Here is a 56,926-nt window from a genome sequence, read left to right as displayed (position 1 = left end):
CAGGAGCCCGGCTACATGGCCGAGTTCACCCCCGAGCAGTTCGCCGCCAAGGGGATCGAGGTCAAGACTGGCCATCGGGTACTGAGCGTTGACGCTGCGGCCCAGACCCTGCTGGTAGAGCATAACGGCGACACCTTCACCGATCGCTACGATCGGCTGATGATCGCCACCGGTGCCCGCGAAGTGATGCCCCCCATTCCGGGTTTGCAGCAGCAAGGGGTATTCGGCCTGCGCCGGATGGCCGATGGACTGGCGCTCAAAGCGGCGGTGCAAGACAAGAACAATCGTCGCGCCGTGGTAATCGGCTCCGGCTTTATCGGGTTGGAGGTGGTCGAGGCACTGGTCCATCAGGGCAAAGAGGTGCGTCTCATCGAGCTGGCGGATCGAGTCATCCCCGACGCGTTTGATGGCGAGATCACCCAACACATCGAAACCGAACTGCGCGAGCAGGGCGTCTCTCTCCATCTGGGTGAGCGAGTTGAAGCGCTGCTGGGGGATGGCCGGGTGACCGGCGTGCGAACCAGCCAGGGCGAGTACGAGGCCGATATCGTGGTGGTCTGCACCGGGGTCAAGCCCAACACCGAGTTTCTGGCCGACACCGGCATCGAGCGGCTCGGCAATGGCGCCATCAAGGTGGACCGTCAGGGACGCAGCTCGCTGGCCAACGTCTGGTCGGCCGGTGACTGTGCCAGCGTCTGGCACAGCGTGAAGCAGCAGCAGGTCTATGTGCCGCTCGCCACCATCGCCAACAAGCTGGGGCGCATGGTGGGTGAAAACCTGGCAGGGGCCGAGCAGACGTTCCCGGGCACTCTCGGCTCCGCGGCACTCAAGGTGCTGGGGCTGGAGGCGGGCCGTACCGGCCTTTCCGAGCAGGAAGCCAAGGCGATGGGCATCGACTATCGCACCGTGGTGATCAAGGACAAGTGCCACACCAACTACTGCCCGGGCCAGTCAGACATCCACGTCAAGCTGGTCTATGAGGCGGGCAGCAAGCGGCTGCTGGGCGGCCAGATCCTCGGTCGCAAGGGGGCGGTACACCGCATCGACGCGCTGGCGGTCGCCATCACCATGGGGGTGACCACCGAGCAGCTCGGCATGCTGGACTTTGCCTACGCGCCGCCCTTCTCCCGCACCTGGGATGCCCTGAACGTGGCGGGCAATGTCGCGAAGTAAGAGCTGTGATGACGGTGCAGGGAGGGCGCCGTCACGCTGCCCCTGCTCTGCAGATCCTCTGCAGGTAATATCAGTGGTTAAATTGCAGCGATAAAAAAACCGATGCCAAGGCATCGGTTTTTTGTTACCGGTTGATCCGTATCACTCAGCCACGGCCGAGGCGGTTCTCCGGGAAGTTCTTGGCCAGCACTTCGCGGGCATGCTTGGCCAGCTGCGGCATCTTCAGCGTGTCGTAAGACTCGACCATGATCTCCAGCGCCTTCTCGGTTTCGGCTGTGTCGGGGTAGGTCTCGACAAGCAGCTTGGCCCGGTTGGCGGCCGCGACCAGTGCATCACGCTTCACGTAATACTCGGCCACGCTCAGGTCATATCTGGCCAGACGATTCTTCAGGCCAATCATGCGGGCGCGGGCATCGGCAGCATAGACACTGTTGGGGTAGTTCTGCAGCAGGGTCTTGAAGTCCTGGAATGCCTGACGGGCATAAGCCGGGTCTTTGTCGTCCCGATCGATACCGAACAGGCTCTGGAAGAAGTTGTAATCCGCTGCCATGTTGGTCAGGCCGCGCATATAGAAGACGTAATCGATATTTTTATGCGCCGGATTGAGGCGGATAAAACGGTCGATATTGGCGATCGCCTGAGCGGTATCATCCTGCTTGTAGTAGGCATAGATGAGGTCAAGCTGCACCTGGTTGGAGTAGGCGCCGAACGGGTAGCGAGAGTCCAAAGCCTCCAGCAATTCAGTGGCTTGCACGTAATTGCCAACGTCCAGTTTGAGGCGTGCTTTCTGGTACAGGGTCTCCGGCGGTTCGTCGGGTACCTTGGGTTTGGTGCTGGAACAGCCTGTGATCAAGGTAGCGACCAAGGCGAGCGACATCAGCAGGTGAGACTTCTTTCCCATCAACAACATCCGGTCCATTTCCACGAAATTGGCAAAGTATCCGTTATGCTTGGCTAAAAGAAAAGCTAGAATACCCGGATTATTTCGAATTGATACCCCCCGCTCAAGAGACCATACATGAGCCAGCATATTGAACTGACAGGCGAATTCCAGGATCACCAATTCGGGCAGCGACTCGACCAGGCCCTGGCCGAATTGTTTCCAGACTACTCCCGCACCCGCATCAAGGAGTGGATTTTACAGGACAGAGTGACCCTGGACGGTCAGGTTGCCAACACCCCGCGCGAGAAAATTCTGGCCGGGCAACAGGTGCATGTGAATGTCGAGCTGGAAGCCGATACCCGCTGGGATGCCCAGGAGATCGAGCTCAACATCGTTTATGAAGATGAACACATTCTGGTGATCGACAAACCGGCCGGACTGGTGGTTCACCCGGGCGCCGGTACGCCGGATGGCACCATCCTCAACGCCCTGCTGCACCGTTACCCCGGCATTGCCGAGGTGCCCCGTGCCGGTATCGTGCACCGTCTGGATAAAGACACCACCGGGCTGATGGTGGTTGCCAAGACAGTTCCTGCCCAGACCCATCTGGTGGAAGCGCTGCAGGCGCGCCAGATCACCCGTGAATACGAGGCCATCGCCATCGGTCACATGACCGCAGGTGGCACAGTTGATGCGCCCATCGGCCGTCACCCGACCCAGCGTACCCATATGGCTGTGGTGCCCAATGGTCGTCCTTCCGTGACCCACTACCGGGTTCACGAGAAGTTCCGTGGCCACACCCGTCTGCGTCTGCGTCTGGAGACCGGTCGTACCCACCAGATCCGTGTCCACATGGCCCACATCAAGCACCCGCTGGTGGGCGATCCCGCTTATGGTGGTCGTCTGCGCCTGCTGCGCAACGCGACGCCGGAGCTGACCCAGATGCTACGCAGCTTCAACCGTCAGGCGCTGCATGCCACCATGCTGCAACTGGCGCACCCCATCACGGGTGAAGTGATGCAGTGGCACTCCGAGACACCACAGGACATGGTGGATCTGATGGAAGTGCTGCGTGCGGATACTATCGCCAATCCGGACGATCTGGTCTGGAACTGATGCAATAGGGCCTGCGTCGGTTTCTGCCGTCATCCGGCCCGAAGAGATGCCAAACGGGGTTCCCTTGCAGGAGCCCCGTTTTTTATAGCGGTGAATTGAAGGAGTCACAGATGAAATGGATCGAACCCGATTGGCCAGCACCTGCCAACGTCAGAGCCTTGTCGACCACCCGGGATGGTGGTGTCAGTGAAGGGGTCTTTGCCGGCCTCAATCTGGGGGCTCACGTGGGGGATGAACCGGTGCTGGTTGAGGCCAATCGCGCCCGCTTGCAGCAGGCCGCCCGGATCCCCGGCCCCCTCAACTGGCTCAATCAGGTGCACGGCACCGTCGTTCATCCGGTCAGTAGCCATTATCAGCAGGCGCCGGATGCCGACGCGGCTTGCGCCCACGAGGCAGATCAGGCCTGCATTGTGATGACTGCCGACTGTCTGCCGGTGCTGTTCTGCGATCGGGCGGGGACTGTGGTGGCTGCGGCCCACGCTGGCTGGCGTGGGTTGAAAGAGGGGGTGCTGGAGGCGAGCATCGCCGCCATGGGCTGCGAGCCGGGCGAGATCCTGGCCTGGCTTGGCCCGGCCATCGGCCCTACCGCGTTTGAAGTGGGTGACGAGGTGCGCGAGGCCTTTATGGCGGAGCAGGCCGAGGCAGAAGCAGCCTTCGTGCCTTCGCCCAACGAAGGCAAATGGTTGGCGGATATCTACCAGCTGGCGCGGCTGCGGCTGGCCCGCGCCGGGGTGAATGCTGTCTATGGCGGCGAGCACTGTACCTTCAGCGATAGCGAGCAGTTCTACTCTTATCGCCGCGATGGCCAGACCGGCCGCATGGCCTCTCTCATCTGGTTGGCCCGCTAAGCAATCACCCGCCAAGTAATACCCCGTCTCTCTCAAGACTAAATCTGTATGAGAGAGGCGGGGATCCTGCCTTCTCCCCGCTTTGCAGAAAAAATAACCAGCCCATGCCCTTGAAATAGCCCGTACGGGCCTCATCTTTCATCTCAGAAAATTATGTTGTTTGCCGCGCAAGCGGCGTCTGCCTGTTTGAAGGGGGAGTGCAATGCGCCTCGATCGCCTGACCAGCAAATTCCAGATTGCTATTTCCGATGCCCAGTCTTTGGCGCTGGGTCGTGACCACCAATTTATCGAACCCGTCCATCTGATGACCGCGCTGGTTAATCAGGATGGCGGCTCTATCCGTCCGCTGCTGACCCTGACCGGGCTGGATATCAACTCTTTGCGCTCCCGCCTCGGCGAGGAGCTCGATCGCCTGCCCAAGGTGAGCGGGGTGGAGGGGGACGTACAGCTCTCCAACGGCCTCGGTCGCCTGCTCAACGTCTGCGACAAACTGGCTCAGCAGCGCAAGGATCAGTTCATCTCCTCCGAACTGTTCGTGCTGGCGGCCCTCGACGAGAAGGGCAACCTGGGCGAGCTGCTGCGTGCCCAGGGGCTGACCAAGGAGAAACTGGAAGCGGCCATCGACAAGGTGCGTGGCGGCAAGAAGGTGGAGGATGCCAACGCCGAGGAGAACCGTCAGGCGCTGGAGAAGTACACCATCGATCTGACCGAGCGGGCCGAAATCGGCAAGCTCGACCCGGTGATCGGCCGTGATGACGAGATCCGCCGTACCATTCAGGTGCTGCAACGCCGCACCAAGAACAACCCGGTGCTGATCGGTGCCCCCGGTGTCGGCAAGACCGCCATCGTCGAGGGGCTGGCCCAGCGCATCATCAACGGCGAAGTGCCGGAAGGGCTGAAGAACAAGCGGGTGCTCTCCCTCGATATGGGGGCGCTGGTAGCCGGTGCCAAATATCGCGGCGAGTTTGAAGAACGGCTCAAAGCCGTACTGAACGATCTCGCCAAGGAGGAGGGCAACGTCATCCTCTTTATCGACGAGCTGCACACCATGGTCGGCGCCGGCAAGGGCGAAGGGGCCATGGATGCCGGCAATATGCTGAAACCGGCATTGGCCCGTGGCGACCTGCACTGCGTCGGTGCCACCACCCTGGATGAGTACCGTCAGTACATCGAGAAGGATGCGGCCCTCGAGCGTCGTTTCCAGAAGGTGCTGGTGGAAGAGCCGAGCGTGGAGGACACCATCGCCATCCTGCGCGGCCTGAAAGAGCGTTACGAGCTGCACCACCATGTGCAGATCACCGACCCCGCCATCGTGGCGGCGGCCCAGCTGTCGCACCGCTATATCGCGGATCGCCAGCTGCCGGACAAGGCCATCGACCTCATCGACGAGGCGGCGGCCAGCATCCGGCTGCAGATCGACTCCAAGCCGGAGGCGCTCGATCGCCTCGAGCGGCGCATCATCCAGCTCAAGCTGGAGCAGCAGGCGCTGATGAAGGAGGACGACGATGCCAGCCGCAAGCGTCTGGAGCTAATCAATCAGGAGATTGGCGAAAAAGATCGGGAATACAACGAGCTGGACGAGGTGTGGAAGGCCGAGAAGGCCGCTCTCGCCGGTACCCAGCACATCAAGGCGGCGCTGGAGCAGGCCCGTCAGGATCTCGATGTGGCACGCCGCGCAGGCGACTTGGGTCGGATGTCCGAGCTGCAATATGGCCGCATCCCCGAGCTGGAGAAACAGCTGGATCTCGCCACCCAGGCCGAGATGCAGGAGACCAGCCTGCTGCGCAACCGGGTCACCGATGTGGAGATAGCCGACGTGCTGGCCCGCTGGACCGGCATTCCGGTGGCCCGCATGCTGGAAGGGGAGCGCGACAAGCTGCTGCGGATGGAAGAGCAACTGCACAGCCGGGTGATCGGCCAGGAGGAGGCGGTCGAAGCGGTCTCCAACGCCATTCGCCGCTCCCGTGCCGGGCTTTCCGATCCGAACCGCCCCATCGGTTCCTTCCTGTTCCTCGGCCCGACCGGGGTGGGCAAGACCGAGCTGTGCAAGGCGCTGGCGGAGTTCCTGTTTGATACCCAGGATGCCATGGTGCGGATCGACATGTCCGAGTTCATGGAGAAACACAGCGTGGCCCGTCTGGTGGGGGCACCTCCCGGATATGTGGGTTACGAGGAGGGCGGTTATCTGACCGAGGCGGTACGCCGTCGCCCCTACTCGGTGATCCTGCTGGACGAAGTGGAGAAGGCGCACCCGGATGTGTTCAACATCCTGTTGCAGGTGCTCGATGATGGTCGCCTGACCGATGGTCAGGGCCGTACCGTCGATTTCCGCAACTCGGTGGTGATCATGACCTCCAACCTCGGGTCGGATCTCATTCAGGAGCACCACTCCGAGAAAGATTACGACGAGATGAAGGCCATGCTGATGGAGGTACTGACTCGCAGCTTCCGGCCGGAGTTTATCAACCGGATCGACGAGACGGTGGTGTTCCACCCCCTCGGCGAGGATCACATCAAGTCCATCGCCCGCATCCAGCTCAAGAGCCTGATGGGCCGACTGGAGGCTCAGGGTTACGAGGTGGAGGTGAGCGAAGCGCTGCTCGAGAAGCTGGTGCATGCCGGGTTCGACCCTGTCTACGGGGCACGGCCCCTCAAACGGGCGATCCAGCACAAGGTGGAAAACCCGCTGGCGCAGGCGCTGCTCTCCGGCCGCATCGTTCCGGGCAAAAAACTGTTGCTGGGGGCCGACAGCAACGGCCTGACCATGACCCAGTAACCGATCTCGTGTCGATGTTTGCAACGCCAGCCTTCGGGCTGGCGTTGTCATATCTGGCGGCGGGGACTCGGACGCAAAAAAAAACGGCAATCCGAAGATTGCCGGGAGGAATGTAGTGACGCGACCTGGCGTGGGTTGAGCGGGTCGCAGGGGCAAGCCCCGGTTTCGCCGCGGGCCATCAGGGATGGCCACACGGCTTACAGCATGTCCGGACTGCGCTCGTTCAGTCCGCACCGCCACACACCTTCAGGGCTGACCCGCGAGCCACAGCTTGCGGGCCAGACCGATGAAATCAACTCGTTTACAGCATGCCCGGTACAGCAGCCTTCATCTCTGATGGCCAAACGCCGACTTGCACCTGACCTATATGCTCTTTTTGCAGCAGCAGCATGGCCAGACGGGATTGACCGATGCCGCCGCCGATGGTCTGCGGCATCCGTGCGGCCAGCAGATCCTGATGCCAGTCATACTGCAGGCGATCTTCATCGCCGGTGATGGCGAGCTGGCGGCGCAGCGCCTCGGCGTCGACCCGGATCCCCATGGAGGAGATCTCGAAGCTGTCTTGCAGTACCGGGTTCCACACCAGAATATCTCCGTTCAGACCCGCCAGACCCAGCTCGCTGTGGCTGCTCCAGTCGTCATAGTCCGGGGCGCGTACATCGTGGCGCTCGCCGTGGGAGAGGGCGCCGCCGATACCGATCAGGAACACGGCCCCCAGCTCTTTGGCGATGGCGCGCTCGCGCCCCTTGGCATCGAGGTCCGGGTAGCGGGTCAGCAGCTCTTCGCTATGCAGGAACTGGATCTCGGCTGGCAGGAAGGGGGTCAGCTCATGCTCGGCACAGACCGCGCGCTCGGTGGCCTTGATGGCGGCCCAGATGCCGCGCACGGTCTCCTGCAGATAGGCCAGATCGCGGCGCTCGCTCGGCATTACCTTCTCCCAGTCCCACTGATCCACGTAGACCGAGTGGATGGGGGTGAGCTTGTCTTCATCCGGACGCAGCGCCTTCATGTGGGTGTAGATCCCTTCACCCGGGCCGAAGCCGAAGCGACCCAGAGTCTGGCGCTTCCATTTAGCGAGTGAATGAACCACTTCGTAGCTGTGCTCCGGCAGGGTTTTCACTTTGACCTGCACTGCATTCTCGTGGCCAGAGAGGTTGTCCTGAGTGCCATCACCGACCCGGCTCAGAATGGGGGCTTGCACCTCCATCAGACTCAGTTGCTGGGCGAGTTGGCGGGAGAACATCTCTTTGACGAAGCTGATCTGCTGTTGGCTGCGAATGTAGTGCTGTTTCATGCTGAATTCCTGTTTCAAACCCCGTTGGATGTGGTGATTCTTCAACAGATTGGCGACTAAATTCAATATTCTATAATAGAAATAGGCTTTATGTGTTTTTTTCTTCAAAATAAGCCGTTGTTTAATGAGATATCGCCAACGGGAGTGCAAAAAAATGCCGGAAAATTACCGGATCGATAATCTCGATCAGGCCATCCTCACCGCTCTGATGGAGAATGCGCGGATCCCTTACGCCGAACTTGCGAAACAACTGGCGGTCAGCCCGGGCACCATCCATGTGCGGGTGGAGAAGATGAAACAGGCGGGGATCATCGAGGGGACACGGGTGCAGGTTAACCCCAAGAAGCTGGGTTACGACGTCTGCTGCTTTATCGGGATCAATCTGAAGAGTGCCAAGGATTACCCCTCGGCACTGGCCAAGCTGCAGGCGCTGGACGAAGTGGTGGAGGCCTACTACACCACGGGCCACTACAGCATCTTCATGAAGGTGATGACCCGCTCCATCGACGAGCTGCAGATAGTGCTGATCAACAAGATCCAGACCATCGACGAGATCCAGTCCACTGAAACCCTGATTTCACTGCAAAACCCGATCCTGCGGGATGTGAAACCCTGACCCCTTGATCAGGGTTCGATATAGGGGATGGCGTACTTGTCGTAGAGGGCCTTGAGGCTGCCGTTTCGCTTCATGCGCAGCAGTTCGGCATCGTAGGCCGCCATCAGGGCGGGGGTCTGTGCATCCGCCCGTGCGCGGGCCCAGGTGTTGAAGTAGGGGCTGCTCTTGAGCGGCTTGGGCAGGTAGTCAAGCTTGCCCTCCAGCCCCTCGTCCCTGATCTGGGCAAAGGCGGTGACCAGCGGCATGGGCACGGTATCTATCCGCCCGGCCAGCAACTTGCGCAGCTGCAGCCGATTCATCGGAATTTGCTGAAAGTGGTAGGTTGGATCGGCCATGGCCGCGGTGAGCTCGGGGGTATAGGAGAAATCCCTGGTAACGCCGATGCGCCAGGGTTTGAGGTCGGCCGGCGTCTCGTAACGGATCTTCAGCAGGTCTGCCTTGCGGACAAAGAAGTGCCAGCTGTGGCGAATATGGGCCTGCTGGGGGTAGATGAGATAGCGCTCTCGCTCCGCCTTGTAGGAGTGGGTCAGTACCATATCGCAGAGACCGGTTTCGGCATTGCGGGTGAGGCGGGCGCCGGAGTCGATCAGTTCTATTCGGACAGGGATCCCCAGCTTGCCAAAGATGGCGGTGACGATATCGATATCTAGGCCGCGGGGTTGTTTGTCTTCACCAAGATACTTGAAGATAGGCTCGGGTATACCACAGAGAACAAGCTCTTTGGCGGACAGACAGAGCGGAAACAAGAGTGGAAAGAGTAGCCAAGATCGCTGGTTCACACGCAAACTACCTCTCCTGAATCCATCATGCATATTGCATCGTCGTGCCCCAGTATATTGGGTTGTGCACCATAAGTAAGGGGGAGACATTATGGCAAATCCTGAAATCGAGAGCCCGCTGGACGGGATCGACAAGTTGACCGTCTCGCTCTACCGCCTTGGCTTGAGTGCGGCTGCCCTGTTGCTGCTTTGCCGCGGTGCGGCGCTGCTGAGCGGGATGGCATTGCTCCCGTCGGCACAATGGTTGATGTCGCTGACAGTGGCAAGCGCAATCTGCGGCTTCTCGCTGCATATCTACGACAAGCGGATTCGCCTGATTCTGCAGGGTTTTGGGTGGGGCGCATTGGCCCTGGCAGCGGTGGGGGCTCCGGATGCGCTAGTGCTGGGGGCGGCGTTGGCGACCCTCTCCGGGCTGGCGTTCAAGGAGCAGTTTTGCTTCGCCATTCCCGGCATCAAGCTGGTGCCCGTATTGCTGCCGGCGTTATGGCTGCTGGAGTGGTTGCGGGTGGAGTGGGCCGCCGCACTGGTGGCGCTGGTCTGCGGCGCCCTGTTGACCTTGCTGGCGCTGGCCAAGTGGCGGATGCCCCTGCACTTCGATATCGGTGACAAGGGGCATTACCAGATCTAGGTCTGCTGGCACACCTTCATCTGCTGGTTGAGGGCCTGCATCACCTGACGGCGGCTGATGATGCCGATCACCTTGCCCTGTTGCAGCACCGGGTAGATCTTGGGCTTGGCATCGGCCATCTGGCGAGCCAGATCCAGAATGCTCTCATCCGGCCCGACCGAGAGGGGCGAGCGGTTCATCAGATCCTCCACCCGGGTGCGGGTATCGCAGTGGTAGCTGCCGGTGAGCAGGCTGGGGATGCAATCTTGTTCGGAAAGAAAGCCGATCAGCCGTTTCTGCTCATCCAGTACCGGCAGGCCGCCAAGACCCGATTGATGCAGGCGATCCAGCGCTTCTGCCAGGCCGAGTCCGGCAGTGAGGGAGTGGGTCAGGCGACCCATGTGGTGGTGTACTTTCAGCATGGTGGTGACTCCGCAAGAGGGGGATGCCGCCACTATGACGCGGGTGGGTGGCCCGCGACCAATGGCTTGTGCCGCAGGGATTGATAGGCACTGGCCATCGGCGGTGATCCGCTGGCAGGCGGGCTTCGTTCATGCAAGACCATGAAAGGGAAAGGAGATCGTATGCGTGCATTGGTTACGGGCTGCGGCCGTCGACTCGGATTTTATCTCTGTGAACAGCTGGTGGCAGCGGGTTGGCAGGTGACGGGCAGCTATCGCAGCGAGCGGCCGGAGCTGGCCACGCTGGCTGCATTGGGGGTCGAGCTGGTGCAGGCGGATTTTGGCCGGGAAGAGGACGTTGGTAAGCTGATCGATGTGCTGGCTGCCCATCAGGATCTGGCGCTGGTGATCCACAACGCCTCGACCTTCGAGCCGCAGGCAACTGATCCGGCGGCGCAACTGGCCCAGTTCGAGCAGTTCTACCGGGTACACATGGCGGCCCCCTTCCAGCTAAACCGGGCGCTGGCCCCCCGGCTGGCCAGCAATCCCAACGCCAGCATCATTCACATCACCGATATCTATATTCATGCCCCGGCCCCCCGTTTTGCCAGCTATGTGGCCACCAAGGCGGGAGCCCATTCGCTAGCCATGAGCTTTGCCCGGGAGCTGGCGCCTGCGGTTCGGGTCAACACCATAGAGCCGGGGCCGATCCTGTTTCTCGACGAGCATGACGAGGCGTGGCGCCAGCAGGTGTTGGCGAAAACGCCGCTGGCGCGGGAGGGAGGACTGGAGCCCATCTGGCAGGCGGTGCAGTTACTGATGGGGAACAGTTATATGACGGGGGCCAGCATCAAGGTAGATGGCGGGCGCGCGCTGGCCACTCTCTGAAGATTTGCCAAGCACCAGCGGCTCCAGCCCGACCTGCCGGGTCAGCAAGCCCTTGCCGGGTTTGAGCTTGCCCGACGGGGCAGGGAGCGTCACTTGCAGCGCCACCTTGGGGTCATGCACCTCGCCATGGCCGTAGAGCTCGGCCAGCAGCTCCGCCAGATAGGAATCGACCTCTGCCGAGGCAAAGTCACCGCTCCTGTTGCTGGCCAGAATATCGATGTCGAGCGGCCGATCGTGCACCTTGCAGAGCGGATCGCTGCGATCCCGGCCGTGAGCCACTTCAAGGGCGACAAAGTGCTGCTTGAGGCGGGTGGCATCGAGCGGGCTCTCCACCACCAGCAGGCAGTTGAGAAAGTCGTGGCTGGAGTGCATTCCCACCGGCTTGGTGCGGATCACCGAACTCAGCCGCAGGGGGCCGACGTTCGCAAACAGCTCAGCCAGCGCGCGGCTGACATGAATATGCGGGTCAATATTGGAACCAATGCTACACAGATAGAACATGCTCACCTTCCCGGGGTTGGGCTCATCTGAAATGTATACGCAGCTCACGGTTATCGGATTAACTATGGCTTAACATTGTCTTATCTATTGTGATCCGGCACTGATTGGCAGAAAGGAGGTTTGCATGAGTGTGGAGCTGAAATGGGCGCTGTTGACCGCCTCGGGCGCGCTGGCGATGATCATGATTATCTGTCTGGCCTCTGTCGCGTTGGCGTGAATCACCACAATCCAGATAATACAAACCGGCCTGTTGGCCGGTTTTGTTTTTTGGGGCGGTGCGGCTATGCTGGCGCACCGGTGAGAATGCAAGAGAAGAGATGATGACCAAGGTTCGCCCACGCTCCCTGCTGCAGGTGGTATTGATGGGATTTGTGCTGGTATTGATGCCGCTGGGCGGCATGATCTGGCACAACAGCACCTCCCTTGCCCACCTCAGTCAGCTCACCAGCGACGAGATGGAGCGGGCGGTCAAGGATACCCGCCGCGCTACCCTGCTGACGGCGCAAGCCATCGATATCGAACGCACCTTGCGTCGCTTCGCGGTGCTGGGGGATCGCCGCAGTCTCACCAGCTACCAGCAGCAACTCGATGGTTATCGGGTGTTGTTGGCGGAACACCGCAACTCCATCACCGATGGCCAGCTCTATAGCGGGCTCGATCAGGGGCTGGCCTGGCTCGACAGCCTGCAGGATGCCGCGCTGGCCCGGGCGGCGGTAGCGGGAGACAAGCTGGAGCAGTTCAACGATGCCAACAAGCAGCTCGAAATAGTCACCCGCAGCCGGGTTGACGAACACATGGATCGGGTACAGCTCACTATCGCCGGACTGACCAGCGAGCTCTGGTGGGTGAGTGGAGCGGTCGCGGCGCTCAGCCTGCTGATGGTCTTTATCTTCACCTACCTTATCATCCACCCGGTACGACAGATTGAGTCGCGCATCTTGAGCCTGGGAGCCGGGGTCGAACCCGATCCCAAGCCGGTTGACGGCCCTGCCGAGCTGGTATTGCTGGGGGAGCGGATCGTCTGGCTGCACGACAAACTCAAGGAGCTGGAGCTGCAGAAATACCAGTTCCTGCGCCATGTTTCCCACGAGCTCAAGACCCCGCTGGCGGTGCTGCGGGAGGGGACGGATCTGCTCTGCGAGCAGCTGGTCGGGCCTTTGACGCCGGATCAGCTGGAGATCTGCCAGATGCTCGACGAGAACAGTCGGCGCCTGCAGACCCTGATCGAGCGGCTGCTCGACTTCAACCGGCTCAGTCAGCAGGAGGCCTTCGAACTGGAGCCCGTCCCCCTGCTGCCGATGTTGTCGGAACTTTCTGCCGAGTACCGGCTGGCATTGGAGTCCAAGCAGATCCGTGTACACTTGCCGACCGTGCCGGTTACCCTGTGGGCGGAGCCCTACCGGCTACGACTGATCCTCGATAACCTCTTCTCCAACGCCGTCAGTTACGGCGCCAGCGGAGGCAATATCTGGATCAGGGCGGGGCAGAATGAACAGATAAGCTGGCTGGAAGTGGCCAACGAGGGGCCCAAGATCCCCGTGGCCGATCAGCAACGCATTTTTGAACCCTTCGAGCAGGGCAGCACAGTGCGGCAAGGTCTCTTGAAAGGCTCGGGCATGGGCCTCTCCATCGCCCGCGAGTCTGCCAACAGCCTGGGGGGGGAACTGGTTCTGGTAGAGGATGAACAGGCGGATGTCTGTTTCAGGTTGACGTTGAAATGAGGACTATGAAGATACAACGCGTATTTCCAGCTCTGATGGCAGGGCTGCTCGCGGGTTGCTCCTTGCTGCCGCAACAGGCACAGCGGGAGTCCTCCGATATCGCTTTTGCCAAGCGGATGGAGTTTGCCAACAAGGAGATGCAGGTGCGCCTGCAATACTCCGACTGGCTGCTGGCCAGTCACCCCCAACAACGGGTGCAGGAGCGTCAGCGTCTGAAAGGGGCCGACGATCTGGAGAGCCGGGTCAGTCTGGCGATGGTGGACTCCCACCCCGCCGAATCGGTGGCCAATCGCACCGCCGGTCTGGCGCGCCTGAAGCAGATGTTGCCCGCGCTGGGTCTCGATGCGCAGGCCTTTTTACGTAGCTGGATCGCCCTCGGCGAACAGCTGCTGGCCCGCGACAGCCGTCGCGATGACCAGAGTCAGGAGATCCAGCGGCTGCGCCGCCAGATCGAGCAGCTGACCGCCATCGACGACCAGCTCAACCAGCGCAAGCTGAACGAGAATCGTGAGGTAATACCATGAGCCGGATCCTGTTGGTGGATGACGACGTCAGCCTGCTCAAACTGATGAGCATGCGGCTGCGCAGTCAGGGTTATGAAGTGGATACCGCCGACAGTGCGGAAGGAGCCCTCGACCGGTTGCGTCAGCAACGGGCCGATCTGGTGCTGAGCGATCTGCGGATGGCCGGCATGGACGGTCTGGCGCTGTTCGAGCGGATCCAGGCTCAGTGGCTGGGGTTGCCGGTGATCATCATGACCGCCCACGGCACCATCCCGGACGCCATTCAGGCGACCCGCTCCGGCGTCTTCAGCTTTCTGACCAAACCCATCAACAAGGATGAGCTGTTCGCCACCATCGAACATGCGCTGAGCCTGACCCGGCCGAAACAGCAGCAGGAGTGGCAGTCGCTGATCCTGACCCGCAATCCCCAGCTGGAACAGCTGCTGATCCAGGCCCACAGCATTGCGACCATGGAGGTGCCGGTGCTGATCATGGGGCCGTCAGGCTCCGGCAAGGGGGCGATGGCGCAGGCGCTGCATCAGGCCAGCCAGCGGCGCGACAAGCCGCTCCATACCATCAACTGCGCCGCCATTCCGTGGGCGTCACTCGACTTGCAGCTGTTTGGTGAAGATGGCCAGTCAGGGCTGTTCGAGCAAGCCAAGGGGGCGACCCTGTTTCTCGACGAGATTGGCAGCCTCTCCGAATCCCTGCAGGCCAAGCTGCTGCAGGTGATGGAGGAGTATGGTCAGGGTACGCCGGAGGTGCGGGTGCTCAGCTCCAGCCATCAGGATCTGGTCAAGGCGATGGAGGAGGGGCGTTTTCGGGAAGATCTCTTCTATCGTCTCAACGTCGCCAATATCACCTTGCCGTCTCTCAGTGCCCGCAGTGAGGATATCCCCCTGCTGGCCCGTCAGGCGCTCGACGATTACCGTAGCCGCCACAGCGACTGCGCCGCCATGGGTTTTTCGCCCGAGTCGCTGGCGATGCTGGCGGCCGCTGCCTGGCCCGGCAACGTGCGCCAGCTCTGCAACGTGGTGGAGCAGCTCGCCAGCCTCTGTTGCAGCCCGGTGATCGGGGTCTCCATGGTGGAGTCCGCCCTGAGCGGCGGTGGCGGCGGCATCCCCTCGTTCAACGAGGCGCGGGCCGAATTCGAGAAGGAGTATCTGATCCGTTTGCTGCGCACCACCGAGGGCAACGTGACCCTGGCGGCCAACATGGCGGGAAGAAACCGTACCGATTTCTACAAGTTATTGAATCGGCACGGCATTGAAGCAGCAAACTTCAAATCGAAGGGATAAATCAGGCGGGATCAACTACCGCCGGAGCGGCATCGGCTTTTTGAGTTTTATGGGAGAGCCAGAGGCCGCTCGCCTTCATCAGGTAACCGAACAAGGCGCCAATGATGAGGGAGGGCAGGATCAGCCGCCACTCGCCCGCCGCCCCGAAGGTGGCACAGCAACCGGCAAAGGTGCCGGGAATGTAGCCGAGCCACTGCTGCTTGGCCTGTACGCACATCAGGGTTGCGACCACCCCCGTCATCACATAACCCGCCACACCCGCTCCCCACAGACTGTCGCCATGGATCAGCAGCAGTGCCCACAGCATGCCGCTGGTGTTGCAGAAGATGGTCTGCAGCAGTGCCTTGTAGCCGCCGCTTGACGCGAAATAGCTGGTGCAGCCGAGAAAGCCGACCCAGGAGATAAGGCCGAACGCGACGGCAATCCAGCCCCAGACGGCGGAGAGAATACCTGTGGTGATGGCGATGGCGATCAGTGGGCTCATGGGGCGACTCTTCAGTTGGCTTCGCAAAATGGGCAGCCTACCCCCGGTAATCGGGGCGGCAAGCGGGGGCCGAATTGTGTGTGATCTTTATCACCCTTTTCAACTCAGGAATACGCTTGCGCTCGCGAAAAAAATTCATTGGTGACCGGCCTGACAGTCGGCCATAGTTAGAGGCCCTGTCCTGCTCATGGAGTGAGTCTGATGGCGCCAAATGTGATCGTTCCCCTGCTGGTGTTCGTAGTCCTGTTTCTGGTCGGCACCATGGCCAAGGCACTGCCCCTGCACCACATGATGTAAATTTGTGTGAAATAAAAATCTGCCGGGGCGGGTCTTATCCATATTGCCTCACTCAGCCCCGGGAGTTTTTCATGTTGATCAAGCGTCGTACCGCCCACCCCCTCACCGAACAGGATGTCACCCCGGAAGCCGTTTATCAGGACCGCCGCCTTATTCTCAAGGGGCTGGGTCTGGGCGCCGCCACCCTCGCTTTCCCCACTCAGGCCGGTGTGCTCGATCTGCTGCGTGGTAAAGAGGATGCCCCCCGGTTAGCCACCAGGCCGCTCAACAGCAAGCCTGCCGAGCGCCCGGCCAATCTGGTGCTGACACCGGAAGAGAAGGCCACCAGTTACAACAACTTCTATGAGCTGGGCACTGACAAGTCTGACCCGGCCCGCAATGCCCATTACCTCAAACCCGAACCCTGGACCCTCAAGGTGGAGGGGGAGGTGGCCAAGCCCTTTACCCTCGATGTGTGGGATCTCATCAACAAGAGCGAGCTGGAGGAGCGGATCTACCGGCTGCGCTGCGTCGAAGCCTGGTCCATGGTACTGCCCTGGAACGGTATCTCGCTGGCGGAGATCATCCGCCGTGCCGAGCCCACCAGTCGCGCCAAATTTGTCGCCTTCGAGACCCTGTTTGATCCGAAACAGCTGCCGGGGCAGGCCTCCAGTCTGGGGGGCGGCATCGAGTATCCCTACGTCGAGGGGCTGCGTATCGACGAGGCGATGCACCCGCTCTCCTTCCTGGCGATGGGGCTCTATGGCAAGACCCTGCCCGCCCAGAATGGCGCGCCGATCCGCTTGGTAGTGCCGTGGAAGTATGGCTTCAAGAGCATCAAGAGCATCGTCTCGATCCGGTTGGTGGAGGAGATGCCCCCCACCACCTGGAACCTGCTGGCCCCCAACGAATATGGCTTCTACGCCAACGTCAATCCGCAGGTGGATCACCCGCGCTGGAGTCAGGCCAGCGAGCGCTTTATCGGCGAGGGTGGCGTGTTTGGCGCCAAGCGTCAGCCGACCCTGATGTTCAACGGCTATGGTGACGAAGTGGCCTCGCTCTATCAGGGGATGGATCTGCGCCAATGGTACTGAGATTGAAACCGGCCCATATCAGCGGCTTGCGGGCGCTGGTGCATCTGGGCTCCCTCGGTTTTCTGCTCTGGCTGGGGTTTGCCATTCCGGCAGGTCTGCTGGGGGGCGATCCGGTGCCGGAGCTTATCCACTACCTCGGCAAGGGGGCGCTCAACCTGTTGCTGCTCACCCTGCTGGTGTCGCCGCTGGCCAAGCGCTGGCGGCAGGGGCAGCTCATCAAGCTGCGCCGCCCCCTCGGGCTCTGGTGTTTTGCCTGGGCGCTACTCCACTTCATGGCGTGGCTGGGGCTGGATCTGCAGTTTGACTGGGGGCTGATTGGTGGCGAGCTGGTCAAGCGCAGCTATATCGTGGTGGGGATGGTGGCACTGTTGCTGCTGGCCGCCCTCAGCATCACCTCGCTGCCCGCATTGCAGCGCAGAATGGGCGCCGTGTGGCAGAAGCTGCACAACTGGGTCTATGCCATTGCCCTGCTGGTGCCGGTTCACTACTGGTGGTCGCTCAAGAGCGGTTGGGGGGAGCCCCTCATCTACCTGCTGCTGGCCTGCGCCCTGCTCTGGCCGAGGAAAGATAAGCTGCTGCGCCCATTGCGGGGACGCTGGAATGCAAAAGAGGCCTAATCGGCCTCTTGTTGTTTGATCTCGCCAGTGTAGGCATCGACGATGAGATGCACCTTCTGATCCTTGCGATTGAGGGTTTTGACCTCGAATTTGTCCCCTTCCAGCTCCACTTCCCGAATGTCGTGATACCCTTGCGCCAGCAGGAGTTTGACCAGCCCGGCCATGTCGAGACGGCTCTGGGCCGCCCAGCTTGTGGCACTCAACAGACAAAGGATCAGCAGGACACTGCGCGGGATCATATTCATTCCGGATTCATGGCTGGCAGACTATAAACGCCATTATGTTAGGTTTTTGGAGATGAATCATCCATGAATAGAGCGCTCCCTCTGCTCGGGTTATTGCTGCCGGTGCTGGCACAGGCGGTCACGCCTGATGAAGCCCAGTTGCAGCAAGCGGTCCATGAGGGACGGGTTCGGCCCTTCCATGAAATGATGGAGGTGGCGGCCAGATTGCCGGTGCGGGTGTTGCGGGTGGATCTGGGGGAAGAGGATGGTATCTGGCTCTATGAACTGCGAGTCATCGATCGGGAGAACAGCGTGATCAAGGTGGCCTATCGGGCCGACAACCTTGAGCTGGTGTGGGCCAAGGGCCACCATCTGGAGCGGCTGTTCGAACCGCCCAAGCCCCCGGTCGAGGATGATGAATAACCCCTGTGTGGAAGCCTGTTCATGCGAATTCTGATTGTTGAAGACGAAAAAATCCTGGCCGGCCAGCTGGCCGAACAGCTGCGCCTCTCCGGCTTTGTCACCGATCTCTGCCACGACGGTAACGAAGCCGGTTTTCTCGGTGAGACCGAACCCTACGATGCCATCATTCTCGACCTCGGCCTGCCGGGGCGTGATGGCCTGAGCGTGCTGAAAGAGTGGCGCAGCAAGGGGATCGATACTCCTGTGCTGGTACTGACCGCCCGTGGTCAGCTGCACGAGAAGATCGAAGGGCTCAACGCCGGTGCCGATGATTACCTCACCAAGCCGTTCCAGGTGGCCGAGCTGGTGGCACGGGTCCACGCGCTGGTGCGCCGGGCGGCAGGCAACGCCAGCTCCATTCTGGAGATTGGCGGAGTGCGCCTCGACATGGCCGCATCTCAGGTGTGGTACGAAGGGACCCCCATCAAGCTGACCGCCCACGAGTTCCGGGTGCTCGGTTATCTGATGCAGCACCGGGGCAAGGTGGTGTCGCGCAGCGAGCTGATCGACCACATCTATGCCCAGGATTTCGACCGCGACTCCAACACCGTCGAGGTGTTCATCGGCCGGATCCGCAAGAAAACCAACCCTGACCTGATTGAAACAGTGCGCGGCCTCGGGTACCGGATCAACGAATGAGGCTGGTGAGAACCCTGCGGGGGCGACTGCTCGCCATCGCGCTGGTGTGGTGCGGGCTGTTTCTGTTCGCCACCGGCTTCAGCCTGCAGACCATGATGCGCAACTACTGGCAGGAGGCGGAGGCCGACGGTCTGCGCCTGCAGCTCTATGATCTGCTCTCCCGGCTGGAGGTGGCCAAAACCGGCCTGCCGGTGGTGGTCGAGCCGATGTCGGATCCCCGTTTCAGCCAGCCTTACTCCGGCTATTACTGGCAGCTGGAGCTGGGCCACGATGTGGTGGGGCGCTCCCGCTCCCTGTGGGATACCACCCTGAAGAGTGACGGGCTCAAGTCGGCGTTTGGTGATCCTGACCTGTTCGTCGGCAAGGGGCCAAATCGTGAACCCTTGCTGATCATGACCCGCACCGTGCTGCTGCCCGGTTCCGATCGGGTGTTCACTCTGGTGATGGCCAAGGACAGCAGCGCCCTGACCCAGACCCTCAACAAGACCCGCATCAGCCTGTTCCTCGGCCTCGGCTTTGCCGCCGCCGGTCTGGTGCTCGGCTTCATGTTCCAGATCGTCTATGGTTTGCGGCCGCTGCACTTGCTGCGCCGTGAACTGGGAAGGGTTCATGAGGGCCATCAGGAGGGGTTCCGGCTGCGCTATCCGCTGGAGATCCAGCCGCTGGTGGAGGATATCAACCGACTGCTGCATCACTACGGCGAGCTGCTGCAGCGGGCGCGATCCCACACAGGCAATCTGGCTCACGCCCTCAAGACGCCGCTCAGCATCATGCGCAATCAGGTGGCCCAGTTGCCGCCGGAGGATCAAGCCGCCATTGGCGAGCAGCTCGACCAGATCCAGCGCCACATTGATTACCACCTCGGCAAGGCGCGGGTGACCGGTGCCGCCAAGATCCTCGGGGTCTCGACCCCGGTGCGGGCGCGGGTGGAGTACATCTGTCGCGCCTTCTCCCGCCTCTATCCGGGCAAGACGGTGGACTTGCAAGTACCCGCCAATCTGGCGGTCGGGGTGGAGGAGCAGGACTTTGACGAAATGGTGGGCAACCTGCTGGAGAATGCCTTCAAGTGGTCCGCCAGCGAGCTGCGTATCTCCAGTGCCGAGCTGGGGGGCTGGATCACCTTGCGTATCGAGGATGACGGCCCCGGCATGAGCGAGGATCAGATCGCCAAGGCGGTGCTGCGCGGGGTGCGGCTCGACGAGAAGGTGCCGGGCTCGGGCCTGGGTCTCAACATCGTCTCCGATCTGGCGGAAGCCTATCGGGGCAGTTTCATCATGGGCCGCGCCGAACTGGGCGGTCTGGCCGCCTCCCTCTCGTTGCCCAAGGTGGCAAGAGTCGAGAGCTAGGCATAACATATGGCATTTGTTTTAGCCTGAGGAAGAGAAGCATGACCGACGATCCGTGGGCACTGTGTCACCTTGACGATTCGTTTGATGCCTCTGTACTGGGGGTCAAGGGCGCCCAGATCCAGTGGTTTGAAGACAGGGATGGCCTGATCGCGTTCCTTCTGGAAGATTTTGTCGACCTGCTGGCCGATGTGGGCGAGCTGGAGGAAGATCAGACCGAACAGGCGCGCGAGCGCTTTACCCTGCTGGTGGAGCAGAGCTTCGACGATCGCACCCTGATGGATGCCATCAACGATCTCGCCTCCGGCCTGCGTCGCATCGCCTGGTTGGGGCCGCTCTCGGAGCTGGCCGAGATCAGCGACGAGTTTGCCTCTGGCCTGCGCCGCTATTTCTGGAGCCAGTACGACGGGGACGAAGATGACCCGGATGCCTGGGTGCCGGAAGAGCTGTGGCCGCAACTGGTGGAGTGCGCGCAGGAGTATATGGAGGAGGGGGAGTTCTAAACCCGTCCCGACCATGCCTAAGCTTTGGCAGACAGATAAAGAAACGGCGCCTTGATGGCGCCGTTTTTATTGGGTGGCAATCGCCTTAGCCGTTGGCCGGTACCGCGTGGGCGGTGTTGGCCAGCACCGGGCCGGTGTACTTCTCGATCTGCAGCTGGGCCATGTGGCCGCAGTTGCCTTGCGCCAGACTGGACGAGCCTTCGTCGAAGGTGAGGCAGTTGACGTTGCCGTTCTTGCAGATGCTGCCCGCTTCGCCCGGCTTGGCCGGGTCATACCATGCCCCTTCGCAGATCCGCACCACCCCTTGGCGCACATCCTCGGATAGCAGGGCGCCCACCAGGATCTGGCCGCGCTCGTTGAAGGCACGCACCAGATCCCCCTGGGCGATGCCACGAGCCTTGGCGTCGGCGGGATGGATCATGATCGCCTCGCGGTCGGCGATAGCGAACTTGTCCCGCAGCGGGGTGTTGTCGAGCTGGGAGTGCAGCCGCTGGGTCGGGTGGGAGGTGTTGAGCGACAGCGGATAGCGCGCCGCCACCTCGCTCTTCACCCACTCCTTGGGCTCATACCACTTGGGATGGCCGGCGCAGTCGGCGTAACCCATCCCCGCCACCGTGTTGGAGAAGATCTCGATCTTGCCGGACGGGGTGCCGAGCGGGTTGAGCAGCGGATTCTCGCGAAAATCGGCGTGACGGATCCACTGGCGGTTGGCCTCGGGGATCGGGAAGCGAATGTAGTTGTTGGACTCCCAGAACATGTTGAACGGCGGCAGCGCCACGCGGGCACCACGGGCCTGCGCCGCCATGCCGTCGTACATCTGCTTGAGCCACAGCATCTCGTCTTTGCCTTCGGTGTATTGCTCCTGCACGCCCAGCTTGGCGGCGATGGCGCTGAAGATATCGAAGTCGTTGCGGGCTTCAAACTGGGGCGGTACGCACTGGTGCATCGGGAAAACATAGCGCTGGGAGTAGTCGCCACCCATCTCCAGATCATTGCGCTCGTAGCTGGTGGTGACCGGCAGCACGATATCGGCGTGCTTGGCGGTAGCGGTCCAGTAGGGCTCGTGGACGATCACGGTCTGCGGCTTGCGCCACGCTTGCAGCAGGTTGTTGGTGTCCTGATGGTGGTGGAAGGGGTTGCCGCCCGCCACGTAGACCAGCTTGATGTCCGGATAGGTCACCTTGCGGCCGTTGAAGTCGATGGTCTTGCCCGGGTTGGCGAGACAGTCGGCGATGCGGGCCACCGGGATCGGGGCCGGGCTGTTCTTCGGTGCGTTACCGGCGGAGATACCGGCCAGAATGCCGCCCTTGGCGGTGGGGCTGCCACCGGAGGAGTAGTGGTAGCTGAAGCCGTAGCCGCCGCCCGGCAGGCCAATCTGGCCCAGCATGGAGGCCAGAGTGACCAGCATCCAGTTCGGCTGTTCGCCGTGCTGCTGACGCTGCATGCCCCAACCGGCCATGATCATGGTGCGCTTGGCGGCCATGTCGAGAGCCAGCTGGCGGATCACCTTGGCATCGACGCCGCAGACGCTGCTCGCCCATTCGGCGCTCTTCGGTTGACCGTCATCCTTGCCGAGCAGATAGTCCAGAAACTTGTCGAAGCCGACGGTGTAGCGATCGAGGAAGGCCTGATCGTGTTTCTGTTTGGTATAGAGGGTGTGAGCGACACCCAGCATCATGGCCACGTCGGTGTAGGCGTTCGGGGCAATCCACTCGGCGCCGACCAGCTTGGCGGTCTCGTTGTAGATGGGGTCGATGCTGATGACACGGGTGCCTTTCTCTTTCAGCGCCTTGAAGCCAGCCTGACCCTCGTGATCCGGCATGTTCCAGCTGTTCTTCAGGGTGACCTGGGCATTGACCCCCCACAACACCACCAGTTCGGCGTTCTCGACCACGTTGGGCCAGGCGGTCTGCTGCTCGTACACCTCGATGGAACCCATCACGTGGGACATGATCACCTGAGCCGCGCCGGTGGAGTAGTCACCGGCATAACCGGTAAAGCCGCCGGAGAGGTTCATCAGGCGGTGCAGCAGGGTGCGGCTGTTGTGGAACATGCCGACACTCTTCCAGCCGTAGGAACCGGCGTGGATCGCCTGTGGGCCGAAGTCGCTCTGCACGCGCTGGATTTCACCGGCCACCAGTTCGATCGCCTTGTCCCAGCTCACTCGCACCCACTCGTCGGCGCCGCGCAGTTCGGGTTTGGCGCCCGGGCCGTGTTCCAGCCAGCTCTTGCGTACCATGGGGTACTTGATGCGGTTCTTGGCGTGCACCAGGAACGGCGCCATGTCGATGAGATCGTTCGGCGCCGGATCATCGGCTACCGGCTGGACGCGCACCATGCGGCCATCCTCGACCACCGCTTCAAACGCACCCCAGTGGGCGCCGGTCAGAATGCCCTTCTGGGCGGGCACCAGAGTCGGGAACTGGCTCAATGCGGTGCTGATGGCTTGCGCCAGCGCACTCTTGGGAAAAATGCCGCCGAGCAGGGGCAGGGCTGCGCAGGCGCCGAGGCCCTTGAGCAGGTTGCGGCGGGACAGATTGGTCTTCTTGTCGTTGAAAAAAGTCATAACGGTTTTCCTCTGTTCCAGCCTTAGTGGGCCGCGCTCATGTCACTGGCATGTTTCTGGACATACTGGGTCAGCATGCGAGCCTGTTCCGGGGTCAGGGAGGTACGAGATTCCATCCCCTTAATGACGCCGATCCACTGGTTGGCATTGAAGTGATCCAGCGCGGTGAGGCCGTGGCAGCCGGTACAGTTGTTGGACATCAGGGTGGAGGCGTATTGCCACAGCTTGCCTTGATCGCCGATGAGCTGGCTCTGGTCGACCCAGGCGGTCAGCTTGACCTGATGCCAGGTGAGGTTGGTGGCGCTGTCGGTTTCGCTCTGGCCGGTGACCAGCGCTTTCTTGGCGGCATCGCCGACCAGTACGCTGAGGATCCGCTTGCCCGGTGCGGCGTAGAACACTTCGCTCACGCCATCCTGTTGCCAGCCTTCGATCTGCACCTTGGCGCGGCCGTTTTCGTTGGCCAGTACTTCCACCTTGGTGGAGGGCATCAGGGTGCCTTCGTCAGTCTTGGCGGCGGCATCGAGGAACAGCGGGGTGGTGGCGATGGCGTAGCGGGTGGTGACGTTGGCCGGAGTCTGGGCGGCAGCCTGCGCCAGCTCGCTGGCACCGGCGGCAGCCAGACCGCTCATGTCAGGCATGATGTGGGCGACACCGCGGTGGCAGTCGATACAGGTCTGACCCTCCTTGATGGCGACCGGATGCTCGGCACGGGCATTGGGGCGCTGGGCCAGAATGTCCATCGCCTCGTAGCTGTGGCAGCTGCGGCAGGTGGCGGAGTCGTTGGCCTTCAGCTCGTCCCAGACGGATTGGGCCATCCGCAGCTTGTGGGCTTCATATTTCTCAGGCGTGTCGAGCGTGCCGATCGCTTCGTGATAGATATCCTTCACGGCGCGCACCTTGGTCCACAGGTAGGAGGTAGGGTCACCCGGAATGTGGCAGTCGGCACACTCGGCGCGGATCCCCTTGGTGTTCTGGAAGTGGACGCTGCCCTGATACTCGGCGAGCGGAGTCTGCATGGAGTGGCAGGAGACGCAGAATTCGGTGGAGCTGGTCTTGTGCAGCACAGTCACGGTGACACCCAGTGCCGCGACACCCAGCAGGGCCCCGAGCAGCAGGAGCCAGAACCAGGTTTTTCTTATCAGTTTTCCAATCATGGCGGCGTTTTCCTACGGTCAATAATTACCTACATAGTACTAGTCCAATAGTAGTAGTAATGATAGGGATAAGGCGTTGACCTCCATCATGGTTTATATTTTTGATTGTTGTCACATTTTGTCTTTTGTTTTGTTATTGACATAATTGTCGAATTAAATTCAATTGTTTTCTGTTTTATCTATTTGTGCACTTTCCGCGACAGCTGTTAGCCCCCTCGCAAAACCCCACAAGATTCGCTGATATAGTGAGCAGTGAGCCTCAACGGAGTGTCGCTGATGAGCCCTTTCTCACTGCTGTGTGTCGCCGCCAACGTGCAACTGCTGGCCGAATTCGAACAGGAGTTGGCTCCGCTGCTCGGCCATTTCGCGTTGGTGGTGGTGGTCGGTCAGGGGTCGGCTGAGCCGGCCTTGGACGAGTTGGATCGCAAGGGGCAGCCACCCGCCGTGGTGGTGTGTGACAGCGAGCTGGGGGATGGGCGAGGGGCCGATTTTCTGATCCGCCTTGGCAGCCGTCACGAGGCGTGCCGCAAGATCCTGCTCGGCAGCCAGCCGGAGATGAAATCGATCATCGAGGCGGTCAATCTCGGTCGTCTCGACTACTACCTACAACGCCCCTGGCGCGATGGCAGCCTGCGCCGGGCGGTGATTGAGCAGGCCAGCCACTTTGTGTTGCTCCAGCCCGAGGCTGACCTGCTGAGCTATGCCGCCGTGCTCGACAACCAGAAGTTGCTGCGGGTCCACGTCGATCGCCAGTTGGCGGCCTATCGGCAGGGTTTTATGGATTACACCCACTGCAGTGATGAAGAGCTGTCGCGGGTGGTGATCGACGGCCTCTACCAGTTTTTCGATGGCAACGACGAGGCGCGGGTCTGCCGCCACTACAGTCCGGGCCATGTGCTGACCCGCGAGGGGGAGCCCAACAGCTTCCTCTGGTTTATCGCCAAGGGGGAGGTGGTACTGCGCAAGCGGGACGAGCAGGGGATCGATCAGGAGGTGGTGCACTATCGCACCGGCTCGCTGGTGGGGGGCATGTCCTTCGTCACTGGCGAACCCGCCTTCACCACCGGCGTGACCCTGACCGGTGCCGAGGTGATCAAGCTCGACAAGCTGCAATTCTCCCGGGTGATGCAGGCGCGCAGCGAACTGCTCCCCTCCTTTACCAACCTGCTGCTGCGCCACTTCAACCGCCGCCTGCAAAACAGCATCCGTACCGAGATGCGGTTGCAACAGACCCTCAACTCCCTCGATGCCGCCCACGCCCAGCTGGTGGAGAGCGAAAAGATGGCGATGCTGGGTCAACTGGTGGCCGGTGTCGCCCACGAGCTGAACAACCCGGTGGCGGCCATCATCCGTGGCAGCGAGACCTTGCGGGCCGCCATCCCCGATCTGGTCAATCTCGAGCTGCCTGCCCCCATCAAGGGGCTGGGCAACCAGACCCTCTGTCAGGCGCTGACTGCCCAGCCGGTTTCGACCAGCGAGATCCGCGACAAGACCCGGCAGGCGGAGGGGCGCTTTGGCGATCGCCAGCAGGCGCGGCTGGCGGTGCAGATGAATCTGGATGACGAGCTGAACTGGCAGCGCTGGTTTGCCAGCCGCACCGCCGCCGAACGGGAGGCGCTGCTATCCCGGCTGGAGCTGTTCCAGCAGACCGGCAGCTTCCTGCGCAATATCGAGGTGTGCGCCCGCCGCATCGGCGATCTGGTCAAAAGCCTCAAGCAGTATGCCCGGCAGGATCGGCTCGAACCCTCGCTGGTGGACCTGCACGAGGGGCTGGAAGATACCCTGATGATTTTCGAGAACCGCCTCAAGCACCATGAGATCTGCAAGGAGTACCAGCCGCTGCCGCTGGTGCGCTGTCACCCCATCGCCCTGCAGCAGGTGTGGACCAACCTGATCGCCAACAGTCTGGATGCCATGAGCGGCCCGGGGCTACTCACCATCCGCACCGGGTTGCTGGATCCCGAGTGGGTCATGGTGGAGATCGAGGATAGCGGTTGCGGCATCGAGCCCGAGCTGTGGCAGCGGATCTTCGATCTCAACTTCACCACCAAGCGGGAGGGCCATTTCGGTCTTGGTATCGGTCTGAGCGTCTCGCTGCAAATAGTGCAGCAGCATCACGGCCGGATCGAGGTAGCCTCCGAACCGGGCCGCTACACCCGGATGCGGGTCTGTCTGCCGCTGGACGGCATGGGGCAGGTCGGTTACGGGGGCGAACCTCATCACAACAAGGAGCATGCGGCCTGAGCCGTCGCCAGCATCAATCGCGCGGCGTGCCAAACCATGTCGCCAAGGAGGAGCAATGAACAAACACTATCTGATCCTGTGTGTGGACGATGAGCGGGAGGTGCTGGATGCGGTGATCCACGATCTCGCCCCGTTCCGTTCCCACTTCGAGCTGGAGGCGGCCGAGAGCGTCGATGAGGCGCGAGCGGTGGTGGAGGAGTGGGAGAGCGACGGCAACAAGCTGGCGCTGATCCTCTGTGACCACATAATGCCGGGAACCCTGGGGGTCGATTTTCTGGTGGAGCTGAACCGGCGTGCCACCACCCGCGCCAGCCGCAAATTGCTGCTGACCGGACAAGCGGGGCTGGAGGCCACCGTCGAGGCGGTCAATCGCGGCGGGTTGCACTACTACCTTGCCAAGCCGTGGAAGCTGGAGACCCTGAAAGAGGCGGTGCGCGAACAGCTGACCGACTACCTGCTGGCGGAAGATGGTGAAAATGCCTTCCACTATGCGCCGCTGCTCAATCAGGCGCGGCTGTTTGCTGCTATCCACGATCACCCGTTCGACGAATAGGGGCAGTTGGGCTTTCGCGGTGGCAGTTGTATACTGTCTGCATATACAGTGTTTCAGGTAGTCACCGATGCGACTCTTTATCGCCGAGAAGCCCACGCTGGGCCGCGCCATTGCCGATGCCCTGCCCAAGCCCCACAAGAAGGGCGACGGTTTTATCGAAACAGCCCAAGGGGATGTGGTCACCTGGTGTATCGGCCATCTGCTGGAGCAGGCCGAGCCCGATGCCTATGACGCCGCCTTCAAGCAGTGGCGGATGGAGCACCTCCCCATCATCCCCGCCCAGTGGCAGCTGGTGGCCAAGCCCAAGACCAAAACCCAGCTCACCGTCATCAAGCGGCTGATCAAGCAGGCCGACTGCGTGGTCAACGCCGGTGACCCGGACCGGGAAGGGCAGCTGCTGGTGGACGAGGTGATCGACTTTCTCGGCTACCCGAAAACCAAGCCGGTACAGCGTTGTCTCATTAGCGATCTCAACCCGCCTGCGGTGCGCCGTGCGCTCGACAAACTGAGGGACAATAAGGAGTTCGTGCCGCTGGCGGTCTCCGCACTGGCCCGCAGTCGGGCCGACTGGCTCTATGGCATCAACATGACCCGCGCCTACACCCTGCTAGGGCGCAAGGCCGGTTGCAGCGAGCTGCTCTCGGTCGGTCGGGTGCAGACTCCGCTGCTCGGGCTGGTGGTGCGACGGGATCTCGAGATCGAGGCCTTTGTCCCCAAACCCTTCTACGAGGTGCTGGCCCATCTGCTGACCGACGGCAACGAGCGCTTCACCGCCAAGTGGCTGCCGTCCGAAGCCTGCCTGCCGTGGCAGGATGAGGAGGGGCGGGTGCTCAACCGGGCGCTGGCCGACAAGGTGGTGAGCCGGATCAACGGCCAACCGGCACAGGTCGAATCGGTGGAGGAGCAGGCCCGCAAGCAGGCGGCGCCGCTGCCCTACAACCTCTCCAGCCTGCAGATCGATGCCGCCAAACGGTTCGGTATGGATGCCAAGCGGGTGCTCGACATCTGCCAGAGCCTCTACGAACGCCACAAGCTCATCACCTATCCGCGCTCCGACAGCCGCTACCTGCCGACCGATCATTTCAAGCGGGCCGAGCAGGTGCGCGGCGCCATCGCCGCCACAGCGCCCACGCTGGCCAAGGCGGTTAGCGAGGCGGATGGCAAGATCCGCAGCAAGGCGTGGAACGACAGCAAGGTGGATGCCCACCACGCCATCATCCCCACCGAGAAGCAGGGCAATCCCGCCACGCTGGGGGCCGACGAGGCGAAGCTCTATGGCCTGATTGCCCGCCAGTACCTGCTGCAGTTTTATCCTCCGTTCGAATACAACGACAGCAAGGTGCTGCTGCGCATCGCCGGTGGCCTGTTTCAGGCCAAGGCCCGCCGCATTCTCAAGGCGGGCTGGAAGGCGCTGCTCGGGGTGGAGGAGGATGACGACGAAGAGAAGGCGGGCACGCTACCCGCGCTGAAGGAAGGAGAGCAACTGTTGTGCGAGCGGGGCGAACTGCTGGAGAAGATGACCCAGCCGCCCAAGTCGTTCACCGATGCCACGCTGCTGGCGGCCATGACCGGCATCGCCCGCTATGTGCAGGATCCCGAGATCCGCAAGACCCTGCGCGACACCGATGGCCTCGGCACCGAGGCGACCCGGGCGGGCATTATCGACCTGCTGTTCAAGCGCCGCTTTCTGGTGCGTCAGGGCAAGAGCATCAAGGCGACCCCGACCGGGCGTGCGCTGGTGCAGGCGCTGCCCGCCACCGCCACCACGCCGGATATGACGGCGCTGTGGGAGCAGAGCCTAGGCCAGATCGCCGAGCGCCACGGCAGCTATCAGCAGTTTATGGGGCCGCTCACCGATCAGCTCAACGGCCTGATTGAAGGGGCGCGGCAGGACTCCGGCGCCAGCTTCAGCGCCCTGCCCAAGGAGGCGCCGGGTGCCAGCAAACGGCGCTTTACCAAACGCAAGAGTCCGGCGGCCAGCGGCGCTAGTGCCGCTCCTCGCAAGGGTAGGGGCAAGCGCACAGCCAGAAGCAAGGCAGCCTGACCGCGTGAGTGGCGGCTGGCGGATGAGCTGATGTGCAGAGGCCGCCAGCGGAAAAGAGAGAGGGGCCATGTGCCCCTCCCTCTTTTTTATCGCGGTAATGGCTGGGCACCACTTAACCTGTGTAGACGTTCTCTTCCGGATAACGGATGCGGGTCTCGACCGGGCGGGCCAGCATAAAGGCCAGGGTGAGGGGGCCGAGACGGCCGCAGATCATCACCAGCACCAGGATCAGCTTGCCCGGCTCGCTCAGGGAGGCGGTGATGCCGGTAGAGAGGCCGACTGTGGCAAATGCCGAGATGGTCTCGAACATGATTTTGTCGAACGGCAGATCCTCGGTCACCATCAGCAGGAACATCGCCAGCATCAGCACCATGGTGCTGACGATGATGATGGCCAGCGAACGGGTCACGATCTGGGGCGACAGGGTGCGGCCAAAAGCGGTGACATGGGGCCGTTTGGTCAGAAACGCCTTGGTCGCCAGCAACACCACTGCGAAGGTGGTCACCTTGATACCACCACCGGTCGAGGTCGCACCGGCACCGATAAACATCAGCATCATCAGGAACAGCAGCGCCGCCGGGGTCATCAGCCCGATATCGATGGTATTGAAACCGGCGGTACGGGCACTGGCAGAGTGGAAGAAGGCCGCCAGCAGCTGGCCACCGATACCGGCTTTGCCGAGGGTGCCCGGGTTGTTGTGCTCCAGCAGCCAGAACATCAGGGTACCGGCCAGCAACAGCGCCGGGGTCATCAGCAGCATCAGCTTGCTGTGCAGCTTCAGCTTGCGCCAGCGGCGGTTGCGCACCAGATCGACGATGACGGTAAAGCCGATCCCCCCGAGGATCAGCAAACCGGCGATGGTCAGGCTTATGATGGGGTCGTCTCTATAATCCATGAGATTGTTGGCAAACAGCGAAAACCCGGCGTTGTTGAAGGCCGATACCGCGTGGAAGAAGCTGACATAGAGGCCGTGCACCCACCCCATCTCGGGCACCCAGCGGATCGCCATGATGCCGGTGCCGATCAGCTGGGCAATAAAGGCGAACAGCACGATGCGTTTGACCAGCTGGATGATGTTGACCGAGCCCTCCTGCCCCAGCGCCTCCTTGGCCAGCACCTGTTGGCGCAGACCGACCCGTTTGCTGAAGATGGCGATCAGCAGCAGGGTCATGGTCATCTGGCCCAGTCCGCCGATCTCCATCAGCATCAGCAGGAAAATCTGCCCCTGCAGGGTGAAGGCGCTGCCGGTGTCCACCACGCCAAGCCCTGTCACGCTGATGGCCGAGGTGGCGGTGAACAGGGCGTTGACGAAGGTGACCTCGCCATTGTGGCTGGAGGGTTGCACCAGAAAGATGGTGCCAACCAGCAGGATGAACAGGAAGCTGCCGAGGATCAGCCTTGCCTCGCTCCAGCGGGAGTCCTGCTCCCGATGCAGCGCAAAGGCGTAGCTGCTGCGCCAGTTGATCATAGGGTTTCGAGCCAGTGGTCGATGGCGTGCTTGTTGCCCGCGAGGATCAGGATGTCGCCAAGTTGCAGCTCCATCTTGCCGGTCAGCACGTTGTGCAGCACTTCACCGCGCTTGATGGCGAGCAACTGGAAATCGCTCTGCTGCAGCAGGTGAAGGTCCCCGAGCGCCTTGCCATTTTGCGGCAGGCCGATGACAAACTCGGTCAGCACCATGTTGTGGCCCAGTTCCAGATAGTCGAACAGCCGGTTGTCCAGCATGCTCTGGGCGACCCGGCGGCCCATGTCCCACTCCGGGTTGATCACCTTGTCGGCGCCCACTTTCTGCAGGATCTTGGCGTGGAACTTGTCACGCGCCTTGACCCACACCTTCTTCACACCCGCCTCTTTCAGGACGAGGGTGGTGAGGATGCTGGTCTCCAGGTTGTCGCCGATGGCGACGAAGACGATATCGAAATTGGCCAGCCCCAGTTCGGCGACCGTGGCCTCATCGGTGGCGTCAGCAACGATGACGTGATTGCAGAGAGCGGCGATTTGGCGGGTCTTGCTCTCGTCGATATCGATGGCCAGTACTTCGGCATCTTGCCGTTGCAGCTCTTCACATAGCGCGCTGCCAAACAGGCCCAGGCCGATGACGGCAAACTGGTTGTTCATGAGTTCTTCCTCAACAGTTGAAGCTGTCTACTGTAAACCACTGTTATTGCCCCGAAAAGGGCTCGGGTTTTTCGTCAGGGGGTAACTTGAGGTAGACTGCGCCCTTGCACCAAGCCGGGATAGACCGATGAAACTGAATGCCAACGCCTCCTTGTTGAAGCTCAACACCCTTGCCCTCGATGCGTATTGCCTCTGGCTGGCCGAGGTGGAGCAGGTTGCCGATCTGGCGACCCTGCGTGCCGATCCGCAGCTCAACCAGCTGCCGCGCCTCAATCTGGGCGGCGGCAGCAACATGCTATTCACCACCGATTTTCTCGGTCTGGTAGTGCTCAACCGGCTCAAGGGGATTGCCGCAGAAGATGGTGGCGATCACTGGTTGCTGCATGTGGCGGCGGGTGAGGATTGGCATCAGCTGGTACGCCACTGCCTGCTGCAGGGCTGGTATGGGCTGGAGAATCTGGCGCTGATCCCCGGTACGGTCGGTGCGGCGCCGGTGCAGAACATTGGCGCGTATGGCGTAGAGCTGGCTGACTTCTGCGCCTATGTCGAGGCATTCAACTGGCAGAGCGGCGAGATTGAGCGGATCGCGGCGGCAGAGTGCCGCTTCGGTTATCGCGACAGCATCTTCAAGCACGAGTATCAGGACTCCCACCTGATCACCGCCGTCGGGCTCAAACTGCCCAAGGCGTGGCAGCCGGTGCTGGGCTATGGCCCGCTGGCTGCACTCGGTGACACACCGTCTGCCCAGGCCATCTTCGATACTGTCTGTGCCACCCGCATGGCCAAGCTGCCGGATCCCGCCGTGCTCGGCAACGCCGGCAGTTTCTTCAAAAATCCGGTGGTGCCTGTGGCGCTGGCGGAGTCGCTCAAGGCGCGCTATCCGCAGATGCCCTGCTATCCGGCCGGAGAAGGGCAGGCCAAGCTGGCGGCGGGCTGGCTCATCGATCAGTGCGGCCTGAAAGGCTTTGCCATCGGCCGCGCCGCCGTCCATCAGGAGCAGGCGCTGGTGCTGGTCAATCTGGGGGGCGCCAGCGCCATGGAGCTGATCGCGCTGGCGGCCCATGTCCGCGATAGCGTGGAGCAGACGTTTGGTGTGGTACTGGAGCACGAGGTGCGCTTTATGGGCGCGCACGGTGAAACCTGGCTCGACGAGGTGCTCTCATGACCCTGACTCCCATCAGACAGACCCTGATCACCCTGCTTAGCGACGGCCAGTTTCACTCCGGCGAACAGCTGGGTGAACAGCTTGGCATCAGCCGGGCGGCGGTGAGCAAACACATGGCGGCACTCAAGGAGCTCGGGCTGGATCTCTTTAGCCTGACCGGCAAGGGCTACCGGCTGGCGGTGCCGATGGCGCTCTATGATCAGGCCACCTTGCAAGCGCTGGCCCCGATGGCGCCGGTGCACTGTTTTCCGGTCATTGGCTCGACCAATCAGCACCTGCTGGATCGGGTCAATGATCTGCGCTCCGGCGAGAGTTGTCTGGCCGAGTGCCAGACCGCCGGGCGCGGTCGTCGTGGCAAACCCTGGATTTCGCCGTTCGGTTGCCAGCTGATCCTCAGCATGTACTGGCGACTCGAACAAGGCATGGCGGCAGCCATGGGGCTCAGTCTGGCGGTCGGTGTCGCGGTGGTCGAGGCGCTGGAGTCCCTTGGCTATCAGGGGGTCGAGCTCAAGTGGCCGAACGACCTCTACTATCAGGGCCGCAAGCTGGCGGGGATACTGGTGGAGATGAGCGGTAGTGCCGGCGCCAGCTGTCATCTGGTGATCGGCATCGGTCTCAATCTGGCGATGCCTGCCCGCGAAGGGGAGAAGATCGATCAGGCCTGGGCCGAGCTGCGCCACATCAATCCGGAACTGGTGGATCGCAATCAGCTGGCGGCCCGGATGCTCGTCCATCTGCAGCAGGCGCTGCACACCTTTGAGCAGCAGGGGTTGGCAAGCTTTGTCGATGACTGGAACCGGCTCGATCACTTTGCCGGTCGCCCGGTGCGCTTGTTGATGGGTGATCAGGAGATCTGCGGCATCGCCCGTGGCATCGATGATCGCGGCGCCCTGCGACTGGAGACAGGTGAAGGGGTCAAATTCTATCTGGGGGGCGAGCTCTCCCTGCGCCGGGGCGACTGAGGGACAGCAAGGCCGCTGATGATGCCAAATATGAAGAGGGGGCCTGCGGGCCCCCTCTTCGTTATCCGGCAACCGCTGTCATCATTTGCGTAGCTTGATCTGCTCGATGGCGTGCTCATGGCCCTTGGTCATGATCAGGTTGGCACGCTCACGAGTGGGCAGGATATTTTCCTGCAAATTCAGATAGTTGATATCTTGCCAGATATTGCTGGCAATCCGGGTTGCCTCACTCTCCGCCAGTTTGGCGTAGTTATGGAAGTAGGAGTCGGGATCCGAGAAGGCACCGCTTCTGAACTTGAGGAAGCGTTCGATATACCAGGTGCGCAGCAGTTCGGCATCGGCATCCACATAGATGGAGAAGTCGACGAAGTCCGACACGAAGACCCGATGGGGCTCCTGGGGGTAGTCCATGCCGCTTTGCAGCACATTGAGTCCTTCCAGGATCAGGATGTCCGGCTGCTCCACCACCTTCTTCTCATCGGGAATGATGTCGTAGATAAGGTGGGAGTAGACCGGTGCTTCTACCTTCTCGTGACCGGCGCGGATATTGGCGACAAACTCCACCAGATGGCGGATGTCGTAGGATTCCGGGAACCCCTTGCGGCGCATCAGGCCGCGCTCTTCCAGTACCTTGTTGGGATAGAGGAAGCCGTCGGTGGTGACCAGCTCTACCCGAGGGTGCTCCGGCCAGCGCTCCAGCAGTGCCTGCAGAATACGGGCCGTGGTGCTTTTGCCCCCCGCCACGCTGCCGGCAATGCTGATGATATAGGTGCCCTTGCCGCGGGACTGGCCGAGGAACTGCTCCAGTACCCGGCTGCGACGCTGCTTGGCTTTGACATAGAGATTGAGCAGGCGGGAGAGGGGCAGGTAGATCTCTTCCACTTCCCGCAATGACACCTTCTCGTTGATCCCGCGCAGGGTCTGCAGATCATGTTCGGTCAGGGTCAGGGGGACCGAATCGCGCAATAACGCCCATTGATCGCGGGTGAATTGCAGATAGGGGTTATGCTCTGTCGTCATGGTGTCATCACTGTTTCTTGGGCACGGCGACCATACACCAAGGGGGGGGGAGCGACAAGGGACGCAGCAGGATTGGCTTGTTTGCCTCCGCTTTTTTGCAAACTTCCCGGCAATAAAGCATATTTTGCCGGGTTCAATGGTTGCATCCCCCAAAACCTTACAATAAAATGCGCGACGCTTGACTGTCTGTCGTCTATTTGCCGTGCAAAAGTGATAAAAACAACGGGTGCAAGCAGAATTACCGTTGTGACAATCTGGCGTCTGGAGGGGTTCCCGAGCGGCCAAAGGGATCAGACTGTAAATCTGACGGCTCTGCCTTCGAAGGTTCGAATCCTTCTCCCTCCACCATATTTCTCTGCGGTTTGAGTTCTTTGGGTTAGAGAAATGCGGGCATCGTATAATGGCTATTACCTCAGCCTTCCAAGCTGATGATGCGGGTTCGATTCCCGCTGCCCGCTCCAAGATGCTGATATGGCTCAAGCGATACCAAGAGCTACACCCTCGGGTGAAGTCGGCAGTCGAATCTGCCTGTCAGCACCAGCCTCTCTTCCCCACCAGATTCAAATCCATCATATAAACTGTTCTGTGGTTAGCTTGCCACCGCGTACTCAGCGTTAGTTTAGAGGGACGATCATGTCTAAAGAAAAATTTGAGCGTAATAAACCGCACGTTAACGTGGGTACCATCGGCCACGTTGACCACGGTAAAACCACCCTGACTGCAGCTATCACCAACGTGCTGGCCAAGCACTTCGGTGGTAAAGCTTTCGCCTTCGACCAGATCGACAAGGCACCGGAAGAGCGTGAGCGTGGTATCACCATCAACACCTCCCACGTAGAATACGACACCGCTACCCGTCACTACGCCCACGTAGATTGCCCGGGTCACGCCGACTACGTTAAAAACATGATCACCGGTGCTGCCCAGATGGACGGCGCGATCCTGGTAGTAGCAGCGACTGACGGCCCGATGCCGCAGACTCGTGAGCACATCCTGCTGGGTCGTCAGGTTGGTATCCCGTACATGATCGTGTTCATGAACAAGTGTGACATGGTAGATGACGAAGAGCTGCTCGAACTGGTCGAGATGGAAGTTCGTGAACTGCTGACCGAATATGACTTCCCGGGTGATGACCTGCCGGTAGTACGTGGTTCCGCGCTGAAAGCGCTGGAAGGCGACGCAGCATGGGAAGAGAAGATCATCGAGCTGGCTGGCCACCTGGATACCTACATCCCGGAGCCGGAGCGCGCAATTGACCTGCCGTTCCTGATGCCTATCGAAGACGTATTCTCCATCGCTGGCCGTGGTACCGTAGTGACCGGTCGTGTAGAGCGCGGTATCGTTAAAGTGGGTGAGACAGTAGAAATCGTTGGTATCAAAGATACCGTTTCTACCACCTGTACCGGTGTTGAAATGTTCCGCAAGCTGCTGGACGAAGGTCGTGCAGGCGAGAACATCGGCGCGCTGCTGCGTGGTGTTAAGCGTGAAGACGTAGAGCGTGGTCAGGTCCTGGCCAAGCCGGGCTCCATCAAGCCGCACACCAAGTTTGAATCTGAAGTGTACGTGCTGTCCAAAGAAGAAGGTGGTCGTCATACCCCGTTCTTCAAAGGCTACCGTCCGCAGTTCTACTTCCGTACTACCGACGTGACCGGTACCATCGAACTGCCGGAAGGCGTTGAAATGGTAATGCCAGGCGACAACATCAAAATGGTTGTTACCCTGATTGCACCGATCGCAATGGACGACGGCCTGCGTTTCGCTATCCGTGAAGGTGGCCGTACCGTAGGTGCCGGTGTTGTAGCCAGCGTAATCGCTTAATCTTTGGCTTACATAAATAAAGCAAAGCCCCTATAATAGGGGCTTTCTTGTGTAGGGGCGTAGTTCGAATTGGTAGAACAGCGGTCTCCAAAACCGATGGTTGCGGGTTCGAGTCCTGCCGCCCCTGCCATATACCTCGTCTCGTACGGGGCTTTTGTGTCTTTGGTTACGTCAGATACAGGTGGGTTGTATGAGTGTTAGTTCTGAGAGCCAGGGCGGAAGCAAGGATACCCTGCTTTGGGGCCTGGTTTTCATTATCCTGGCGGCCGCTGTAGTGGGTAATTACCTGCTCAACGATGTTGTCGCTGCCGTCCGCGCCCTAGGTGTGGTCGTTGTCATTGCTGCTGCCGGTGCAGTAGCCCTGCAAACCACCAAGGGAAAGGCAACACTGGCATTTGCCCGTGAGTCTCGCCTGGAAGTCCGCAAGGTCGTATGGCCGACCCGTCAGGAAGCCATTCAGACAACCCTGATTGTGCTGGCGGTGACCGCCGTGATGGGGCTGCTGCTGTTCGTTCTGGACGGTGCCTTGGTCTGGTTGGTCAACCTGATTACCGGTGTGTAAGGATAAGCCATGACTGAACAACGTGAACAACGTATGAGATGGTATGTCGTGCAGGCTTTTTCCGGCTATGAAGGCCGTGTAGCCAAGTCCCTGCGCGAGCATATCAAGATGCATGGCATGGAAGACATGTTCGGTGAAGTACTTGTCCCGACCGAAGAAGTGGTCGAGATGCGTGCTGGCCAGAAGCGCAAGAGTGAGCGCAAGTTTTTCCCGGGTTATGTCCTGGTCCAGATGATGATGGATGAAACCACATGGCACCTGGTGCGTAACGTACCGCGCGTAATGGGCTTCATCGGCGGTACTTCCGACCGTCCGGCACCGATCTCCGACAAAGAGGCCGATGCCATCCTGAACCGTCTGCAGGATGCCCACGACAAGCCGCGTCCGAAAACCCTGTTTGAACCGGGTGAAATGGTGCGGGTTGCCGATGGTCCGTTTGCCGACTTCAACGGTACCGTTGAAGAGGTCGATTATGAGAAGAGCCGCGTGAAGGTCTCTGTACTGATCTTCGGGCGTTCTACTCCTGTTGAACTGGATTTTGGTCAGGTCGAAAAGGGCTGATTGAATTCTGTACGTTTAACGGTTGTCAGGGGCAGCGAATATCTCTATAATTCGCTGCCCCTTTATTAGTTGGGGAGCCGTTTGCAGGAGCAAGTCTCCGAGGCGCTAGAACCCATTTTTGAGGTATTTTCCTAATGGCTAAGAAAGTCACAGCTTATATCAAGCTGCAGGTTGCTGCTGGTGCAGCCAACCCGTCCCCTCCCGTTGGTCCTGCACTGGGTCAACACGGTGTTAACATCATGGAATTCTGTAAGGCGTTCAACGCTCGTACAGAGAAGCTGGAAAAAGGTTCACCGACTCCGGTCGTGATCACCGTTTACAGCGACCGTTCCTTCACCTTCGAAACCAAGACTCCGCCTGCTTCCTTCCTGCTGAAGAAAGCTGCTGGTATCAAGTCTGGTTCTGCCAAGCCGAACAAAGACAAGGTTGGTAAGGTGACCGTAGCCCAGCTGCAAGAAATCGCCAAGACCAAAGAACCGGATATGACCGGTGCCGATCTGGATGCAAAAGTACGTTGCATCGCAGGCTCCGCTCGTTCCATGGGTCTGGTAGTGGAGGATTAAGACAATGGCTAAACTTTCCAAGCGTATGCGCGTTATTCGCGAAAAAGTTGACGGTACCAAAGAGTACTCCATCAACGAAGCCATTGCCCTGCTGAAAGAACTGGCTACCGCCAAGTTCGTTGAAAGCGTTGACGTTGCTGTCAACCTGGGTATCGACGCTCGTAAATCTGACCAGAACGTACGTGGTGCTACTGTACTGCCGCACGGTACCGGTCGTGATGTACGCGTTGCCGTATTTACTCAAGGTGCCAACGCCGAAGCCGCTAAAGCTGCCGGTGCTGACCTGGTAGGTATGGATGACCTGGCCGATCTGGTCAAGAAAGGCGAGATGAACTTCGACGTCGTTATCGCATCCCCGGATGCCATGCGCGTTGTTGGTCAACTGGGTCAAATCCTGGGCCCGCGCGGCCTGATGCCGAACCCGAAAGTTGGTACTGTAACTCCTAACGTTGCTGAAGCGGTCAAGAACGCCAAAGCCGGTCAGGTTCGTTACCGTAACGACAAGAATGGTATCATCCATACCACTCTGGGTAAGGTTTCTTTCGACGAAGTTCAGCTGAAAGAAAACTTGGAAGCTCTGCTGGTTGCCCTGAAAAAAGGCAAACCCTCTTCCGCCAAAGGTATCTTCATCAAGAAAGTCAGCATCTCCACCACCATGGGTGCCGGTGTTGCCGTAGACCAAGCTTCTCTGGAAGCTCAGGCCTAATTGATGGGTTTTACAAGGCGCAAAATTTAATCTATAATTTTGCGCCTTGATTGGTTGGGGGTTTCGACCTCCGTCCAAGACCGCAGGAGGCTGAAAAGCCTTAATGTTTCCTGCGTAGACGGTGCCGGAAACCCAGCGAGAAAGTTTCTTTCTCTTCTGGAATCCTGCTACCGCATCGTTCCCCTCTGTTGTAAAGGTAGGGGGGATGTGTCTGTACTGGGTCAATAGACCCGGATTCAATCCAGGAGTTAAGCCAATGGCATTGGGACTCGAAGACAAAAAGGCAATTGTTGCTGAAGTCAACGAAGCTGCCAAAGGCGCTCTGTCTGCAGTTGTAGCCGATTCTCGCGGTGTGACTGTAGATAAGATGACCGTCCTGCGTAAAACCGCTCGCGAAGCTGGTGTGTACATGCGCGTTGTGCGTAACACCCTGCTGCGTCGTGCAGTTGAAGGTACCGAATTTGAGTGCCTGAACAACGCATTTACCGGTCCTACCTTGATTGCTTTCTCTAACGAACACCCGGGCGCTGCCGCTCGTCTGTTCAAAGAGTTTGCCAAAGCGAACCAAAAGTTCGAAATCAAGGCTGGCGCTTTTAACGGTGAGTTTATCGCCGCAGCACAAATTGATCGTCTGGCTACGCTGCCGACCTACGACGAAGCGATTGCGAAGTTGATGGCTACTATGAAAGAAGCCTCTGCTGGCAAGCTGGTTCGTACCATCGCTGCTGTGCGTGATCAGAAGCAAGCTGCTGCTTGATTCTCGCCTATCTAGGCTGTTTGAGTTTATTCAACATCAGGAATTTTTGTCATGTCTATCACTAAAGACCAAATCATCGAAGCCGTTGCTTCCATGTCTGTAATGGAAGTTGTTGAGCTGATCGAAGCTATGGAAGAGAAGTTCGGTGTTTCTGCCGCTGTTGCTGTTGCTGCCGGTCCGGCTGCTGAAGCAGTAGAAGAGAAAACCGAGTTCGACGTAGTTCTGACCGCTGCTGGCGCCAACAAAGTTGCCGTCATCAAAGCCGTTCGTGGCGCTACCGGTCTGGGCCTGAAAGAAGCCAAAGATCTGGTTGAAGCTGCCCCGGCTAACCTGAAAGAAGGCGTGTCCAAGGACGAAGCTGAAGCTCTGAAGAAGCAGCTTGAAGAAGCTGGTGCTTCTGTTGAGATCAAATAATCTGCATTTATGTAGATTAGCCTGATAAAACAGGCTAGGGCTGGTGAATATTTGTTCACCAGCCTTTTTGCGCTGTAGACTGAGAGCATTTCACACCGTTTACGACTCTCGGTGCACCAGCAATCCGGACTGTTTCCATTCGTCCGGGCCAACACAAAACGGTGTTGAGACAGAGCTGTCCTGCGGGACAGAGTGGGTCACTTATCAGCGAGCTGAGGAACCCTATGGTTTACTCTTATACCGAAAAAAAACGCATTCGTAAGGACTTCGGTAAGCGAGACCAGGTACTGGACACGCCTTATCTGTTGTCCATTCAGCTGGACTCCTTCAAGCAGTTCATCGAGGCTGACCCGGAAGGTGAATATGGCCTAGAGGCCGCTTTCCGTAGCGTTTTCCCGATCACCAGTTACTCCGGTAGTGCTGAGCTTCAGTATGTCAGCTATCGCCTGGGTGAGCCGGTATTTGACGTAAAAGAATGCCAGATCCGTGGAGTGACCTACTCCGCGCCGCTGCGTGTCAAGCTTCGTATGGTTCTGTACGATCGTGAAGCAGCTGCCGGCACCGTCAAAGACATCAAGGAACAAGAAGTATACATGGGCGAAATTCCGCTCATGACCGAGAACGGCACCTTTGTTATCAATGGTACCGAGCGGGTTATCGTCTCCCAGCTGCACCGCAGCCCGGGCGTCTTCTTCGACCACGATAAAGGCAAAACTCATTCATCCGGTAAGGTACTGTATAACGCTCGCGTTATCCCCTACCGTGGCTCCTGGCTGGACTTCGAGTTCGATGCAAAAGATAACCTGTTTGTCCGTATCGACCGTCGTCGCAAACTGCCAGCATCCATTATTCTGCGCGCTCTGGACTTCACTTCCGAACAGATCCTGGCCACCTTCTTCGAGACCATCGGTTTTGAAGTAAAAGATGGCAAGTTGATGATGGATCTGGTGCCGGAGCGTCTGCGTGGTGAAACTGCGACCTTTGACATCGTGGCCAATGGCGCCGTGGTGGTTGAGACCGGTCGTCGTGTGACTGCGCGTCACATCCGTCAGTTGGAAAAAGACGCCGTTACCCAGATTGAGGTACCGGTTGAGTATGTTGTTGGCAAAGTTGCTGCCAAGGACTACGCACATCCGCAAACTGGCGAGATGGTCGTGACCGCCAACCAGGCATTGAGCCTGGAAGCGATCGCCAACCTGTCCCAAGCCGGCTTCAAGCACTTCGAGGTTCTGTTCACCAACGAACTGGATCACGGTGCCTACATGTCCGAGACCCTGCGTGTCGACTCCAGCTCCAACCGTTTGGAAGCGCTGGTCGAGATCTATCGCATGATGCGTCCGGGCGAGCCGCCTACTCGCGAAGCTGCAGAACAGCTGTTCGAAAACCTGTTCTTCTCCGCCGAGCGTTACGACCTGTCTACCGTAGGTCGGATGAAGTTCAACCGCCGTCTGGGTCGTGAAGACGAGACTGGCGCTGGCGTACTGACCAAAGACGACATCGTTGAAGTCATGAAGCGCCTGATCGATATCCGTAACGGCAACGACGAAGTGGACGATATCGACCACCTGGGTAACCGTCGTATCCGTTCTGTCGGTGAAATGGCCGAGAACCAGTTCCGCGTCGGTCTGGTGCGTGTCGAGCGTGCGGTCAAGGAGCGTCTCTCCCTGGGCGACCTGGACACCCTGATGCCGCAGGATCTGATCAACGCCAAGCCGATCTCCGCCGCAGTCAAAGAGTTCTTTGGTTCCAGCCAGCTGTCCCAGTTTATGGACCAGAACAACCCGCTCTCCGAAGTGACCCACAAGCGTCGTATTTCCGCGCTGGGCCCGGGCGGTTTGACGCGTGAGCGTGCCGGCTTTGAAGTCCGAGATGTACACCCGACTCACTACGGTCGTCTGTGCCCTATCGAGACTCCTGAAGGTCCGAACATCGGTCTGATCAACTCGCTGTCCGTGTACTCTCGTACCAACGAGTACGGTTTCCTCGAGACCCCGTACCGCAAGGTCATTGACGGTGTGATCACCGACGAAGTGGACTACCTGTCTGCTATTGAAGAAGGCAAGTACGTGATCGCACAGGCTAACGCCGCGACCACCGAAGATGGCCGTCTGAAAGATGAATTGATCCCGTGCCGCCACAAAGGTGAATCCACCTTTATGAACGCCGACCAGATCCAGTATATGGACGTGAGCCCGCAGCAGATCGTATCTGTGGCAGCTGCTCTGATCCCGTTCCTGGAACACGATGACGCGAACCGCGCATTGATGGGTTCAAACATGCAACGTCAGGCTGTACCGACTCTGCGTGCTGACAAGCCGCTGGTAGGTACCGGTATGGAACGCGCTGTGGCCGTTGACTCCGGTGTAACCGTAGTGGCCAAGCGTGGCGGCGTAATCGACTATGTCGATGCCTCCCGTATCGTCCTGAAGGTCAATGAAGATGAGCTGATGCCAGGCGAAGCCGGTATCGACATCTACAACCTGACCAAATACACCCGTTCCAACCAGAACACCTGTATCAACCAGCGTCCTTGCGTGATGTTGGGTGAGCCGGTGATGGCTGGCGACGTACTGGCTGACGGTCCGTCCACCGATCTGGGTGAACTGGCGCTGGGTCAGAACATGCGCGTCGCGTTCATGCCGTGGAACGGTTACAACTTTGAAGACTCGATCCTGGTGAACGAGCGTGTTGTTCAGGAAGATCGCCTGACCACCATCCATATCCAGGAACTGGCCTGTATCTCCCGTGACACCAAGCTGGGTCCGGAAGAGATCACTGCTGACATCCCGAACGTGGGTGAAGCCGCTCTGTCCAAGCTGGACGAGTCCGGTATCGTCTACGTGGGTGCCGAAGTGAAGGGCGGCGACATTCTGGTCGGTAAGGTAACCCCGAAAGGTGAAACCCAGCTGACGCCGGAAGAGAAGCTGCTGCGCGCCATCTTTGGTGAGAAGGCCTCCGATGTGAAGGACTCCTCCCTGCGTGTACCGAACGGTGTGTACGGTACCGTGGTTGACGTGCAAGTCTTTACCCGCGATGGCGTGGAAAAAGACAAGCGTGCCAAAGAAATCGAAGAGATGCAGCTGAAGGAAGCGAAGAAGGACTTGACCGAAGAGTTCAAGATCCTGGAAGACGGCATTTTCGGCCGCTCCCGCAACCTGCTGCTGGCCGCCGGTTACAGCGAAGATCGTCTGAACAAGCTCGATCGCTCCAAGTGGTTTGAACTGGCCATCGAAGACGAAGGCAAGCAGACCGAACTGGAACAGATCGCTGAACAGCACGTTGAGCTGAAAGCCGAGTTCGACAAGAAATTCGAGAACAAGCGTCGCAAGATTATCCAGGGTGATGATCTGGCACCGGGCGTACTGAAAATCGTCAAGGTTTATCTGGCAGTCAAGCGTCGCATCCAGCCGGGTGACAAGATGGCGGGCCGTCACGGTAACAAGGGTGTTATCTCCAAGATCTGTCCGGTCGAGGATATGCCTCATGACGAGTTCGGCCGTCCGGTCGACATCGTACTGAACCCGTTGGGCGTACCATCCCGTATGAACATCGGTCAGATCCTCGAAGTGCACCTGGGCCTTGCGGCCAAGGGTATCGGCGAGAAGATCGATCGCATGGTCAAAGAGCAGCGCGAGCTGCACGAGATGCGCAACTTCCTGCAACAGGTCTATGACCTGGGCGAGAAGGACACCCAGCAAGTGAACATCGCCGAGCTGTCTGACGACGACGTACGTATCCTGGTGGGTAACCTGCGTAAGGGTCTGCCGGTCGCTACTCCAGTGTTTGATGGTGCCAAAGAGCGCGAAATCAAAGCCCTGCTGAAGCTGGCTGATCTGCCGGAATCCGGTCAGATTGATCTGTTCGATGGCCGTACCGGTAACCGCTTCGAGCGTAAAGTAACCGTTGGTTACATGTACATGCTCAAGCTGAACCACTTGGTCGACGACAAGATGCACGCGCGTTCTACCGGTTCTTACAGCCTGGTTACCCAGCAGCCGCTGGGTGGTAAGGCTCAGTTCGGTGGTCAGCGTTTCGGTGAGATGGAAGTGTGGGCCCTGGAGGCTTACGGTGCGGCATATACCCTGCAGGAAATGCTGACCGTCAAGTCTGACGATGTGAATGGCCGTACCAAGATGTATAAGAACATCGTGGATGGCGACCACCGTATGGAGCCGGGCATGCCCGAATCCTTCAACGTATTGCTGAAGGAAATCCGCTCTCTGGGTATCAACATCGAGCTGGACGAAGAGTAAGAGCTCGCTCTTATTGTTCGAGAATTGACGTGGGCGCCCCGCTGTTTTGGCAGCCGGGGCGCCGAGGTTAGACTCCTGACAGGGGAAACACGTGAAAGACTTACTCAAGTTTTTGAAGGCTCAGACCAAGACCGAAGAGTTTGACAGTATCAAGATCGGTCTGGCCTCTCCTGACATGATCCGCTCCTGGTCATTCGGTGAGGTCAAAAAGCCTGAGACCATCAACTACCGGACTTTCAAGCCGGAACGTGATGGTCTGTTCTGCGCCCGCATCTTCGGACCGGTGAAGGACTACGAGTGTCTGTGCGGCAAGTACAAGCGCCTGAAACACCGTGGTGTGATCTGTGAGAAGTGCGGCGTTGAAGTGACCCAGACCAAGGTCCGTCGTGAGCGTATGGGCCACATCGAGCTGGCCAGCCCGACTGCCCACATCTGGTTCCTGAAGTCCCTGCCGTCCCGTATCGGTCTGCTGCTGGACATGACCCTGCGCGACATCGAGCGCGTGCTTTACTTCGAATCTTTCGTGGTAATCGAGCCGGGCATGACCAACCTCGAACGCAGCCAGATGCTCTCTGAAGAGCAGTACCTGGATGCGCTGGAAGAGTGGGGCGACGAATTTGACGCCAAGATGGGTGCCGAAGCAATCCTGGCATTGCTGCGTGCTATCGATCTGGAAGGTGAAGTCAAAACCATGCGCGAGGAGCTGGATCAAACCAACTCCGAGACCAAGCGCAAGAAGACCACCAAGCGTCTGAAGCTGATGGAAGCGTTCCTGCAGTCCGGCAACAAGCCGGAGTGGATGATCATGACAGTGCTGCCTGTGCTGCCGCCGGACCTGCGTCCGCTGGTACCGCTGGACGGCGGCCGTTTCGCGACTTCCGATCTGAACGATCTGTACCGTCGCGTGATCAACCGTAACAACCGCTTGAAGCGTCTGCTGGATCTGGCTGCTCCGGACATCATCGTGCGCAACGAAAAGCGTATGCTGCAAGAGTCCGTCGATGCGCTGCTGGATAACGGCCGTCGCGGTCGTGCCATCACCGGTTCCAACAAGCGCCCGCTGAAATCCCTGGCCGACATGATCAAGGGTAAGCAAGGTCGTTTCCGTCAAAACCTGCTGGGTAAACGTGTCGACTACTCTGGTCGTTCCGTTATCACCGTAGGTCCGACCCTGCGCCTGCATCAGTGCGGTCTGCCGAAGAAGATGGCGCTGGAGCTGTTCAAGCCGTTCATCTATGGCAAGCTGGAAACCCGCGGTCTGGCGACCACTATCAAGGCCGCCAAGAAGATGGTGGAGCGCGAGGAAGCTGTCGTTTGGGATATCCTGGACGAAGTGATCCGCGAACACCCGGTTCTGCTGAACCGTGCACCGACTCTGCACCGTCTGGGTATCCAGGCATTCGAACCGACTCTGGTCGAAGGCAAGGCAATCCAGCTGCACCCGCTGGTTTGTGCTGCGTATAACGCGGACTTCGATGGTGACCAGATGGCGGTCCACGTACCGCTGACTCTGGAAGCCCAGCTGGAAGCGCGTGCGCTGATGATGTCTACCAACAACATCCTGTCGCCTGCCTCCGGTGAGCCGATCATCGTTCCTTCTCAGGACGTGGTCTTGGGTCTGTACTACATGACCCGTGCCCGTATCAACGCCAAAGGCGAAGGTATGGTGCTGGCCGGCCCGAAAGAAGCCGAGAAAGTTTATCGCGCCGGTTTGGCCGATCTGCATGCTCGTGTGAAAGTACGCATTACCGAATACCTGCGTCAGGAAGACGGTTCTCTGCGTGAACACACCGAGATGAAGAACACCACCGTTGGTCGTGCGATCCTGAGCCTGATCCTGCCGAAAGGCATGGAATACGCGCTGATCGACGAGCCGAAGGTGCTGACTGCTGCAGAGCAGGCTGACCTGGATGCCAATCCGCAGAACTGGATCAAATCCGTATCCAACAAGGCGCTGGGCAAAAAGCTCATCTCCCGTCTGCTGAACACCTGCTATCGCAAGCAGGGCCTGAAGGACACCGTTATCTTCGCTGACCAGCTGATGTATACCGGTTTCCACTACGCGGCCCTGTCCGGTGCTTCCGTTGGTATCGATGACATGGTCATCCCGGATGCCAAGAAAGACATCATTGCTGCAGCCGAAGCCGAAGTTGCCGAGATCCAGGACCAGTTCCTGTCCGGTCTTGTAACCGCGGGCGAACGTTACAACAAGGTTATCGATATCTGGGCCAGCGCCAACGAGCGCGTCTCCAAGGCCATGATGGAGAACTTGTCCAAAGAGCGTAACGTCAACTCGCTGGGTGAAGAAGAAGAGCAGGCATCGTTCAACAGCATCTTTATGATGGCCGACTCTGGTGCGCGTGGTTCCGCCGCCCAGATCCGTCAGCTGGCCGGTATGCGTGGCCTGATGGCCAAGCCGGATGGCTCCATCATCGAGACGCCGATCGTCGCGAACTTCCGCGAAGGTCTGAACGTATTGCAGTACTTTATCTCCACTCACGGTGCTCGTAAGGGTCTGGCGGATACCGCACTGAAGACTGCGAACTCCGGTTACCTGACTCGTCGTCTGGTAGACGTGGCGCAAGACATGGTGATCACCGAGGACGATTGCGGCACTACCGAAGGTCTGTGGATGACTCCGCTGATCGAAGGTGGCGATGTAGTCGAACCGCTGCGTGAGCGCGTGCTGGGCCGTGTAGTTGCCGATGACGTGATTAAGCCGGGTACTGAAGATGAGGTGCTGGTAGCACGTAACACCCTGCTCGACGAGCAGTTGTGTGACCTGCTGGAGCAAAACTCTGTTGACCGCGTGAAGGTACGTTCTGCCATCACCTGTGAAACTGACTTCGGTAACTGTGCTCACTGCTACGGCCGTGATCTGGCCCGTGGTCACCTGGTTAACAAAGGTGAGGCTGTCGGTGTTATCGCCGCCCAGTCCATCGGTGAGCCGGGTACCCAGCTGACGATGCGTACGTTCCACATCGGTGGTGCGGCATCCCGAGCTGCTGCCGAGAACAGCATCCAGGTCAAGAACACCGGTACCATCAAGCTGCAGAACGCCAAGTTCGTTCACAACAGCGATGACAAACTGGTTATCACCTCCCGTTCTACCGAACTGACCATCATGGACGACATGGGCCGTACCAAGGAAAGCCACAAGCTGCCTTACGGTTCCGTGCTGGAAGTGAAGGACGGCCAAGCAGTGAACGCTGGCGAGACCGTTGCCAACTGGGATCCGCACACCCACCCGATCATCACCGAAGTGGCAGGTCGCCTGCAGTTCGAACACATGATCGATGGCGTGACCATCACTCGTCAGACCGACGAGCTGACCGGTCTCTCTTCTATCGTCGTACTGGATGTCAACGAGCGTCCGAGTGCCGGTAAAGAGATGCGTCCGACCGTTAAACTGGTCGACCTGAACGGCAAAGACGTGATGATCCCGGGTACCGATGTAGCCGCCCAGTACTTCCTGCCGGGCAAGGCGATCGTGAACCTGGAAGATGGTGCCAACGTGGGTGTGGGTGACGCGGTAGCGCGTATCCCGCAAGAATCCGGCGGTACCAAGGACATCACCGGTGGTCTGCCGCGCGTTGCGGATCTGTTCGAAGCACGTCAACCGAAGGAACCGGCAATTCTGGCCGAGATCTCCGGTACCATCTCCTTCGGGAAAGAGACCAAGGGCAAACGCCGTCTGGTTATCACCCCGACTGATGGTGGCAACGTCTACGAAGAGATGATTCCGAAGTGGCGTAACCTGAACGTGTTCGAAGGTGAAAAAGTTGAGAAGGGTGAAGTGTTGGCGGACGGTCCTGAGTCTGCTCACGACATCCTGCGTCTGCGCGGTATCAGCCCGGTCGCCAACTACATCGCCAACGAAGTGCAAGACGTTTACCGTCTGCAAGGCGTTAAGATTAACGACAAGCACATCGAAGTCATCGTTCGTCAGATGCTGCGCAAGTGCGAGATCCTGAGCGCTGGCGACACCGATCTGATCGAAGGCGAACAGGTTGAAGTTGCTCGTGTGAAGATTGCCAACCGTAAGCTGGTTGCCGAGGGTAAGACCCCTGCGACCTTCCGTCATGTACTGATGGGTATTACCAAGGCATCTCTGAGCACCGAGTCCTTCATCTCTGCGGCTTCCTTCCAGGAAACCACTCGCGTTCTGACCGAAGCCGCCGTTGGTGGCAAGCGTGATGAACTGCGTGGTTTGAAAGAGAACGTCATCGTGGGTCGTCTGATCCCGGCTGGTACCGGCTTTGCCTACCACCATAGCCGGATCAACCAGCGTGCTGCCGCAGCTCGTGCTGTTGGTACCCCGCAGGTGACCGCTGATGAAGCTCAACAGAACCTGGCGGATCTTCTGAACGCAGCCGGTAGCTTCGACGAAGAGTAACTCGTCATCCGTGATTGAAAAGGGCTCCTTCAAGGAGCCCTTTTTGTTGGCCAATTCCTCGGCAAAGGTAGACGCCACGCGGGTTTCAGGATGATCCAGAGCAAAGTTGTAGAGTAAAAAATCAAAAAAAGTTGACTTTACTCCCCTGCAATTTAAAACTCGGGAAAGTTGAATGGTTATTACAGGGGTAGAACATGACTGTCGGTATCGAGGAAGCCATGCTTCCCGAAGAACAGCTGATCAGCCGCACTTTTACAGATGAAGACAGGGAATTGTTGCGCTCATACGATGGGCTCATCGATGGCTTGGCCGAGCTGTTCGGCAAGCATTGTGAAGTGGTCCTCCACTCCCTGGAAAATCTGCACGAGTCGGTGATCAAGATCGCCAACGGCTTCAATACCGGACGCACCCTCGGGGCGCCCATCACCGATCTCGCTCTGCGCATGCTCAAGGATATCGAGAGCACCGGCCAGGATTACACCCAGAGCTATTTTGCGCGCAGCCGCACCGGTGCGCTGATGAAGTCGAGCACCATTGCCATTCGCAACAGCGAGCGGCAAGTAGTGGGGCTTATCTGCATCAACCTGCACATCAATGCGCCCTTCCACGAGTTCGTGGCCGAATTTTTCCCGACGCCCCAGCAGGCGGCGCGTCAGTCACCCGAGACCTTCGCCAACAGTGTGGAAGAGCTGGTTGCCCAGACGGTGGATAACACCATCGACGAGATCAACCGCGATCCCACCGTGGCCAACAATGCCAAGAACCGCTTCATCGTGACTCAGCTGTTCGAGAAGGGCATTTTCGACATCAAGGATTCGATCAATCTGGTGGCGGACAAACTCAATATTTCAAAACATACCGTTTATCTTTACATCCGACAGCGCAAGCAGGGTGAAGACGAAAACGAGTAACTCATTCCAGAAGGGGATAGATGAATGGCTAAAGAAGTGATTGCAACCGACAAGGCGCCTGCCGCGATTGGTCCGTATGTTCAGGCTACCAAGGTTGGCGAGATGATCTTCACCTCCGGGCAGATCCCGCTCGATCCTGCCACCATGGAAATCGTGGCTGGCGGCATCGAAGAGCAGGCCGAACGGGTGATGAAGAATCTGGTTGCCGTGTTGCACGCTGCCGGTGCCGATGCCAGCAACGTGGTCAAAACCACCTGCTTCCTGAGCGACATGAACAACTTCGTTGCCTTCAACCAGGTCTATGCCCGCTACTTTGGTGATGCAGCGCCAGCCCGCTCCTGCGTGGAAGTGGCCCGTCTGCCGAAAGATGTGCTGGTCGAGGTCGAGGCGATTGCCCATCTCTGATTAACAGATCGCAGCAAGCCCCTCCTGGCAGGGGCTTTTTTGTTTTTGGCGTAAAATGGACCGGGTCAGCACAGGAGTCCTGCTATGAGTCTGAGTTTTGCCATCCTGGTCACGGGGCCCGCCTATGGCACCCAGTCAGCCAGCACCGCCTATCGCTTTGCCCGCACACTGTTGGCGCAGGGGCATACCTTGTCCCACCTGTTCTTCTATCAGGATGGGGTCTGCAACGGCAACGGTCTGCATCTACCTGCATCCGATGAGACCGACCTGGTGCGTCTGTGGCGAGAGCTGGCAGAAGAGCAGGGGATCCGTATCGACGTCTGCGTTGCCGCCGCCATGCGACGCGGTGTGCTCGATGAGCAGGAAGCCAAGGGGGCAGGGCAGGTGCACTTCAATCTGCAGGCGCCATTTTGCCTGAGCGGTCTGGGCCAGTTGGCCGAGGCGGCACTTACCGCCGATCGACTGGTTCAGTTCTAGGGGGAGTCATGAGCAAGAAAATCGCCTTTATCTGCAGTCGTGGCCCCCATGGCCATGCCGCCGGTCGGGAAGGGTTGGATGCCCTGCTGGCCACCTCGGCCATGACCGATGAGTTGGCCCTCTTCCTGATTGGGGACGGTGTGCTGCAACTGCTCAAGGAGCAGCAGCCGGCCGCCATTTTGCAGCGCCACTACGCGCCCACCTTCAAAATGCTGGAACTCTACGACATCGAAGAGGTCTATGTTTGTGCTGACTCGCTGGCAGCGCGTGGCCTGACAGTGGATGATCTGCTGATCCCGGTCGAGAGTCTGCCGCGCCAGGAGCTGGCTCGGCGCTGGACACAATGTTCGACTTACATCAGCTTTTGAGGTCTCCATGTTGCATCTGATATTGAACTCCCCCTTTCAGAGTCAGGCTTTGGCACAGGCGCTTTCATACCTCCAGCCGGAGGATGAGCTGGTACTGATGCAGGATGCCGTGATAGCGGCGTCGGCTCCCCAGTGGAGCGAGCAGTTGGCGGGTATCCCGCTTTATGTGATGCAGGAAGACCTGCAAGCTCGCGGTTTGCATCATCGGGTGGGTAATGTGCTCGATATGGCGGGTCTGGTGGCACTGATTGCGCAAAAAGGTTCCCCGCGCACCTGGGGTGGCTGAGAAGCACATTTTCAAGAGAATTCAAGGTGATGTCATGAAACTAAACGGATCCGAATTGCCCTTTTGTGACGCAAATTGTATAAATCTTGACTCCCCAGACAACAGGGCATAAAATTTCGCGTCCCCGTATCTGCGGGGAGGATTTTCCACACGTTTATGAAGTCATTATCAGGAGCCTTTTGATGGCAACTATTAACCAGTTGGTTCGCAAGCCACGCATCAAGCTCGTTGTGAAAAGCAACGTGCCGGCGCTGGAAGCGTGCCCTCAGAAGCGTGGCGTATGCACCCGTGTATATACCACCACCCCGAAGAAGCCTAACTCTGCACTGCGTAAAGTATGCCGTGTACGTCTGACCAACGGCTTCGAAGTCACCTCCTACATCGGTGGTGAAGGTCACAACCTGCAAGAGCACTCTGTTGTTCTGATCCGTGGCGGTCGTGTAAAAGACTTGCCAGGTGTTCGTTATCACACCGTTCGTGGTGCGTTGGACTGTGCCGGTGTTAAAGACCGTAAGCAGGCTCGCTCCAAGTATGGCGTGAAGCGTCCTAAAGCTTAATGGTTCTCCGTTAAGTAAGGCCAAACGTTAATTCGTTTCTAGTTAGATAGCTTTCTAGTTTTGGGTAATCCCTGAAGTTACGGAGAATTTGAAATGCCAAGACGTCGTGTTGTTGGTCAGCGTAAAATCCTGCCAGATCCCAAGTTCGGATCAGAGCTGCTGGCTAAATTTGTCAACGTAGTAATGGTTGACGGTAAGAAATCTGTTGCAGAAGCCATCGTATACGGTGCCCTGGACATCATTGCCACCAAATCTGGCAAAGAGCACCTGGCCCTGTTCGAAGTCGCTCTGGATAACATTCGTCCGGCGGTCGAGGTTAAATCTCGTCGCGTCGGTGGTGCAACCTATCAGGTGCCGGTAGAAGTTCGTCCGGTACGTCGCAATGCCCTGGCAATGCGCTGGTTGGTTGATGCCGCTCGTAAACGTGGTGAAAAATCAATGGCTCAGCGTCTGGCTGGCGAGCTGCTGGATGCCGCTGACAATAAGGGTTCGTCTGTCAAGAAACGTGAAGACGTTCACCGTATGGCTGAAGCGAACAAAGCCTTCGCTCACTTCCGCTGGTAATCCGCTTGCGCAGGGTCTTTTGGCTCTGCGCACCTTTAATTATCTAGGGACAAGCGCCTTAGTAAGAGGATGACAATGGCTCGTACAACCCCCATTGAGCGTTATCGTAACATCGGTATCTCCGCTCACATTGACGCCGGTAAGACTACTACTACCGAGCGCGTACTGTTTTATACCGGTGTAAGTCACAAGATCGGTGAAGTTCACGATGGCGCTGCCACCATGGACTGGATGGAACAGGAACAAGAGCGTGGTATTACCATCACCTCCGCCGCGACCACCGCTTTCTGGTCCGGTATGGGTAAACAGTTCCAACCGCACCGTATCAACATCATCGATACCCCGGGCCACGTTGACTTTACTATCGAAGTAGAGCGTTCAATGCGTGTTCTGGACGGTGCCGTGATGGTGTACTGTGCCGTAGGTGGCGTACAGCCACAGTCTGAAACCGTATGGCGTCAGGCTAACAAGTACAAGGTTCCCCGTATCGCGTTCGTCAACAAGATGGACCGTACCGGTGCCAACTTCCTGCGCTGCGTTGAGCACATCAAGACCCGTCTGAAAGGCGTTCCGGTTCCCCTTCAGCTGAACATCGGCGCCGAAGAGAACTTCAAGGGCGTTGTTGACTTGGTCAAGATGAAAGCCATCAACTGGAGCGAAGCTGACCAGGGCGTATCCTTCGATTACGAAGACGTCCCGGCTGAGCTGCTGGAACAGGCGCAAGAAATGCGCATGAATCTGGTTGAAGCCGCTGCTGAAGCGTCTGAAGACCTGATGGAAAAATACCTGGGCGGCGAAGAGCTGACCGAGGAAGAGATCAAGAAAGCTCTGCGTCAGCGTGTGCTGAACAACGAAATCATCCTGGTAACCTGTGGCTCCGCGTTCAAGAACAAGGGCGTACAGGCAATGCTGGATGCCGTTGTTGACTATCTGCCGGCTCCGACCGACGTAGCTGCTATCGACGGCCTGAAAATGGACGGCGAGACCAAAGACGAGCGTCATGCATCTGATGACGAGCCGTTCTCTGCTCTGGCGTTCAAGATCGCTACCGACCCGTTCGTTGGTAACCTGACCTTCTTCCGCGTCTACTCCGGTGTTGTTAACTCTGGTGACACCGTGCTGAACTCCGTCAAGGACAAGCGCGAGCGTTTTGGCCGTATCGTTCAGATGCACGCCAACAAGCGCGAAGAGATCAAAGAAGTACGCGCTGGTGACATCGCTGCTGCCATCGGTCTGAAAGACGTGACCACTGGTGACACCCTGTGTGACCAGAACGCACCGATCATCCTCGAGCGTATGGAATTCCCTGAGCCGGTAATTTCTATCGCGGTTGAGCCGAAAACCAAGGCTGACCAAGAGAAGATGGGTCTGGCACTGGGCCGTCTGGCTCAGGAAGATCCGTCCTTCCGCGTATGGACTGACGAAGAGTCAGGTCAAACCATCATCGCCGGTATGGGTGAGCTGCACCTGGACATCATCGTTGACCGTATGCGTCGCGAGTTCAAGGTTGAAGCGAACGTAGGTAAGCCGCAGGTTGCCTACCGTGAAACCATTCGTAACACCGTCAAGGATATCGAAGGTAAGCACGCCAAGCAGTCTGGTGGTCGTGGTCAGTACGGTCACGTTGTGATCGACATGTACCCGCTGGAAGAAGGCAAAGCCTACGAATTCGTCAACGACATCAAAGGTGGTGTCATTCCTGGTGAATTCATCCCGGGTGTTGATAAAGGTATCCGCGAGCAGCTCAAATCTGGTCCGCTGGCTGGTTACCCGGTTATGGATCTGGGTGTGCGTCTGCACTTCGGTTCTTACCACGATGTCGACTCTTCCGAACTGGCGTTCAAAATCGCTGCTTCCATGGCCTTTAAGGCTGGCTTCATGAAAGCCAACCCGGTTCTGCTTGAACCGATCATGAAAGTAGAAGTTGAAACTCCGGAAGATTACATGGGCGACGTTATCGGTGACCTGAACCGTCGTCGTGGCCTGATCGAAGGTATGGAAGATGGCCCGTCCGGCAAAATCGTACGTGCTCTGGTGCCGCTGGCCGAAATGTTCGGTTATGCAACTGCACTGCGTTCCGCTACCCAAGGTCGTGCTTCCTACGCCATGGAATTCGCCAAGTATCACGATGCACCGACCAACGTTGCACAAGCCGTGATCGAAGAGCGCAAATCCAAGTAATTTAAGATTCCCCGCCTACGACGGTAGGCGGGTTTAACCTAGAAGGACTACGTCGTGTCTAAAGAAAAATTTGAGCGTAACAAACCGCACGTAAACGTCGGCACCATCGGCCACGTTGACCACGGTAAAACCACCCTGACTGCAGCTATCACCAACGTGCTGGCCAAGCACTTCGGTGGTAAAGCTTTCGCCTTCGACCAGATCGACAAGGCACCGGAAGAGCGTGAGCGTGGTATCACCATCAACACCTCCCACGTAGAATACGACACTGCTACCCGCCACTACGCTCACGTAGATTGCCCGGGTCACGCCGACTACGTTAAAAACATGATCACCGGTGCTGCCCAGATGGACGGCGCGATCCTGGTAGTAGCAGCGACTGACGGCCCGATGCCGCAGACTCGTGAGCACATCCTGCTGGGTCGTCAGGTTGGTATCCCGTACATGATCGTGTTCATGAACAAGTGTGACATGGTTGATGACGAAGAGCTGCTCGAACTGGTCGAGATGGAAGTTCGTGAACTGCTGACCGAATATGACTTCCCGGGTGATGACCTGCCGGTAGTTCGCGGTTCCGCGCTGAAAGCGCTGGAAGGCGACGCTGCATGGGAAGAGAAGATCATCGAGCTGGCTCACCACCTGGATACCTACATCCCGGAGCCGGAGCGCGCGATTGACCTGCCGTTCCTGATGCCTATCGAAGACGTATTCTCTATCGCTGGCCGTGGTACCGTAGTTACCGGTCGTGTAGAGCGCGGTATCGTTAAAGTAGGTGAGACTGTAGAAATCGTTGGTATCAAAGATACCGTTTCTACCACCTGTACCGGTGTTGAAATGTTCCGTAAGCTGCTGGACGAAGGTCGTGCGGGCGAGAACATCGGCGCACTGCTGCGTGGCGTGAAGCGTGAAGACGTAGAGCGTGGTCAGGTTCTGGCCAAGCCGGGTTCAATCAAGCCGCACACCAAGTTTGAATCTGAAGTGTACGTCCTGTCCAAAGAAGAAGGTGGTCGTCATACCCCGTTCTTCAAAGGCTACCGTCCGCAGTTCTACTTCCGTACTACCGACGTGACCGGTACCATCGAACTGCCGGAAGGCGTTGAAATGGTAATGCCAGGCGACAACATCAAAATGGTTGTTACCCTGATTGCTCCGATCGCAATGGACGACGGCCTGCGTTTCGCTATCCGTGAAGGTGGCCGTACCGTAGGTGCTGGTGTTGTAGCTAGCGTAATCGCCTAATCGATTCGTTATATACAAACATGAAAAGGGGTGGCTTCGGCCACCCCTTTTATTTTTGGGGCTATTTATGCCCTGTGAGATACTGGGCGAAACCATTGATAGAGGTAGTTTCCGTGAGCAAACCCGCCATTTTTCTGGATCGTGACGGTGTCATCAATGAAGACACTGGCTATGTGGGTCAGGTTGATGATTTCCATTTTCTGCCAGGCGTGATCGACGCCCTGCAGCTGTTAAAGAAGAAAGGGTATCTGTTGGTTGTCGTCACCAACCAGTCCGGAATCGCCCGCGGTTACTTCAGTGAAGATGATTTCATGAATCTGACGGAATGGATGGATTGGTCACTGGCTGATCGGGATGTGGATCTCGATGGCATCTACTTCTGTCCCCATCACCCGGATCACGGCGCCCCCTGTGATTGCCGCAAACCGGAACCCGGCATGCTGCTGTTGGCACAACAAGAGCTGGGGATCGACATGAGCCGTTCCTATATGGTGGGTGACAAGCCTTCTGATCTGAAAGCGGCCGCCAATGCCAAAGTCGGGCATAAAGTGTTGGTCAAAACGGGCAAACCGGTGACCGATGCCGGTATCGCATTGGCTGATGCCACCTATGACAACCTGCATGATTTCGCCATTTCAGTGCCCGTTGCGGGCTGATTTTGTTCGCTTAATATGCGTATCGGTGGCTTTGTGAGCGAACGAGCGGTGAAAGCCATCTTTTTGCAATTATCTGCTTGCCAGAAAGATTCAACTCCCTATAATGCGCCTCCATCGACAGGGCAAGCGGCAACGCAAAGCCTGAGTCGATAACCTCGAAAAGCCTTTGAAAATAAGGCTTGACTCGAGAAGGCGGTTGAGTAGAATTCCACTCCCGCAGCAACGAACTGTTGCGTCGCTCTTTAACAATTTGAATCAAGCAATCTGTGTGGGCACTCACAGCATCGAACATCAAACAATTTTGTTGATTTTCAATGTCTGGTGAAGTGACCAAGACGATTTCTTAGCAATAAGAAATCGAACAGTTTATTTCAGCA

Annotated in this window: 53 protein-coding genes and 3 tRNA genes (1 of these 56 cut by a window edge); 44 read left to right on the top strand and 12 right to left on the bottom strand. The window is 58.9% G+C overall.

The annotated features are described in order from the left end of the window. On the top strand, positions 1–1,173 hold the 3' portion of the coding sequence (locus tag BN1115_RS11840) for a CoA-disulfide reductase (protein ID WP_042657304.1). 156 nt of this gene lie to the left of the window's left edge; the window shows 1,173 of its 1,329 coding nt (coding positions 157–1,329); its start codon lies off the left edge, out of view; it ends in the stop codon at positions 1,171–1,173. A gap of 145 nt (positions 1,174–1,318) precedes the next feature. On the opposite strand, the gene BN1115_RS11835 is transcribed toward BN1115_RS11840, so the two are convergent. Further along, positions 1,319–2,074 carry an outer membrane protein assembly factor BamD gene (locus tag BN1115_RS11835; RefSeq protein WP_042082907.1) on the bottom strand — a complete coding sequence of 252 codons (756 nt, stop codon included), beginning with the start codon at positions 2,072–2,074 and terminating at the stop codon, positions 1,319–1,321. Between the two features lie 117 nt (positions 2,075–2,191). Here BN1115_RS11835 and rluD point away from each other — a divergent pair, with 117 nt between their 5' ends. From rluD to clpB, 3 genes are all read left to right on the top strand, one after another. Further along, positions 2,192–3,172 (top strand): 23S rRNA pseudouridine(1911/1915/1917) synthase RluD, encoded by a 981-nt coding sequence (gene rluD, locus BN1115_RS11830; RefSeq protein WP_042657303.1) that lies wholly within the window; start codon positions 2,192–2,194, stop codon positions 3,170–3,172. Positions 3,173–3,282: 110 nt separating this feature from the next. After that, positions 3,283–4,020 (top strand): peptidoglycan editing factor PgeF, encoded by a 738-nt coding sequence (gene pgeF / locus BN1115_RS11825; RefSeq protein WP_042657302.1) that lies wholly within the window; start codon positions 3,283–3,285, stop codon positions 4,018–4,020. 202 nt (positions 4,021–4,222) lie between these two features. Then, entirely contained in the window at positions 4,223–6,796 is a 2,574-nt protein-coding gene (gene clpB / locus BN1115_RS11820; RefSeq protein ID WP_042657301.1) for an ATP-dependent chaperone ClpB, read from the top strand. A gap of 301 nt (positions 6,797–7,097) precedes the next feature. Here clpB and asnA read toward each other — a convergent pair whose 3' ends face one another. After that, entirely contained in the window at positions 7,098–8,090 is a 993-nt protein-coding gene (gene asnA / locus BN1115_RS11815; protein ID WP_042657300.1) for an aspartate--ammonia ligase, read from the bottom strand. Between the two features lie 154 nt (positions 8,091–8,244). Between asnA and asnC the strand changes: the two genes are divergently transcribed. Further along, positions 8,245–8,706: a transcriptional regulator AsnC gene (asnC, locus tag BN1115_RS11810; protein ID WP_005339783.1), complete on the top strand. Its 462-nt coding sequence runs from the start codon at positions 8,245–8,247 to the stop codon at positions 8,704–8,706. Between the two features lie 8 nt (positions 8,707–8,714). Here asnC and BN1115_RS11805 read toward each other — a convergent pair whose 3' ends face one another. Beyond that, on the bottom strand, positions 8,715–9,485 hold the full coding sequence (locus tag BN1115_RS11805) for a substrate-binding periplasmic protein (RefSeq protein WP_244152266.1): 771 nt from the start codon (positions 9,483–9,485) through the stop codon (positions 8,715–8,717). Positions 9,486–9,576: 91 nt separating this feature from the next. Between BN1115_RS11805 and BN1115_RS11800 the strand changes: the two genes are divergently transcribed. Then, a complete protein-coding gene (locus tag BN1115_RS11800; protein WP_042657298.1) occupies positions 9,577–10,113 on the top strand; it encodes a DUF2301 domain-containing membrane protein in 537 nt (178 codons plus the stop codon). Here the strand turns inward: BN1115_RS11800 and BN1115_RS11795 are convergent. Continuing rightward, on the bottom strand, positions 10,110–10,514 hold the full coding sequence (locus BN1115_RS11795; RefSeq protein ID WP_005356342.1) for a CBS domain-containing protein: 405 nt from the start codon (positions 10,512–10,514) through the stop codon (positions 10,110–10,112). The genes BN1115_RS11800 and BN1115_RS11795 overlap by 4 nt on opposite strands. Positions 10,515–10,676: 162 nt before the next feature. On the opposite strand from BN1115_RS11795, the gene BN1115_RS11790 reads away from it, so the two are divergent. Next, positions 10,677–11,381, top strand: coding sequence for an SDR family oxidoreductase (locus tag BN1115_RS11790; RefSeq protein ID WP_042657297.1), 705 nt, complete (start codon positions 10,677–10,679; stop codon positions 11,379–11,381). Here the strand turns inward: BN1115_RS11790 and BN1115_RS11785 are convergent. Beyond that, positions 11,307–11,882 carry a 2-amino-4-hydroxy-6-hydroxymethyldihydropteridine diphosphokinase gene (locus BN1115_RS11785; protein ID WP_042657296.1) on the bottom strand — a complete coding sequence of 192 codons (576 nt, stop codon included), beginning with the start codon at positions 11,880–11,882 and terminating at the stop codon, positions 11,307–11,309. The genes BN1115_RS11790 and BN1115_RS11785 overlap by 75 nt on opposite strands. Before the next feature lie 124 nt (positions 11,883–12,006). On the opposite strand from BN1115_RS11785, the gene cydH reads away from it, so the two are divergent. The 4 genes from cydH to BN1115_RS11770 all read left to right on the top strand — a co-directional run bounded on the left by cydH (position 12,007) and on the right by BN1115_RS11770 (position 15,404). Further along, entirely contained in the window at positions 12,007–12,099 is a 93-nt protein-coding gene (gene cydH / locus BN1115_RS22255) for a cytochrome bd-I oxidase subunit CydH (protein WP_005339800.1), read from the top strand. A gap of 103 nt (positions 12,100–12,202) precedes the next feature. After that, on the top strand, positions 12,203–13,603 hold the full coding sequence (locus BN1115_RS11780) for a sensor histidine kinase (protein ID WP_042657344.1): 1,401 nt from the start codon (positions 12,203–12,205) through the stop codon (positions 13,601–13,603). Next, positions 13,600–14,127: a hypothetical protein gene (locus tag BN1115_RS11775; protein WP_425247938.1), complete on the top strand. Its 528-nt coding sequence runs from the start codon at positions 13,600–13,602 to the stop codon at positions 14,125–14,127. Before BN1115_RS11780 ends, BN1115_RS11775 begins: the two co-directional genes overlap by 4 nt. Further along, on the top strand, positions 14,124–15,404 hold the full coding sequence (locus tag BN1115_RS11770) for a sigma 54-interacting transcriptional regulator (RefSeq protein ID WP_005339807.1): 1,281 nt from the start codon (positions 14,124–14,126) through the stop codon (positions 15,402–15,404). The genes BN1115_RS11775 and BN1115_RS11770 overlap by 4 nt, the downstream gene beginning before the upstream one ends. A 1-nt stretch (position 15,405) precedes the next feature. Here the strand turns inward: BN1115_RS11770 and BN1115_RS11765 are convergent, their stop codons facing one another. Continuing rightward, positions 15,406–15,888 (bottom strand): DUF1097 domain-containing protein, encoded by a 483-nt coding sequence (locus tag BN1115_RS11765; protein WP_005339809.1) that lies wholly within the window; start codon positions 15,886–15,888, stop codon positions 15,406–15,408. Between the two features lie 368 nt (positions 15,889–16,256). On the opposite strand from BN1115_RS11765, the gene msrP reads away from it, so the two are divergent. Next, positions 16,257–17,258, top strand: a complete 1,002-nt coding sequence (msrP, locus tag BN1115_RS11760; protein WP_042657294.1) for a protein-methionine-sulfoxide reductase catalytic subunit MsrP — start codon at positions 16,257–16,259, stop codon at positions 17,256–17,258. Continuing rightward, a complete protein-coding gene (gene msrQ / locus BN1115_RS11755) occupies positions 17,249–17,875 on the top strand; it encodes a protein-methionine-sulfoxide reductase heme-binding subunit MsrQ (protein WP_042657293.1) in 627 nt (208 codons plus the stop codon). Before msrP ends, msrQ begins: the two co-directional genes overlap by 10 nt. Here the strand turns inward: msrQ and BN1115_RS11750 are convergent. Beyond that, positions 17,872–18,120 (bottom strand): PepSY domain-containing protein, encoded by a 249-nt coding sequence (locus BN1115_RS11750; protein ID WP_042657292.1) that lies wholly within the window; start codon positions 18,118–18,120, stop codon positions 17,872–17,874. The genes msrQ and BN1115_RS11750 overlap by 4 nt on opposite strands. 63 nt (positions 18,121–18,183) lie before the next feature. Between BN1115_RS11750 and BN1115_RS11745 the strand changes: the two genes are divergently transcribed. From BN1115_RS11745 to BN1115_RS11730, 4 genes are read left to right on the top strand one after another with little or no spacing between them, the layout of a single operon-like run. Beyond that, positions 18,184–18,522 (top strand): PepSY domain-containing protein, encoded by a 339-nt coding sequence (locus BN1115_RS11745; protein ID WP_042063810.1) that lies wholly within the window; start codon positions 18,184–18,186, stop codon positions 18,520–18,522. Positions 18,523–18,543: 21 nt separating this feature from the next. Continuing rightward, positions 18,544–19,200, top strand: coding sequence for an AHA_4052 family stress response regulator transcription factor (locus BN1115_RS11740; RefSeq protein WP_005339826.1), 657 nt, complete (start codon positions 18,544–18,546; stop codon positions 19,198–19,200). Next, complete coding sequence (locus BN1115_RS11735; RefSeq protein ID WP_042063812.1) at positions 19,197–20,546, top strand: sensor histidine kinase; 1,350 nt, start codon at positions 19,197–19,199, stop codon at positions 20,544–20,546. Before BN1115_RS11740 ends, BN1115_RS11735 begins: the two co-directional genes overlap by 4 nt. Positions 20,547–20,587: 41 nt before the next feature. Next, a complete protein-coding gene (locus BN1115_RS11730; protein WP_033114845.1) occupies positions 20,588–21,049 on the top strand; it encodes a hypothetical protein in 462 nt (153 codons plus the stop codon). 85 nt (positions 21,050–21,134) lie between these two features. On the opposite strand, the gene torA is transcribed toward BN1115_RS11730, so the two are convergent. Then, the gene (torA, locus tag BN1115_RS11725; protein ID WP_042657291.1) at positions 21,135–23,615 is read right to left on the bottom strand and encodes a trimethylamine-N-oxide reductase TorA; all 2,481 of its coding nucleotides are present in this window, start codon (positions 23,613–23,615) and stop codon (positions 21,135–21,137) included. 23 nt (positions 23,616–23,638) lie between these two features. Then, complete coding sequence (locus BN1115_RS11720; protein WP_042063815.1) at positions 23,639–24,769, bottom strand: NapC/NirT family cytochrome c; 1,131 nt, start codon at positions 24,767–24,769, stop codon at positions 23,639–23,641. A gap of 276 nt (positions 24,770–25,045) precedes the next feature. Here BN1115_RS11720 and BN1115_RS11715 point away from each other — a divergent pair, with 276 nt between their 5' ends. The 3 genes from BN1115_RS11715 (at position 25,046) to BN1115_RS11705 (ending at position 29,610) form a co-directional block, all read left to right on the top strand. Then, positions 25,046–27,013 carry an ATP-binding protein gene (locus BN1115_RS11715; RefSeq protein ID WP_042657290.1) on the top strand — a complete coding sequence of 656 codons (1,968 nt, stop codon included), beginning with the start codon at positions 25,046–25,048 and terminating at the stop codon, positions 27,011–27,013. A 55-nt stretch (positions 27,014–27,068) separates the two neighbouring features. Next, positions 27,069–27,566, top strand: a complete 498-nt coding sequence (locus BN1115_RS11710) for a response regulator (protein ID WP_042657289.1) — start codon at positions 27,069–27,071, stop codon at positions 27,564–27,566. A 67-nt stretch (positions 27,567–27,633) separates the two neighbouring features. Further along, entirely contained in the window at positions 27,634–29,610 is a 1,977-nt protein-coding gene (locus BN1115_RS11705; protein WP_042657288.1) for a DNA topoisomerase III, read from the top strand. Positions 29,611–29,722: 112 nt separating this feature from the next. Here the strand turns inward: BN1115_RS11705 and BN1115_RS11700 are convergent, their stop codons facing one another. Together BN1115_RS11700 and BN1115_RS11695 are read right to left on the bottom strand one after the other, a co-directional pair. Beyond that, entirely contained in the window at positions 29,723–31,078 is a 1,356-nt protein-coding gene (locus tag BN1115_RS11700; protein ID WP_042657287.1) for a TrkH family potassium uptake protein, read from the bottom strand. Next, the gene (locus BN1115_RS11695) at positions 31,075–31,728 is read right to left on the bottom strand and encodes a potassium channel family protein (protein ID WP_042657286.1); all 654 of its coding nucleotides are present in this window, start codon (positions 31,726–31,728) and stop codon (positions 31,075–31,077) included. The genes BN1115_RS11700 and BN1115_RS11695 overlap by 4 nt, the downstream gene beginning before the upstream one ends. 127 nt (positions 31,729–31,855) lie before the next feature. Here BN1115_RS11695 and murB point away from each other — a divergent pair, with 127 nt between their 5' ends. Together murB and birA are read left to right on the top strand one after the other, a co-directional pair. Next, entirely contained in the window at positions 31,856–32,893 is a 1,038-nt protein-coding gene (gene murB / locus BN1115_RS11690; protein ID WP_042657285.1) for a UDP-N-acetylmuramate dehydrogenase, read from the top strand. Beyond that, entirely contained in the window at positions 32,890–33,855 is a 966-nt protein-coding gene (gene birA, locus BN1115_RS11685) for a bifunctional biotin--[acetyl-CoA-carboxylase] ligase/biotin operon repressor BirA (RefSeq protein WP_042657284.1), read from the top strand. Before murB ends, birA begins: the two co-directional genes overlap by 4 nt. Before the next feature lie 81 nt (positions 33,856–33,936). Here birA and coaA read toward each other — a convergent pair whose 3' ends face one another. Then, entirely contained in the window at positions 33,937–34,875 is a 939-nt protein-coding gene (gene coaA / locus BN1115_RS11680) for a type I pantothenate kinase (RefSeq protein WP_042063823.1), read from the bottom strand. 263 nt (positions 34,876–35,138) lie between these two features. On the opposite strand from coaA, the gene BN1115_RS11675 reads away from it, so the two are divergent. From BN1115_RS11675 to gmhB, 22 genes are all read left to right on the top strand, one after another. Continuing rightward, a tRNA-Tyr gene (locus BN1115_RS11675) sits at positions 35,139–35,223 on the top strand. 38 nt (positions 35,224–35,261) lie between these two features. Beyond that, positions 35,262–35,336: transfer RNA gene (locus BN1115_RS11670), tRNA-Gly, on the top strand. Positions 35,337–35,508: 172 nt separating this feature from the next. Continuing rightward, a complete protein-coding gene (gene tuf / locus BN1115_RS11665; protein ID WP_033135315.1) occupies positions 35,509–36,693 on the top strand; it encodes an elongation factor Tu in 1,185 nt (394 codons plus the stop codon). 53 nt (positions 36,694–36,746) lie between these two features. Beyond that, positions 36,747–36,823 (top strand) — tRNA-Trp (locus BN1115_RS11660). Positions 36,824–36,883: 60 nt separating this feature from the next. Then, positions 36,884–37,255, top strand: coding sequence for a preprotein translocase subunit SecE (gene secE, locus BN1115_RS11655; protein WP_005306322.1), 372 nt, complete (start codon positions 36,884–36,886; stop codon positions 37,253–37,255). A gap of 9 nt (positions 37,256–37,264) precedes the next feature. After that, entirely contained in the window at positions 37,265–37,816 is a 552-nt protein-coding gene (nusG, locus tag BN1115_RS11650; protein WP_042058251.1) for a transcription termination/antitermination protein NusG, read from the top strand. Positions 37,817–37,950: 134 nt separating this feature from the next. Continuing rightward, positions 37,951–38,379, top strand: coding sequence for a 50S ribosomal protein L11 (rplK, locus tag BN1115_RS11645; protein WP_026456244.1), 429 nt, complete (start codon positions 37,951–37,953; stop codon positions 38,377–38,379). A 4-nt stretch (positions 38,380–38,383) separates the two neighbouring features. Further along, on the top strand, positions 38,384–39,085 hold the full coding sequence (gene rplA, locus BN1115_RS11640) for a 50S ribosomal protein L1 (RefSeq protein WP_042058253.1): 702 nt from the start codon (positions 38,384–38,386) through the stop codon (positions 39,083–39,085). 256 nt (positions 39,086–39,341) lie between these two features. Then, positions 39,342–39,842, top strand: coding sequence for a 50S ribosomal protein L10 (gene rplJ / locus BN1115_RS11635; protein ID WP_033135317.1), 501 nt, complete (start codon positions 39,342–39,344; stop codon positions 39,840–39,842). A 51-nt stretch (positions 39,843–39,893) separates the two neighbouring features. Beyond that, complete coding sequence (rplL, locus tag BN1115_RS11630; RefSeq protein ID WP_033135318.1) at positions 39,894–40,256, top strand: 50S ribosomal protein L7/L12; 363 nt, start codon at positions 39,894–39,896, stop codon at positions 40,254–40,256. Positions 40,257–40,480: 224 nt separating this feature from the next. Then, the gene (gene rpoB, locus BN1115_RS11625; protein ID WP_075112886.1) at positions 40,481–44,509 is read left to right on the top strand and encodes a DNA-directed RNA polymerase subunit beta; all 4,029 of its coding nucleotides are present in this window, start codon (positions 40,481–40,483) and stop codon (positions 44,507–44,509) included. 91 nt (positions 44,510–44,600) lie between these two features. After that, on the top strand, positions 44,601–48,905 hold the full coding sequence (rpoC, locus tag BN1115_RS11620; RefSeq protein ID WP_042058256.1) for a DNA-directed RNA polymerase subunit beta': 4,305 nt from the start codon (positions 44,601–44,603) through the stop codon (positions 48,903–48,905). Between the two features lie 194 nt (positions 48,906–49,099). Continuing rightward, positions 49,100–49,816 (top strand): helix-turn-helix transcriptional regulator, encoded by a 717-nt coding sequence (locus tag BN1115_RS11615; protein ID WP_005339902.1) that lies wholly within the window; start codon positions 49,100–49,102, stop codon positions 49,814–49,816. 24 nt (positions 49,817–49,840) lie between these two features. Next, positions 49,841–50,221: a RidA family protein gene (locus BN1115_RS11610; RefSeq protein ID WP_042019309.1), complete on the top strand. Its 381-nt coding sequence runs from the start codon at positions 49,841–49,843 to the stop codon at positions 50,219–50,221. A gap of 84 nt (positions 50,222–50,305) precedes the next feature. After that, positions 50,306–50,698, top strand: a complete 393-nt coding sequence (gene tusD / locus BN1115_RS11605) for a sulfurtransferase complex subunit TusD (protein WP_021229315.1) — start codon at positions 50,306–50,308, stop codon at positions 50,696–50,698. Positions 50,699–50,706: 8 nt separating this feature from the next. Further along, positions 50,707–51,066, top strand: a complete 360-nt coding sequence (gene tusC, locus BN1115_RS11600) for a sulfurtransferase complex subunit TusC (protein ID WP_042657283.1) — start codon at positions 50,707–50,709, stop codon at positions 51,064–51,066. A 7-nt stretch (positions 51,067–51,073) separates the two neighbouring features. Then, complete coding sequence (gene tusB, locus BN1115_RS11595) at positions 51,074–51,352, top strand: sulfurtransferase complex subunit TusB (RefSeq protein ID WP_042657282.1); 279 nt, start codon at positions 51,074–51,076, stop codon at positions 51,350–51,352. Positions 51,353–51,534: 182 nt separating this feature from the next. Continuing rightward, positions 51,535–51,909: a 30S ribosomal protein S12 gene (gene rpsL, locus BN1115_RS21655; protein ID WP_005306278.1), complete on the top strand. Its 375-nt coding sequence runs from the start codon at positions 51,535–51,537 to the stop codon at positions 51,907–51,909. A 93-nt stretch (positions 51,910–52,002) separates the two neighbouring features. After that, a complete protein-coding gene (gene rpsG, locus BN1115_RS11585; RefSeq protein WP_010675949.1) occupies positions 52,003–52,473 on the top strand; it encodes a 30S ribosomal protein S7 in 471 nt (156 codons plus the stop codon). A gap of 75 nt (positions 52,474–52,548) precedes the next feature. Continuing rightward, on the top strand, positions 52,549–54,654 hold the full coding sequence (gene fusA / locus BN1115_RS11580) for an elongation factor G (RefSeq protein WP_042058265.1): 2,106 nt from the start codon (positions 52,549–52,551) through the stop codon (positions 54,652–54,654). Between the two features lie 54 nt (positions 54,655–54,708). Beyond that, positions 54,709–55,893 carry an elongation factor Tu gene (gene tuf / locus BN1115_RS11575; RefSeq protein ID WP_042657281.1) on the top strand — a complete coding sequence of 395 codons (1,185 nt, stop codon included), beginning with the start codon at positions 54,709–54,711 and terminating at the stop codon, positions 55,891–55,893. Between the two features lie 113 nt (positions 55,894–56,006). Next, positions 56,007–56,549, top strand: a complete 543-nt coding sequence (gene gmhB / locus BN1115_RS11570; protein WP_042657280.1) for a D-glycero-beta-D-manno-heptose 1,7-bisphosphate 7-phosphatase — start codon at positions 56,007–56,009, stop codon at positions 56,547–56,549. The last annotated feature ends 377 nt before the right edge of the window (positions 56,550–56,926 follow it).

It is taken from the genome of Aeromonas allosaccharophila, assembly GCF_000819685.1.
Classification (GTDB): Bacteria; Pseudomonadota; Gammaproteobacteria; order Enterobacterales; family Aeromonadaceae; genus Aeromonas; species Aeromonas allosaccharophila.
This window is presented reverse-complemented; position numbering and strand designations above follow the sequence as displayed.

Coding starts and splice junctions, on each gene's coding strand:
- BN1115_RS11835 (WP_042082907.1), bottom strand. CDS start 2,074: ATGGGAAAGAAGTCTCACCTGCTGATGTCGCTCGCCTTGGTCGCTACC.
- rluD (WP_042657303.1), top strand. CDS start 2,192: ATGAGCCAGCATATTGAACTGACAGGCGAATTCCAGGATCACCAATTC.
- pgeF (WP_042657302.1), top strand. CDS start 3,283: ATGAAATGGATCGAACCCGATTGGCCAGCACCTGCCAACGTCAGAGCC.
- clpB (WP_042657301.1), top strand. CDS start 4,223: ATGCGCCTCGATCGCCTGACCAGCAAATTCCAGATTGCTATTTCCGAT.
- asnA (WP_042657300.1), bottom strand. CDS start 8,090: ATGAAACAGCACTACATTCGCAGCCAACAGCAGATCAGCTTCGTCAAA.
- asnC (WP_005339783.1), top strand. CDS start 8,245: ATGCCGGAAAATTACCGGATCGATAATCTCGATCAGGCCATCCTCACC.
- BN1115_RS11800 (WP_042657298.1), top strand. CDS start 9,577: ATGGCAAATCCTGAAATCGAGAGCCCGCTGGACGGGATCGACAAGTTG.
- BN1115_RS11795 (WP_005356342.1), bottom strand. CDS start 10,514: ATGCTGAAAGTACACCACCACATGGGTCGCCTGACCCACTCCCTCACT.
- BN1115_RS11790 (WP_042657297.1), top strand. CDS start 10,677: ATGCGTGCATTGGTTACGGGCTGCGGCCGTCGACTCGGATTTTATCTC.
- BN1115_RS11785 (WP_042657296.1), bottom strand. CDS start 11,882: ATGTTCTATCTGTGTAGCATTGGTTCCAATATTGACCCGCATATTCAT.
- cydH (WP_005339800.1), top strand. CDS start 12,007: ATGAGTGTGGAGCTGAAATGGGCGCTGTTGACCGCCTCGGGCGCGCTG.
- BN1115_RS11780 (WP_042657344.1), top strand. CDS start 12,203: ATGACCAAGGTTCGCCCACGCTCCCTGCTGCAGGTGGTATTGATGGGA.
- BN1115_RS11775 (WP_425247938.1), top strand. CDS start 13,600: ATGAGGACTATGAAGATACAACGCGTATTTCCAGCTCTGATGGCAGGG.
- BN1115_RS11770 (WP_005339807.1), top strand. CDS start 14,124: ATGAGCCGGATCCTGTTGGTGGATGACGACGTCAGCCTGCTCAAACTG.
- BN1115_RS11765 (WP_005339809.1), bottom strand. CDS start 15,888: ATGAGCCCACTGATCGCCATCGCCATCACCACAGGTATTCTCTCCGCC.
- msrP (WP_042657294.1), top strand. CDS start 16,257: ATGTTGATCAAGCGTCGTACCGCCCACCCCCTCACCGAACAGGATGTC.
- msrQ (WP_042657293.1), top strand. CDS start 17,249: ATGGTACTGAGATTGAAACCGGCCCATATCAGCGGCTTGCGGGCGCTG.
- BN1115_RS11750 (WP_042657292.1), bottom strand. CDS start 18,120: ATGAATATGATCCCGCGCAGTGTCCTGCTGATCCTTTGTCTGTTGAGT.
- BN1115_RS11745 (WP_042063810.1), top strand. CDS start 18,184: ATGAATAGAGCGCTCCCTCTGCTCGGGTTATTGCTGCCGGTGCTGGCA.
- BN1115_RS11740 (WP_005339826.1), top strand. CDS start 18,544: ATGCGAATTCTGATTGTTGAAGACGAAAAAATCCTGGCCGGCCAGCTG.
- BN1115_RS11735 (WP_042063812.1), top strand. CDS start 19,197: ATGAGGCTGGTGAGAACCCTGCGGGGGCGACTGCTCGCCATCGCGCTG.
- BN1115_RS11730 (WP_033114845.1), top strand. CDS start 20,588: ATGACCGACGATCCGTGGGCACTGTGTCACCTTGACGATTCGTTTGAT.
- torA (WP_042657291.1), bottom strand. CDS start 23,615: ATGACTTTTTTCAACGACAAGAAGACCAATCTGTCCCGCCGCAACCTG.
- BN1115_RS11720 (WP_042063815.1), bottom strand. CDS start 24,769: ATGATTGGAAAACTGATAAGAAAAACCTGGTTCTGGCTCCTGCTGCTC.
- BN1115_RS11715 (WP_042657290.1), top strand. CDS start 25,046: ATGAGCCCTTTCTCACTGCTGTGTGTCGCCGCCAACGTGCAACTGCTG.
- BN1115_RS11710 (WP_042657289.1), top strand. CDS start 27,069: ATGAACAAACACTATCTGATCCTGTGTGTGGACGATGAGCGGGAGGTG.
- BN1115_RS11705 (WP_042657288.1), top strand. CDS start 27,634: ATGCGACTCTTTATCGCCGAGAAGCCCACGCTGGGCCGCGCCATTGCC.
- BN1115_RS11700 (WP_042657287.1), bottom strand. CDS start 31,078: ATGATCAACTGGCGCAGCAGCTACGCCTTTGCGCTGCATCGGGAGCAG.
- BN1115_RS11695 (WP_042657286.1), bottom strand. CDS start 31,728: ATGAACAACCAGTTTGCCGTCATCGGCCTGGGCCTGTTTGGCAGCGCG.
- murB (WP_042657285.1), top strand. CDS start 31,856: ATGAAACTGAATGCCAACGCCTCCTTGTTGAAGCTCAACACCCTTGCC.
- birA (WP_042657284.1), top strand. CDS start 32,890: ATGACCCTGACTCCCATCAGACAGACCCTGATCACCCTGCTTAGCGAC.
- coaA (WP_042063823.1), bottom strand. CDS start 34,875: ATGACGACAGAGCATAACCCCTATCTGCAATTCACCCGCGATCAATGG.
- tuf (WP_033135315.1), top strand. CDS start 35,509: ATGTCTAAAGAAAAATTTGAGCGTAATAAACCGCACGTTAACGTGGGT.
- secE (WP_005306322.1), top strand. CDS start 36,884: ATGAGTGTTAGTTCTGAGAGCCAGGGCGGAAGCAAGGATACCCTGCTT.
- nusG (WP_042058251.1), top strand. CDS start 37,265: ATGACTGAACAACGTGAACAACGTATGAGATGGTATGTCGTGCAGGCT.
- rplK (WP_026456244.1), top strand. CDS start 37,951: ATGGCTAAGAAAGTCACAGCTTATATCAAGCTGCAGGTTGCTGCTGGT.
- rplA (WP_042058253.1), top strand. CDS start 38,384: ATGGCTAAACTTTCCAAGCGTATGCGCGTTATTCGCGAAAAAGTTGAC.
- rplJ (WP_033135317.1), top strand. CDS start 39,342: ATGGCATTGGGACTCGAAGACAAAAAGGCAATTGTTGCTGAAGTCAAC.
- rplL (WP_033135318.1), top strand. CDS start 39,894: ATGTCTATCACTAAAGACCAAATCATCGAAGCCGTTGCTTCCATGTCT.
- rpoB (WP_075112886.1), top strand. CDS start 40,481: ATGGTTTACTCTTATACCGAAAAAAAACGCATTCGTAAGGACTTCGGT.
- BN1115_RS11615 (WP_005339902.1), top strand. CDS start 49,100: ATGACTGTCGGTATCGAGGAAGCCATGCTTCCCGAAGAACAGCTGATC.
- BN1115_RS11610 (WP_042019309.1), top strand. CDS start 49,841: ATGGCTAAAGAAGTGATTGCAACCGACAAGGCGCCTGCCGCGATTGGT.
- tusD (WP_021229315.1), top strand. CDS start 50,306: ATGAGTCTGAGTTTTGCCATCCTGGTCACGGGGCCCGCCTATGGCACC.
- tusC (WP_042657283.1), top strand. CDS start 50,707: ATGAGCAAGAAAATCGCCTTTATCTGCAGTCGTGGCCCCCATGGCCAT.
- tusB (WP_042657282.1), top strand. CDS start 51,074: ATGTTGCATCTGATATTGAACTCCCCCTTTCAGAGTCAGGCTTTGGCA.
- rpsL (WP_005306278.1), top strand. CDS start 51,535: ATGGCAACTATTAACCAGTTGGTTCGCAAGCCACGCATCAAGCTCGTT.
- rpsG (WP_010675949.1), top strand. CDS start 52,003: ATGCCAAGACGTCGTGTTGTTGGTCAGCGTAAAATCCTGCCAGATCCC.
- fusA (WP_042058265.1), top strand. CDS start 52,549: ATGGCTCGTACAACCCCCATTGAGCGTTATCGTAACATCGGTATCTCC.